48 protein-coding genes and 1 pseudogene (1 of these 49 running past the window's edge) are annotated in these 57182 nt (G+C 65.0%); 29 read left to right on the top strand and 20 right to left on the bottom strand.

The annotated features are described in order from the left end of the window. The coding region (locus NJG22_RS16395) for a retention module-containing protein (RefSeq protein WP_253095976.1) at positions 1–3401 on the bottom strand (3401 nt) is incomplete at its 3' end. Between the two features lie 348 nt (positions 3402–3749). Between NJG22_RS16395 and NJG22_RS16400 the strand changes: the two genes are divergently transcribed. From NJG22_RS16400 to NJG22_RS16410, 3 genes are read left to right on the top strand one after another with little or no spacing between them, the layout of a single operon-like run. Next, a complete protein-coding gene (locus NJG22_RS16400; protein WP_217851821.1) occupies positions 3750–5087 on the top strand; it encodes a TolC family outer membrane protein in 1338 nt (445 codons plus the stop codon). A 43-nt stretch (positions 5088–5130) separates the two neighbouring features. Next, on the top strand, positions 5131–7287 hold the full coding sequence (locus NJG22_RS16405) for a type I secretion system permease/ATPase (RefSeq protein ID WP_253095977.1): 2157 nt from the start codon (positions 5131–5133) through the stop codon (positions 7285–7287). Positions 7288–7294: 7 nt separating this feature from the next. Beyond that, positions 7295–8653, top strand: coding sequence for an HlyD family type I secretion periplasmic adaptor subunit (locus tag NJG22_RS16410; RefSeq protein WP_253096114.1), 1359 nt, complete (start codon positions 7295–7297; stop codon positions 8651–8653). A 159-nt stretch (positions 8654–8812) separates the two neighbouring features. On the opposite strand, the gene NJG22_RS16415 is transcribed toward NJG22_RS16410, so the two are convergent. Further along, entirely contained in the window at positions 8813–9370 is a 558-nt protein-coding gene (locus NJG22_RS16415; protein WP_217851825.1) for a WYL domain-containing protein, read from the bottom strand. Between the two features lie 207 nt (positions 9371–9577). On the opposite strand from NJG22_RS16415, the gene NJG22_RS16420 reads away from it, so the two are divergent. From NJG22_RS16420 to NJG22_RS16445, 6 genes are all read left to right on the top strand, one after another. Next, entirely contained in the window at positions 9578–10390 is an 813-nt protein-coding gene (locus NJG22_RS16420; RefSeq protein ID WP_253095979.1) for a tetratricopeptide repeat protein, read from the top strand. 291 nt (positions 10391–10681) lie between these two features. Next, positions 10682–11119, top strand: coding sequence for a MarR family transcriptional regulator (locus NJG22_RS16425; protein WP_253095980.1), 438 nt, complete (start codon positions 10682–10684; stop codon positions 11117–11119). Then, complete coding sequence (locus NJG22_RS16430; protein ID WP_253095981.1) at positions 11116–13203, top strand: FUSC family protein; 2088 nt, start codon at positions 11116–11118, stop codon at positions 13201–13203. Before NJG22_RS16425 ends, NJG22_RS16430 begins: the two co-directional genes overlap by 4 nt. Next, positions 13200–13412, top strand: a complete 213-nt coding sequence (locus tag NJG22_RS16435) for a DUF1656 domain-containing protein (protein ID WP_016392395.1) — start codon at positions 13200–13202, stop codon at positions 13410–13412. The genes NJG22_RS16430 and NJG22_RS16435 overlap by 4 nt, the downstream gene beginning before the upstream one ends. Further along, positions 13409–14284 carry an HlyD family secretion protein gene (locus tag NJG22_RS16440; RefSeq protein WP_253095982.1) on the top strand — a complete coding sequence of 292 codons (876 nt, stop codon included), beginning with the start codon at positions 13409–13411 and terminating at the stop codon, positions 14282–14284. Before NJG22_RS16435 ends, NJG22_RS16440 begins: the two co-directional genes overlap by 4 nt. Then, a complete protein-coding gene (locus tag NJG22_RS16445; protein WP_253095983.1) occupies positions 14281–15699 on the top strand; it encodes a TolC family protein in 1419 nt (472 codons plus the stop codon). The genes NJG22_RS16440 and NJG22_RS16445 overlap by 4 nt, the downstream gene beginning before the upstream one ends. Before the next feature lie 150 nt (positions 15700–15849). Here the strand turns inward: NJG22_RS16445 and NJG22_RS16450 are convergent, their stop codons facing one another. From NJG22_RS16450 to NJG22_RS16465, 4 genes are read right to left on the bottom strand one after another with little or no spacing between them, the layout of a single operon-like run. After that, the gene (locus NJG22_RS16450) at positions 15850–16593 is read right to left on the bottom strand and encodes a penicillin-binding protein activator LpoB (RefSeq protein ID WP_253095984.1); all 744 of its coding nucleotides are present in this window, start codon (positions 16591–16593) and stop codon (positions 15850–15852) included. Positions 16594–16596: 3 nt separating this feature from the next. Next, positions 16597–17184 (bottom strand): penicillin-binding protein activator LpoB, encoded by a 588-nt coding sequence (lpoB, locus tag NJG22_RS16455; RefSeq protein WP_186660568.1) that lies wholly within the window; start codon positions 17182–17184, stop codon positions 16597–16599. Positions 17185–17205: 21 nt separating this feature from the next. After that, entirely contained in the window at positions 17206–17574 is a 369-nt protein-coding gene (locus tag NJG22_RS16460) for a YcfL family protein (RefSeq protein WP_217851839.1), read from the bottom strand. 15 nt (positions 17575–17589) lie between these two features. Continuing rightward, on the bottom strand, positions 17590–18981 hold the full coding sequence (locus NJG22_RS16465; protein WP_253095985.1) for a hypothetical protein: 1392 nt from the start codon (positions 18979–18981) through the stop codon (positions 17590–17592). 289 nt (positions 18982–19270) lie between these two features. Between NJG22_RS16465 and NJG22_RS16470 the strand changes: the two genes are divergently transcribed. Together NJG22_RS16470 and NJG22_RS16475 are read left to right on the top strand one after the other, a co-directional pair. After that, positions 19271–21214, top strand: coding sequence for an FTR1 family protein (locus tag NJG22_RS16470; RefSeq protein WP_253095986.1), 1944 nt, complete (start codon positions 19271–19273; stop codon positions 21212–21214). A gap of 172 nt (positions 21215–21386) precedes the next feature. Beyond that, on the top strand, positions 21387–21839 hold the full coding sequence (locus NJG22_RS16475) for a YaiI/YqxD family protein (protein ID WP_217851844.1): 453 nt from the start codon (positions 21387–21389) through the stop codon (positions 21837–21839). A 202-nt stretch (positions 21840–22041) separates the two neighbouring features. Here the strand turns inward: NJG22_RS16475 and elbB are convergent, their stop codons facing one another. Next, entirely contained in the window at positions 22042–22707 is a 666-nt protein-coding gene (gene elbB / locus NJG22_RS16480) for an isoprenoid biosynthesis glyoxalase ElbB (RefSeq protein ID WP_217851846.1), read from the bottom strand. A gap of 113 nt (positions 22708–22820) precedes the next feature. On the opposite strand from elbB, the pseudogene NJG22_RS16485 reads away from it, so the two are divergent. Next, positions 22821–23447, top strand: a pseudogene (locus tag NJG22_RS16485) (sterol desaturase family protein); the annotation flags it as partial. A 501-nt stretch (positions 23448–23948) separates the two neighbouring features. On the opposite strand, the gene NJG22_RS16490 reads toward NJG22_RS16485, so the two are convergent. Further along, positions 23949–24593 (bottom strand): DedA family protein, encoded by a 645-nt coding sequence (locus NJG22_RS16490; RefSeq protein WP_253095988.1) that lies wholly within the window; start codon positions 24591–24593, stop codon positions 23949–23951. A gap of 208 nt (positions 24594–24801) precedes the next feature. Between NJG22_RS16490 and hemB the strand changes: the two genes are divergently transcribed. Both hemB and ppk1 read left to right on the top strand, forming a co-directional pair. Further along, complete coding sequence (gene hemB / locus NJG22_RS16495; protein ID WP_217851851.1) at positions 24802–25812, top strand: porphobilinogen synthase; 1011 nt, start codon at positions 24802–24804, stop codon at positions 25810–25812. 20 nt (positions 25813–25832) lie between these two features. After that, positions 25833–28070, top strand: coding sequence for a polyphosphate kinase 1 (gene ppk1 / locus NJG22_RS16500; RefSeq protein WP_253095990.1), 2238 nt, complete (start codon positions 25833–25835; stop codon positions 28068–28070). A 123-nt stretch (positions 28071–28193) separates the two neighbouring features. Here the strand turns inward: ppk1 and ppx are convergent, their stop codons facing one another. Continuing rightward, positions 28194–29696: an exopolyphosphatase gene (ppx, locus tag NJG22_RS16505; RefSeq protein WP_253096116.1), complete on the bottom strand. Its 1503-nt coding sequence runs from the start codon at positions 29694–29696 to the stop codon at positions 28194–28196. Between the two features lie 242 nt (positions 29697–29938). Here ppx and trxA point away from each other — a divergent pair, with 242 nt between their 5' ends. From trxA to NJG22_RS16530, 5 genes are all read left to right on the top strand, one after another. Further along, on the top strand, positions 29939–30268 hold the full coding sequence (gene trxA / locus NJG22_RS16510; protein ID WP_253095992.1) for a thioredoxin TrxA: 330 nt from the start codon (positions 29939–29941) through the stop codon (positions 30266–30268). 310 nt (positions 30269–30578) lie between these two features. Further along, positions 30579–31838, top strand: coding sequence for a transcription termination factor Rho (gene rho / locus NJG22_RS16515; RefSeq protein WP_011536308.1), 1260 nt, complete (start codon positions 30579–30581; stop codon positions 31836–31838). A gap of 193 nt (positions 31839–32031) precedes the next feature. After that, positions 32032–33498: a 4-hydroxy-3-polyprenylbenzoate decarboxylase gene (gene ubiD / locus NJG22_RS16520; RefSeq protein WP_253095994.1), complete on the top strand. Its 1467-nt coding sequence runs from the start codon at positions 32032–32034 to the stop codon at positions 33496–33498. Beyond that, positions 33498–34466, top strand: a complete 969-nt coding sequence (locus NJG22_RS16525) for a CDP-6-deoxy-delta-3,4-glucoseen reductase (RefSeq protein ID WP_253095996.1) — start codon at positions 33498–33500, stop codon at positions 34464–34466. Before ubiD ends, NJG22_RS16525 begins: the two co-directional genes overlap by 1 nt. Positions 34467–34801: 335 nt before the next feature. After that, positions 34802–35452, top strand: coding sequence for a gamma-glutamylcyclotransferase (locus NJG22_RS16530; RefSeq protein ID WP_253095999.1), 651 nt, complete (start codon positions 34802–34804; stop codon positions 35450–35452). Between the two features lie 12 nt (positions 35453–35464). Here the strand turns inward: NJG22_RS16530 and tcyN are convergent, their stop codons facing one another. The 3 genes from tcyN to tcyJ are packed head-to-tail and all read right to left on the bottom strand — an operon-like array spanning position 35465 to position 37700. Beyond that, positions 35465–36226, bottom strand: coding sequence for an L-cystine ABC transporter ATP-binding protein TcyN (gene tcyN / locus NJG22_RS16535; RefSeq protein ID WP_253096001.1), 762 nt, complete (start codon positions 36224–36226; stop codon positions 35465–35467). A 2-nt stretch (positions 36227–36228) separates the two neighbouring features. Continuing rightward, on the bottom strand, positions 36229–36897 hold the full coding sequence (tcyL, locus tag NJG22_RS16540; RefSeq protein WP_253096003.1) for a cystine ABC transporter permease: 669 nt from the start codon (positions 36895–36897) through the stop codon (positions 36229–36231). Then, entirely contained in the window at positions 36894–37700 is an 807-nt protein-coding gene (gene tcyJ / locus NJG22_RS16545; RefSeq protein ID WP_253096005.1) for a cystine ABC transporter substrate-binding protein, read from the bottom strand. The genes tcyL and tcyJ overlap by 4 nt, the downstream gene beginning before the upstream one ends. 393 nt (positions 37701–38093) lie before the next feature. Here tcyJ and epsC point away from each other — a divergent pair, with 393 nt between their 5' ends. Further along, positions 38094–39026, top strand: coding sequence for a serine O-acetyltransferase EpsC (gene epsC, locus NJG22_RS16550; RefSeq protein ID WP_253096007.1), 933 nt, complete (start codon positions 38094–38096; stop codon positions 39024–39026). A gap of 320 nt (positions 39027–39346) precedes the next feature. Then, a complete protein-coding gene (gene betT, locus NJG22_RS16555) occupies positions 39347–41308 on the top strand; it encodes a choline transporter BetT (protein ID WP_217853927.1) in 1962 nt (653 codons plus the stop codon). A gap of 120 nt (positions 41309–41428) precedes the next feature. Here betT and tauD read toward each other — a convergent pair whose 3' ends face one another. From tauD to tauA, 4 genes are read right to left on the bottom strand one after another with little or no spacing between them, the layout of a single operon-like run. Further along, entirely contained in the window at positions 41429–42262 is an 834-nt protein-coding gene (gene tauD, locus NJG22_RS16560; protein WP_253096009.1) for a taurine dioxygenase, read from the bottom strand. Between the two features lie 49 nt (positions 42263–42311). Then, positions 42312–43148, bottom strand: coding sequence for a taurine ABC transporter permease TauC (gene tauC / locus NJG22_RS16565; RefSeq protein WP_253096012.1), 837 nt, complete (start codon positions 43146–43148; stop codon positions 42312–42314). Further along, complete coding sequence (gene tauB / locus NJG22_RS16570; RefSeq protein WP_253096014.1) at positions 43145–43939, bottom strand: taurine ABC transporter ATP-binding subunit; 795 nt, start codon at positions 43937–43939, stop codon at positions 43145–43147. The genes tauC and tauB overlap by 4 nt, the downstream gene beginning before the upstream one ends. An 18-nt stretch (positions 43940–43957) precedes the next feature. Next, positions 43958–44929, bottom strand: coding sequence for a taurine ABC transporter substrate-binding protein (tauA, locus tag NJG22_RS16575; protein ID WP_253096016.1), 972 nt, complete (start codon positions 44927–44929; stop codon positions 43958–43960). Positions 44930–45560: 631 nt separating this feature from the next. On the opposite strand from tauA, the gene NJG22_RS16580 reads away from it, so the two are divergent. From NJG22_RS16580 to NJG22_RS16615, 8 genes are all read left to right on the top strand, one after another. Further along, a complete protein-coding gene (locus tag NJG22_RS16580) occupies positions 45561–46934 on the top strand; it encodes an OprD family porin (RefSeq protein ID WP_253096017.1) in 1374 nt (457 codons plus the stop codon). Positions 46935–47099: 165 nt separating this feature from the next. After that, positions 47100–47738 (top strand): peroxiredoxin, encoded by a 639-nt coding sequence (locus NJG22_RS16585; RefSeq protein ID WP_217851878.1) that lies wholly within the window; start codon positions 47100–47102, stop codon positions 47736–47738. 343 nt (positions 47739–48081) lie between these two features. Continuing rightward, the gene (ssuE, locus tag NJG22_RS16590) at positions 48082–48675 is read left to right on the top strand and encodes an NADPH-dependent FMN reductase (protein ID WP_253096018.1); all 594 of its coding nucleotides are present in this window, start codon (positions 48082–48084) and stop codon (positions 48673–48675) included. A gap of 92 nt (positions 48676–48767) precedes the next feature. Further along, positions 48768–49733: a sulfonate ABC transporter substrate-binding protein gene (locus NJG22_RS16595; protein ID WP_253096019.1), complete on the top strand. Its 966-nt coding sequence runs from the start codon at positions 48768–48770 to the stop codon at positions 49731–49733. Between the two features lie 59 nt (positions 49734–49792). Next, entirely contained in the window at positions 49793–50941 is a 1149-nt protein-coding gene (gene ssuD / locus NJG22_RS16600; RefSeq protein WP_253096020.1) for an FMNH2-dependent alkanesulfonate monooxygenase, read from the top strand. Between the two features lie 10 nt (positions 50942–50951). Beyond that, on the top strand, positions 50952–51749 hold the full coding sequence (ssuC, locus tag NJG22_RS16605) for an aliphatic sulfonate ABC transporter permease SsuC (protein ID WP_217851885.1): 798 nt from the start codon (positions 50952–50954) through the stop codon (positions 51747–51749). Beyond that, a complete protein-coding gene (ssuB, locus tag NJG22_RS16610; protein ID WP_253096021.1) occupies positions 51749–52561 on the top strand; it encodes an aliphatic sulfonates ABC transporter ATP-binding protein in 813 nt (270 codons plus the stop codon). Before ssuC ends, ssuB begins: the two co-directional genes overlap by 1 nt. A gap of 30 nt (positions 52562–52591) precedes the next feature. Continuing rightward, a complete protein-coding gene (locus NJG22_RS16615; RefSeq protein WP_008095172.1) occupies positions 52592–52807 on the top strand; it encodes a molybdopterin-binding protein in 216 nt (71 codons plus the stop codon). 152 nt (positions 52808–52959) lie between these two features. On the opposite strand, the gene NJG22_RS16620 is transcribed toward NJG22_RS16615, so the two are convergent. The 4 genes from NJG22_RS16620 to NJG22_RS16635 all read right to left on the bottom strand — a co-directional run. Continuing rightward, positions 52960–53586, bottom strand: coding sequence for a TetR/AcrR family transcriptional regulator (locus NJG22_RS16620; RefSeq protein ID WP_253096023.1), 627 nt, complete (start codon positions 53584–53586; stop codon positions 52960–52962). Beyond that, positions 53586–55178, bottom strand: coding sequence for a glutamate--cysteine ligase (gene gshA, locus NJG22_RS16625; protein ID WP_253096024.1), 1593 nt, complete (start codon positions 55176–55178; stop codon positions 53586–53588). The genes NJG22_RS16620 and gshA overlap by 1 nt, the downstream gene beginning before the upstream one ends. A 182-nt stretch (positions 55179–55360) precedes the next feature. Continuing rightward, positions 55361–55744, bottom strand: coding sequence for a PaaI family thioesterase (locus NJG22_RS16630; protein ID WP_253096025.1), 384 nt, complete (start codon positions 55742–55744; stop codon positions 55361–55363). After that, positions 55744–57182 carry the 3' portion of a Tex family protein gene (locus tag NJG22_RS16635; RefSeq protein WP_253096026.1) on the bottom strand. The gene runs 886 nt beyond the window's last position, so only the last 1439 of its 2325 coding nucleotides appear in the window; the start codon falls outside the window, past its right edge; its stop codon occupies positions 55744–55746. The genes NJG22_RS16630 and NJG22_RS16635 overlap by 1 nt, the downstream gene beginning before the upstream one ends.

Here is a 57182-nt window from a genome sequence, read left to right on the forward strand (position 1 = left end):
CCCTGGTTGTCGGTGCCAGGGGTACCGGTGCCGGGCTCGTCGGTGACTTCGGTTTTGACTTCGTCCTTGCCGAGGGTCATTTTCTCGAAGTTGTCTGCACCGGTCACGCCTTCCAGTTTGTTGACGATGGTCGGCTGGCCGCCGACGAACACGTCATCCGGGGCGTTGATGGTGATGGTGCCCGTGGCGCTGCCCGCTGGGATGGTGACCTTGGTGCCATCGGTGAGGGTGAAGACCAGGCCGTTGTGGCCGGTCACCGACAGGCCCTGGCCGTTGGTCAGGGTCACGGTGTAGGTGATCTGGCCGCCTTCAGACACTGTGGTCTTGTCTGCGGACAGTGTGGCCACAACTTCGCTGATGGTGTCAGTGATCTGCACGCTGGCATCGCCGCCGAGCTCCAGGTTCTCGAAGGTCTTGCCATCGACGGCGGCACCGGTGATGCCGACAGTCAGGGTATCGCCATCTTTGAAGACGTCATCGCCCTGGGCCTTGGCCTTGTACTCGGCTTCGGTTTGACCAGCAGGGATCACCACCTTGTCACCGTTGGACAAGGTGACGGTCAGGTCATGGTCCAGCTTCTGGCTGACTTTGACGGTGAAGGCAGGCTGTTGGTCTTCGGTGACATCACCTTTGCTGACGATGGTGACGGTGACCTTGTCGCCCTCGTTGCCGGTGCCCGGAGTACCGGTACCTGGCTCGTCGGTGACGTCGGTCTTCACTTCGTCCTTGCCGAGGGTCAGCTTCTCGAAGTTGTCCGCACCGGTCACGCCTTCCAGTTTGTTGACGATGGTCGGCTGGCCGCCCATGAACACGTCATCCGGGGCGTTGATGGTAATGGTGCCGGTGGCGCTACCTGCCGGAATGGTCACTTTGGTGCCATCGGTCAGGGTGAAAGTCAGGCCGTTATGGCCGGTCACCGACAGGCCTTGGCCGTTGCTCAAGGTGACGGTGTAAGTAATCTGGCCGCCTTCGCTGACGGTGGTTTTGTCTGCAGACAGCGTGGCCACGACTTCGCTGATGGTGTCGGTGATCTGCACGCTGGCGTCGCCGCCGAGTTCCAGGTTTTCGAAGGTTTTGCCGTCCACGGCAGCATCGGTGATGCCGACAGTCAGGGTATCGCCGTCTTTAAAGACGTCGTCGCCCTGGGCTTTGGTTTTGTACTCAGCTTCGGTCTGGCCAGCAGGGATCACCACCTTGTCACCATTGGACAGGGTGACAGTCAGGTCATGGTCCAGTTTCTGGCTGACTTTGACGGTGAAGGCGGGTTGCTGGTCTTCGGTCACGTCGCCCTTGCTGACGATGGTCACGGTGACCTTGTCGCCCTCGTTACCGGTAGCTGGAGTGCCGGTGCCGGGTTCGTCAGTGACTTCGGTTTTGACTTCGTCCTTGCCGAGGGACAGTTTCTCGAAGTTGTCTGCACCAGTGACACCCTCGAGTTTGTTCACGATCGAAGGCTGGCCGCCGACGAACACGTCGTCTGGCGCGTTGATGGTGATGGTGCCGGTGGCGCTACCTGCCGGAATGGTCACTTTGGTGCCATCGGTCAGGGTGAAGGTCAGGCCGTTATGGCCGGTCACCGACAGGCCCTGGCCGTTGGTCAGGGTTACGGTGTAGGTGATCTGGCCGCCTTCAGACACTGTGGTTTTGTCCGCCGACAGGGTCGCGACCACTTCACTGATAGTGTCGGTGATCTGCACAGTGGCCTTGCCACCGAGCTCGAGGTTCTCGAAGGTCTTGCCCGCAACGCTGGCGTCGGTCACGCCGAGCGACACCGAGCTTGCGTCCTTGAACACGTCGTCGCCCTGGGCCGGCAGGCTGTAGGTCGCCTCGGTCTGGCCGGCAGCGATGACCACCTTGTCGCCGTTGCTCAGGGTCACGGTCAGGTCGTGATCCAGTTTCTGGCTGACCGAAACGGTAAAGGTCGGCTGCTGGGCTTCGGTGACATCGCCGTTGCTGGCGATGGTGACGCTCACGGTGTCGATACTGTCGGTGATCTGGGTCTGCACCGGCGTCTGGTTCGGCACCAGGCTTTCGAAATTGCCGCCAGTGGCCCCTGTGATGCTGGTGCTGACGGTGCTGCCATTGACGAACACGTCGTTGGCCGGGGTCTGGAACTCGACACTGCCGGTGTTTTCGCCGGCCTTGACGGTGACGGTCTGGCCGTTGGACAGGGTGACGCTCACCTCGGTCTGGGCAGGGTTGCTCAGGGTCACGGTGTAGGTGATCACGCCGCCTTCTGTGACGCTCGGGGTGGCGGTCAGGGTGGCGCTGGTGGGGTCTACCGAGTCGCTGATGACGGTTTGCGCTGGCGTCGGGTTCGCCACCAGATTCTCGAAGTTACCGCCTGTTGCCCCCGTAATCGTGGTGCTGACGGTGCTGCCATTGTTGTAGACATCGTTGGGCGGGGTCTGGAAATCGACACTGCCCGACGACTTGCCGGCTTCGATGGTGACGGTCTGGCCATTGGACAGGGTGACGGTCACCGGGGTCTGCGCCGGGTTGGTCAGGGTCACGGTGTAGGTGATCACGCCGCCTTCGGTGACGCTCGGGGTCGCGGTCAGGGTGGCGGTGGTGGTGTCGATGGTGTCGGTGACCTGGGTCACGGCCGGGGTGGTGTTCGGTGTGATGACCAGGCCGTTGCCGCCCGTGGTGCCGGTGATGCTGGCGGAAATCTGGCCGCCGTCGATATAGGGCGTGTCGTTCGGCGCAATGGTGACGTTCACGCTACCAGTGGTCTGGCCCGCCGGAATGACGATCACCGCGCCGTTGGACAAGGTGACGGTCAGGTTGCTCAGCGGCGGCTGGCCGACCGTGGCGGTATAGACGATCACGCCACCCGCCTCGGTGATCGTGGGGGTGGCGTTCAGGGTCAGGCTGGTGACGCTGGGGGCGTTGCTGGTGGTATTGGCGCCGTTGGCATCCAGCGCGCCCACCTCTTCGCTGCCCTGGCCGTTGCCGAAGCCGATCGGGCCGGTCGGGAAGCCAATGCTCGGGTCGACCGCGCCGGCGGTCTCCTGCAGCATCACGAAGCTGTGGCCGCCACCCGCCGCACCGCCGCCTGCTGCGGATGGGCCCGCGGCGGTGGCTTCCAGCTCGGTGGTGGGGTCGACGCCAGCGGCGATGGCCTGCTGCAGCTCTTCGACCGAAGGCGCCGCCTGGGCGCTGGCCTGGCTCAGGTCGGTGCTGCTGTCGGGGCTGTCGGCACTCCACTGGGTGTCGCGGCCCAGGTCGAGCACGCGGCCGTCGGCCAGCTCCAGGGACACCGCGCCACCGGCGCCGGTGTCTACCTGCTCGCCGGCGAACAGGCGGTCGCCTTCGATGAGAACGCGCCGGATGCCTTCTGGGGAAACTGCGATGACTTGGCCAACAATGCTTTTGACGATGGCAACAACAGTGCTCATTGGACTCTCCGGACGACCCGTTCAGTTGGCTTCCATGCCTGCTCGCGCGTGAGGCGGCGACTGATGGAATGTTTCAATAATGTTTTTGACGCTGATTTGCGTCAATTTTACGTCTATAATTTCTGGCTATTAAGTTTATGCCAAACTATTGACCTTCTGGCTGCCATCCTAAACAATCGTCGAGGTAATGTCACATTGATATTTGGCCAGCCGCAGCTCTCTCTTTCGTATTAATCGCACTGCCTATTCGGAAGTTTCCTACCCACAGGATCAGGGCTTGCCATTTTCCAAGGCAGGGACAGCTTCGGCTGTGATTTAGGACAATAGCTCTCTCGGGAACCAGCAAACATGCGTGCGTCACTGTTCACCGCTCTTCCTTTCGCTCTCGCCGCCACATTCGTTCAAGCACAATCCTTGCCCGAAGCCATGCAAAAAGCCCTCGAGGTGCACCCGGAAATCCAGGCCGGGGTGAACGCCCGCACGGCTGCGGATTACCAGTTGCGCGCTGCCCAGGGCGGCTATTTGCCGCGGGTCGATGTGACAGCCGGTTACGGTCGGGAAGGCACCGACAGCCCCAGCACCCGCAATCGCTGGGAGACGCTCAACCGTGGCGAGTCAGCCATTCGTCTGCGGCAAATGGTTTTTGACGGTTTTGCCACCTCCAGCGAGGTCGGGCGTCAACAAGCCACCGTCAATGCCCGGGCCTATTCGCTGCTGGGCACCTCCGAGCGCACCGCGCTGACCGTCGCCCAGGTTTACCTGGATGTGCTGGCCCGTCGCGAGATGGTGCGCCTGGCCGAAGACAACCTGCGCAACCACGACCGCATCCTCGACCAGATCAAGTTGCGCACCAGCCGCGGGGTCGGGCGCATGGCCGACCTCGACCAGGCCGAGGCCCGCCAGGCCCAGGCACGCAACAACCTGATCACCGAGCAGACCAACCTGGCCGACGCCAACACCAACTACCTCAGCGTCGTCGGGCAAATGCCGGACGAGTTAAGCACGCCTGCGCCGTTTGTCGACCTGCTGCCGGCAACCCTCGACGAAGCGCGTCACCAACTGATCGAGTTCAGCCCGATACTGCGTTCGGCCGAATCGGACATCGCCGCCGCCGAGAAGCAGTACGACGCGGCCAAGTCCACCTTCTACCCGCGCTTCGACGCCGAGCTCGGCCGTACCGCCGACAACAACCTCGACGGCGCCGTCGGCCACAACAACGAGTGGCAGGCCATGCTGCGCATGAACTTCAACCTGTACGCCGGTGGCAGCAACAAGGCCGACCTCGAGTCGAAGTCGTACCTGGCCAACCAGGCCCTGGATATTCGCAACAACGCCTTGCGCCAGCTCAATGAGGAGTTAGGCTTGGCATGGAATGCTCTGGACAACGCCAACGCCCAGGTGCCGATCGCCCAGCAGTACGTCGATCACAGCAACCGCGTGCGCAGTGCCTACCAGCAGCAGTTCAGCCTGGGCGAGCGAACCCTGCTCGACCTGCTCGACAGCGAGAATGAAACCTTCACCGCCCAGCGTCGTCTGGTGGAGGTGAAGAACACGCAAATGTTTACTCAGTACCGAATCAAGGCGACCATTGGCCAACTGCTCAAGAGCCAGGGTGTCGTAGCCCCGATGGCCGCCGTTGTGCAGAACGACCTGAAACCCAAGGTGAACCTGCCAGGCATGAACTGAAAGGCGCCTTGAACCAACCCCGCAAGGATGAAGAGAGCGCCGCGTGGAATCCGAAGTCAGTCGAGTCCAACTCAGCCACGATCCACGCAGTCAGCATGACGACCCGCTGCTGGACAGTCTGCTGACCCTGTGTGTCCTGCATCAGAAACCCGCCAGCCGGGCCATGCTGACCACCGGGCTACCCTTGCCCTCCCAACGCCTGACCGCCGAGCTGCTGCCCCGTGCCGCCGCTCGCGCCGGGCTGCAGGGGCGGCTGCTGCAGCGCAAGCTGGAGCAGATCCCGAGCATCGCCATGCCGGCCATGCTGCTGCTCAAGGAAGGCCGCTGCGCCGTCCTGCTGGGCTGGGAGAACGACGACACCGCGCGTCTGCTGCTCAGCGAAAGCGACGGCGGTGAGGTGCTGGTGACCCGCGAAGCCTTGCAGGGCGACTACAGCGGCAAGGTGTTCTTCGCCCAGCCGCAGCACAAGTTCGACGTCAACCACGGCAACCTGATTCCACGGGCACGCTCGTGGTTCCGTGACACCCTGCTGCGCAGCAAGTGGCTGTACATCGATGCCATCGCCGCCAGCCTGGTGATCAACCTGATCGCCCTGGCCGCGCCGCTGTTCGTGATGAACGTGTACGACCGCGTGGTGCCCAACCAGGCCACCTCGACCCTGTGGGTGCTGGCGGTCGGCATCGCCGGCGCCTACGTCTTCGACCTGATCCTCAAGGGGCTGCGCAGCCTCTGCCTGGACCTGGCCGGCAAGAAGACCGACCTGATCATCTCGGCGACGCTGTTCGAGCGCATCGTCGGCATGGCCATGAAGTACCGCCCGGCGCGGGTCGGCAGCTTCGCCCAGAACATCCATGAGTTCCAGGGCCTGCGCGACTTCCTCGCCTCGCTGACCCTGACCAGCCTGATCGACTTGCCATTCACCCTCCTGATCCTCATGGTCATCGCCATCATCGGCGGGCACCTGGTGTGGATCCCGATCCTGGCCTTCCCATTGGCCCTGGGGATCGGCTATGCCTTGCAGAAGCCGCTGATGGCGACCATGGAGCGCACCATGGCGCTGGCCTCCGAGCGCCAGTCGAGCCTGATCGAAACCCTCGCCGGGCTGGACGCGGTCAAGGTCAACAACGCCGAGAGCGAGCGCCAGTACATGTGGGAGCAGACCCTCGGCACCCTCAGCCGCCTGGAGCTTAGGGTCAAGGTGCTGTCGGGCCTGGCCATGAACATCACCGCGTTGATCCAGCAACTGGCCGGCGTGGCGATGATCTGCGTGGGCGTGTACCTGATCATCGACGGCAACCTCAGCATGGGCGGCCTGGTGGCCTGCTACATGCTCAGCGGCCGCGCCCTCGGCCCGCTGGGCTCGCTGAACGGCCTGCTGGCCCGCTACCAGCAAGCCAAGGTGACCATGGTCGCCACCGACCAGATGATGGAACTGCCCCAGGAGCGCAACTTCGAGGAACGCCCGCTGAGCCGCCAGGTGCTGCAGGGCGCCATCGAGTTCCGCGGCGTCGAGTTCACCTACCCGAACCAGCAGAACCAGGCGCTCAAGGGCATCAACCTGAGCATTCGCCCGGGCGAGAAGGTCGGCATCATCGGCCGCAGCGGCTCGGGCAAGAGTTCGCTGGCCAAGCTGATCGTCGGTTTGTACGAGCCGGACAACGGCTCGCTGCTGGTCGATGGCGTGGACATTCGCCAGATCGACGTCAGCGAACTGCGCCACAATATCGGCTACGTGCCCCAGGACATCCAGCTGCTGGCCGGCACCCTGCGGGACAACCTGGTCAGCGGTGCCCGCTACATCGAGGATGAGTTGATCCTGCAGGCCGCGGAGCTGGCCGGCGTGCACGAATTCGCCCGCCTGCACCCCGACGGCTACGAACTGCAGGTCGGCGAACGGGGCCAGAACCTTTCCGGCGGCCAGCGGCAGAACGTCGCCCTGGGCCGGGCGCTGTTGCTCAACCCGCAGATCCTGCTGCTCGACGAACCCACCAGCGCCATGGACAACACTGGCGAGGAGCGTCTCAAGCAGCGCCTGGCGGCGGTTGTCGAAGGCAAGACCGTGTTGCTGGTCACCCACCGCGCCTCGTTGTTGTCGCTGGTGGACCGGCTGATCGTCATCGATCGTGGACAGATTGTCGCGGATGGCCCGAAAGCCGCCGTCATGGATGCGCTGAAGAAGGGGCAGATCAGTGTTGCATAAGCTGGATATGGGGCGTTTCAAGGACAACCTGCGCCGTTATTTCAAAGGCTCCGAATCGCTGGCCGGGCAGCCCCTGCCCGAGGTCAACAAGGCGCTGATCGAGGACGCGCCACGGGTGGTGCGCCTGACCATCTGGGGCGTGATCGCGTTCTTCCTGTTTCTGATCGTCTGGGCCAGCGTGGCGCCCATCGACGAGGTGACGCGCGGCGAGGGCAAGGCGATCCCGTCGTCCAAGGTGCAGAAAATCCAGAACCTCGAGGGCGGTATCGTCGCCGAGATCTTCGCCAAGGAAGGGGAGGTCGTCGAAGTCGGCCAGCCGTTGCTGCGCCTGGATGAAACCCGCTTCGCCTCCAACGTCGACGAGACCGAGGCCTCGCGCCTGGCCATGGCCCTGCGCGTACAGCGCCTGAACGCCGAGGTCGAGGACAAGCCGCTGCAGATCGACGAGGAGCTGCGCAAGGCCGCGCCGAGCCAGGCGGCCAACGAACAGTCGCTGTACCTGAGCCGACGCCAGCAGTTGCAGGACGAGATCGGTGGCCTGCAACAGCAGTTGGTGCAGAAGCAGCAGGAACTGCGCGAGTTCAACTCCAAGCGTGCCCAGTACGCCAACAGCCTGCAGTTGCTGCGCCAGGAAATCGCCATGTCCGAACCGCTGGTGGCCCAGGGCGCGATTTCCCAGGTCGAAGTGCTGCGCCTGCGCCGCGCCGAGGTCGAGAACCGTGGCCAGATGGACTCCACCGCCCTGGCCATTCCCCGTGCCGAGGCGGCGATCAAGGAAGTCCAGAGCAAGATCGAAGAAACTCGCGGCAAGTTCCGTAGCGAGGCGCTGACCCAACTCAACGAGGCCCGGACCGAGTTGAACAAGGCCACCGCCACCAGCAAGGCCCTGGACGATCGGGTGCACCGCACCATGGTTACCTCGCCGGTGCGCGGCATCGTCAAGCAGTTGCTGGTCAACACCATCGGCGGGGTGATCCAGCCGGGCAGCGACATCATCGAGATCGTGCCGTTGGACGACACCCTGGTGGTGGAGGCGAAGATCCTGCCCAAGGACATCGCCTTCCTGCACCCAGGCCAGGAAGCCACGGTCAAGTTCACCGCCTACGACTACACCATCTATGGCGGGCTCAAGGCCAAGCTTGAGCAGATCGGTGCCGACACCATCACCGACGAAGACAAGAAGACCACCTACTACGTGATCAAGCTGCGCACCGAGAAGAGCCACCTGGGCACGGAGGAGAAGCCGCTGCTGATCATCCCGGGGATGGTTGCCACGGTGGACATCATGACCGGCAAGAAGACCATCATGAGTTACCTGCTCAAGCCGATCATCAAGGCCCGTAGCGAGGCGCTGCGCGAGCGCTGATTGGCGATCAGGTTGCTCTGTCGCCTGCTTCGCCAGCAAGCTGGCGCCTACGGCTTTGGGGGCTGCCAGGCCCTGCCCCGTAGGCGCCAGCCTTGCTGGCGAACACCGGCACAGCCGGTGCCCTCCACCGCGCCGCTTGCTTCGCCAGCAAGGCCGCGATCATTTCAGGTACTGCGCGGCCGCCGAGGCCAGGGTCCGCGCGATCTCCTCGCGCAGCGCCTGCGGCGCCTCCACCACCAGCCCATCCCCCTGGCTCAGCAGCCACCAGCGCAACGACCAGCCGTCGGCTACGGTCGCGCGCAGCCTGTGCCCCTGCTCCAGGGCCGTCAGCTGCATGTCGCCGGTCAGCGGCGCCTCGCGCAGGCGCCGCGCCAGCAGGTCGCTGATCCACGCCTGCAACTCGATACCGTCCTCCTGCCCAGGCTGCAAGGTGTCGCCGCGCAGGTAGCCATGCAGGTCGAAATTGCCGCGCAACTCGCTGCCGGCAGTGGCCGACCAGTGCCAGCCGAACGGAATGCTCTTGTCGTTGCGCTCCAGCGGGAAGATCAACGACAGCTCGTTGAGGTCGCGCTCGACCGTGCGCTTGCTGACACTGAAGCCCACGTCGCGCAGGCGCCACACCAGTTCGGCACTGGTGATCCCGGGGGAGCGACTGGGCAACTGGCGCAGCAACGCCCATTGTCGGCTGAGGGTGGCGCGGGTGGTGGCGAACGGCAAAAGGAAACGTCCTTGTCTAGGCTTGCCGGCATAGGATGGCGGCACGGGCGGGGCATGGCAATTGGCCACAGCCCTGCTCAGATCAAGGAAGCGGCAATTGGTTGCCTGGCTTTGAATCGTTCGCGACAGGTTTTGTCGTGCCATCGCGCAGAATCACGCCTCAACACAGTGGAGGTTGGAGCTGTGGGTCGTTCAATGAGGATGAACATGTCTGCCGCCAGCAATATCCATTCGCTGCTTGCCCGGCTGCTTCCCGAGCGGATCGTGCCGGCGCCGGCGCGCCCGGGCCAGCGTCACCGGCTGTTCGCCGGGGTCGGCATGCCCAGCCAGCAGGCACTGCCCGGCGAGCGTTTCGGCCTGATTGATCGCCTGGACGAAGCGGTCGACTTGCAGGCGGTGTATCACGACCTGTGTCGCCAGGCCCTGCTGGGCAACGTGGCGGCGCTCAATGACCTGGGTTGGATCTGGCTCAACGGCAAGTACTGGCGCGGCGACACTTCGCTGGCCGGCCACCTGCTGCGCATGGCGGCGTTGCAGGGCAATGCGGCGGCCTGGTTCAACCTGGGGCAGCAGCACTACTTCGGCAAGGGCGTGGAGGTGAGCTACGCCAATGCGGCGGAGTACTACCGGCATGCCTTCGAGCGCGGCATGGTGCATGCCGCCGCGGCCTTGGGCGATTTGTACGAGGAGGAGGTCTGCGAGGGCGACCAGGTGTGGCAGGTCGATCCGCTCGAGGCCTACCAGTGGTTCCTGCGCGGTGCCCAGCGCGGCGAAAAGCGTTGCCGTTTCGAGGTTGGCTACCGCTTGCTGCATGGCGTGTACGTGGAGGCCGACACCCGGGCTGGGTTGTATTGGCTGGAACTGGCGGCGGCGACCGGGGTGATGCATGCCGCCGAGGAGTTGGCCGTGTACTTCAGCAGCCGCGACGCCACGCGCTACCTGGGCTGGCGTGACCAGGCCATCCAGCTGGGCAGCACCCTGGCCCTGGCCATGAAACTGGAAGACCAGATCCAGCCTTGAGCCAAGGCATGGCCGTAACTTATTGATTTAGCTTGACCCTGTGGGAGCGGCCTTGCGTCGCGAAAGGGCTGCGCAGCAGCCCCGGCAATTTCGAGGGTGGCTCAGAACCTGGGGCCGCTTTGCGCCCCTTTCGCGACACAAGGCCGCTCCTACAGGGATCGCGTTATCCGGCCGGATGGCGGGTAGATGAACAACCTTTCATCGTCTCCCTCCGTCCCCCCCGGTTGACGACAGGGGGAGGGCAGGGCGTATATTGATAGTTAGCAAACTATGAATATCCTCGGTTCTCACATGTCCCTCGACGCACTGCACCTGAAGATCAGCAGCGGCATGGTCGTGGCCGCCCGGCATTGGCGTCGCCTGTGCCAGGGGGCCCTGACCGGCTATGGCATTTCCGAAGCCTGCGCCGTGCCGCTGCTGATGATCGTGCGCCTGGGCGATGGCGTGCACCAGGTGGCCGTGGCCCAGGCCGCGGGCCTGGAAAGCCCGTCGCTGGTGCGCCTGCTCGACCAGCTGTGCAAGGCCGGCCTGGTGTGCCGCAGCGAAGACCCCCTGGACCGTCGGGCCAAGGCCCTGAGCCTGACCCCGGCAGGGCGCGAGCTTGCCGAGTCGATCGAAGGCGAGTTGGTGCGCCTGCGCCGCGACGTGCTCGCCGGCCTCGACCAGGCCGACCTGGAAGCCACCCTGCGGGTGATCCGCGCCTTCGAAGAGGCAGGCCTGCCAGCATGAACGGCTTCTTCAGCTCGGTTCCCCCGGCCCGCGACTGGTTCTACGGCGTGCGCACCTTCGCCGCCTCGATGATCGCCCTGTACATCGCCCTGCTGATGCAGCTGCCGCGCCCGTACTGGGCCATGGCCACGGTGTACATCGTCTCCAGCCCGTTCCTCGGCCCGACCACCTCCAAGGCCCTGTACCGCGCCCTGGGCACCTTGCTGGGGGCCGGCGGGGCGATCCTGCTGGTGCCGCCGCTGGTGCAGTCGCCCTTGCTGCTGAGCATCGCCATCGCCCTGTGGACCGGCACCTTGCTGTTCCTCTCGCTGAACCTGCGCACCGCCAACAACTACGTGCTGATGCTGGCCGGCTACACCTTGCCGATGATCGCCCTGGCCGTGGTCGACAACCCGCTGGCGGTATTCGACGTGGCGTCCTCCCGGGCCCAGGAGATCTGCCTGGGGATCGTCTGCGCGGCGGTGGTCGGCGCGGTGTTCTGGCCACGCCGGCTGGCGCCGGTGGTGCTGGGCTCGGCCGGCAGCTGGTTCGCCGAGGCGATCCGCTACAGCGACACCTACCTTGCCCGCGAAGCCAGCGCCGACAAGGTCGGCGGCATGCGCGGCGCGATGGTCGCCACCTTCAACACGCTGGAGCCGATGATTGGCCAGCTCGGCCACGAAGGCGCCGGCCCGCACACCCTGAAGAACGCCCGCGAGCTGCGTGGACGAATGATCCACCTGCTGCCAGTGATCGACGCCCTGGACGATGCCCTGGTGGCCCTGCAAAACCGCGCGCCGACACAGTTCGCGCAGCTTCAGCCGGTGCTCGAGCACGCCCGCGAATGGCTCAGGGGCACCGCCGACAGCGCCGCAGTGGCGCGCTGGACCGCCCTGCACGAGCAGATCGACCACCTGCAGCCTGGCGCCGCGGCGCTCGACCAGCGTGACCAGTTGCTGCTGTCCAACGCCCTGTACCGGCTGACCGAATGGGTCGACCTGTGGCAGGACTGCTGCACCTTGCAGCATGCCTTGCGCAAGGACGACGCCACACCCTGGCGCGCGGTGTACCGCCACTGGCGCCTGGGCCGGCTGACGCCGTTCTTCGACCGTGGGCTGATGCTCTACTCGGTGTTTTCCACCGTCACCGCCATCGTCGTCGCCTGCGGCCTGTGGATCGGCCTGGGCTGGAACGACGGCGCCAGCGCGGTGATTCTCGCCGCGGTGTCGTGCAGCTTCTTCGCCGCCATGGACGACCCGGCCCCGCAGATCTACCGGTTCTTCTTCTGGACCTTGATGTCGGTGATCTTCTCCAGCCTGTACCTGTTCCTGGTGCTGCCCAACCTGCACGACTTCCCGATGCTGGTGCTGGCCTTCGCCGTGCCGTTCATCTGCATCGGTACCCTGACCGTACAGCCGCGCTTTTACCTGGGGACCTTGCTGACCATCGTCAACACCTCGACCTTCATCAGTATCCAGGGCGCCTACGACGCCGACTTCTTCACCTTCATCAACGCCAACCTGGCGGGCCCGGTGGGGCTGCTGTTCGCCTTCATCTGGACCTTGGTGGTGCGCCCGTTCGGCGTCGAGCTGGCCGCCAAGCGCATGACCCGCTTCGTCTGGCGCGACATCGTCGAGATGACCGAGCCGGCGAGCCTGGCCGAGCACCGCCAGGTGGGCGTGCAGTTGCTCGATCGCCTGATGCAGCACCTGCCGCGGCTGTCGCAGACCGGCCAGGACAGCGGCGTGGCGCTACGCGACCTGCGCGTGGGCTTGAACCTGCTCGACCTGCTGGCCTACATGCCGCGTGCCGGCCAGCAGGCCCGCCAGCGCCTGCAGACGGTGATCGAGGAAGTCGGCGGCCACTACGCCGCCTGCCTGCGCCAAGGCGAACGCCTGCACGCCCCGGCGGCGCTGCTGCGCAACATGGAGCGCGCGCGCCTGGCGCTGAACCTCGATGAGCTGCACGAGCGCGGCGATGCCCGCACCCACCTGCTGCATGCCCTGAGCGGCCTGCGCCTGGCGTTGCTACCGGGCGTGGAAGTGATGCTCGAGCCTGCCGAACAAACGCAACTGTCCCCCGGCCTCGACGGAGCGCCCCTGTGATCGGTGAACTGGATATCAGCGGGGTGTTCCTGCCCACGCTGCTGGTGATGATGTTTGGCACCTACCTGTTGTTCCTTGGGGTGCACGCGGTGCTGGTGCGCCTGCACTTCTACCGCCTGGTCTGGCACCGGGCGTTGTTCAACGTTGCCCTGTATGCCGTGCTGCTTGGCGCGGTGGACCACTTTTGCCGAAGCCTGATGCTGCCATGAAAAAACCTTTGCTGACCCTGGGCCGCGTGGTCCTGACCCTGCTGGTAGTGACCTTCGCCGCCGTGCTCGTGTGGCAGATGGTGGTGTACTACATGTTCGCCCCCTGGACCCGCGACGGCCACATCCGCGCCGACGTGATCCAGATCGCCCCCGACGTGTCTGGGCTGATCCAGCGGGTCGAGGTGCGCGACAACCAGACCATCAAGCGTGGCGAGGTGTTGTTCACCATCGACCAGGACCGCTTCACCCTGGCCCTGCGCCAGGCCAAGGCGACCCTGGCCGAGCGCCAGGAAACCCTGGCCCAGGCCTCCCGCGAGGCGCAGCGCAACCGCAAGCTGGGCAACCTGGTGGCGGCCGAGCAGCTGGAAGAGAGCCAGTCCCGCGAAGCCCGCGCGCGCTCGGCGGTCAACGAGGCCCAGGTGCAGGTCGACGTCGCCCAGCTCAACCTTGACCGTTCGGTGGTGCGCAGTCCGGTCGACGGCTACCTCAACGACCGTGCCCCGCGCGCCCACGAGTTCGTCAGCGCCGGCCGGCCAGTGCTGTCGGTGGTCGACAGCGCCTCCTACCATGTCGATGGCTACTTCGAGGAGACCAAGCTGGGCGGCATCCATATCGGCGACGCCGTGGACATCCGCGTGATGGGCGATACCACCCGCCTGCGTGGCCATGTGCAGAGCCTGGCCGCCGGCATCGAGGACCGCGACCGCAGCAGCGGCGCCAACCTGCTGCCCAACGTCAACCCGGCGTTCAGCTGGGTGCGCCTGGCCCAGCGCATTCCAGTGCGCATCGCCTTCGACGAGGTGCCGGAAGACTTTCGCATGATCGCCGGACGCACTGCCACGGTCTCGATCATCGAGGGGCCACAGCCATGAAACAGCTGATCCTGGCAGGGCTGTGCCTGTCGCTTGGCGCCTGCATGATGGTCGGCCCCGACTACCAGCTACCCAAGGACGCCGCCGTGCAGCGCGAAGACCTGAACGGCCCGCTGCGCCAGGACGCCGACAGCGTGGTGTCGGCGCCGGTGCCCGAGGATTGGTGGCAGCTGTACCAGGACCCACGGCTGAACCAACTGGTGCGCCAGGCGCTGAGCGCCAACACCGAACTGCGCGTGGCCGCCGCCAACCTCGCCAAGGCCCGTGCCCAGGTGGCAGTGGCCGAGTCGCAAGGCGGCTTCAACGGTGGGGTCAAGCTGGGTGCCCAGCGCCTGCAGGAGTCCGGCGAGGCCTTCTTGCTGCCGGAGAAAGTGCCGGTGGCCAATATCGGCGAGGCGCTCATCAGCGCCAGCTACCAGTTCGACCTGTGGGGCACCTTCAAGCGCGGCACCGAGGCGGCCAAGGCCAATGCCGACGCCGTGCAGGCCGCTGCCGACACCGCGCGCATCACCCTGGTGGCCGACGTGGTCAAGGCCTATACCCAGGTGTGCTCGGCCAACGAGGAATACCATATCGCCCAGGAATCCCTGGACCTGCAGCAGCAGAGCGTGCAACTGACCCAGCGCCTGCGTGACGCCGGGCGTGGCGACGAGACCCAGGTGACCCGGTCGCAGACCCAGTTCAAGTCGCTGCGTGCCGAGTTGCCACGTTTCAAGGCCGAGCGCGAGGCCGGGCTGTACACCCTGGCCGCGCTGCTGGGCAAGCCGCTGGAGCAGTTGCCGGCGGGCACCGCCGATTGCGCCGAGCTGCCGCAGTTGGCGCAGTTGATCCCGGTTGGCGATGGTGCCGCGCTGCTCAAGCGTCGCCCCGACGTGCGCCAGGCCGAGCGCCAGCTGGCCGCGGCCACCGCGACCATCGGCGTGGCCACTGGGGCGTTGTACCCGGACATCAGCATCGGCGCGCAGATCGGCACCATCGGCCTGGCCAAGAACCTCGGCGAGCCCTCGGCCAACCGTTGGGGCTTTGGCCCACAGGTCAGTTGGAACATTCCCACCAACGGCACCCGCGCGCGCATTCGCATGGCCGAGGCCTCGACCCAGGCGGCGCTGGCGCATTTCGACGGGGTGGTGCTCAACGCCATCCGCGAGACCCAGACCCGCCTGGCGCAGTACAGCGCGCTGCTGGACCGGCGCGATGCGCTGGCCGACGCCGAGCGTTCGGCGAAGGAATCGGCGGACCAGACGCACCTGCGTTACCAGGTGGGGCGTGAGTCGTTCCTGGCGGACTTGCAGGCGACCCGCACCTACACCGATGTGCGTGCGCAGTTGGCGGCGGCCAACAGCCAGGTGGCGATGGGGCAGATCGGGGTGTTCCTGGCCTTGGGCGGCGGCTGGAAGGACAGCGCCAGGCCTTGAAGAGAGGCGAAGGCGTTCCCTTGTAGGAGCGGCCTTGTGTCGCGAAAGGGCCGCAAGGCGGCCCCAGGGATTTTTGCATCACGGCTGAATCCCTGGGGCCGCTATGCGGCCCTTTCGCGACACGAGGCCGCTCCTACAGGGAATGCGTACTTAGTTCAGCACCCGCGCCGGCTCATCCGGCGGCAGGTTGTCGCGGCCACGCGGCGCTTTGGGTTGCCCGGGCAGCGAACCGCCCAGTTGCTCCGCCAGCTGTTGCGCCACATCCTCGCCCAGCGCCTTCGACACATCCCGCACCACCCGCGGGCGGTTCAGCGTCACCCGCCGGTCCTGGCCCTTCACCAGCTTGGTGTCCTGCCCTTCACCCATGGCGGTGAACGCCGAGGTGATTTCGTAGGTGCGGGTGTTGATCAGGCTGAAGTCGGCGACCACCGTCAGGCCCAGCACCGCCGAGTAGCTGTCGGTGTGGTCCAGCGAGTTGATGTCCTGCTGGAAGTCGATGTCCGACAAGGTGCCGAACAGCACATAGTCGGCGCCCTTGAACGCGCCGTTCTTGATGCGCCGGATCACGTCGTACACGTCTTCCTTCGCGTCGGCGGTGTAGGGGCGGCCCTGGACCAGCTGGAACATGCCGGTCTTGAGGATCTCACCCTTGATGTCGCCACCGAACTTGCGCAGTTCGGTCTGCTCGATGTAGCTGTTGAGGCTCTCGAACTCGCTGTAGCTCGACTGGCCGCTGGCGTGGTACATGCCGGCCTGGCCGCTGCTCTGGGCGTTGACGGTGTGGATGTACTCCTCCACCTGCGCCTGGTAGGCCAGGTCGGTCACCGCCACCTTGGGGGCCGCCTGCGCGGCGCAGGCGCAGGCCAGGCCAATGATTGCCATCCATGCACGCATCGCTCAGCGCTCCGTGGTCTTGCGGATTTCTTTTTCGTCCATCCACTCGGCCAGGCCGCTTTCCACGTCGACCAGTTGCAGGCTGAACTTGTAGAACACGTCCTTGTAGTCGCTGCTGCGCTTGACGATGGAGCTGATCGAACCTTCCAGGCGGTACTTGGCGGCAATCATGTTGCCGGTCTTGGCCACGGTCTTCTTCTTGTACAGGCCGCTCTGGTTCTGCAGCTTGAGCTGGTCGACCTGGCTTTGCATGTCGGTGTTGTCGCTGGCGAAGCGCGCCACGCCGGACTTCATCAGCTGGGTCTTGATCGAGGTGGTGATCTCGCGGGTATCGATGTACTCGCTGGTCTTGTTCTTCACGTCGTACACCTGCACCACCGGACGGCCGTGCAGCACGCCGGACTGGGCCAGGGAGCGGGTCATGCTCTCGGCGATCATCTGCAGGTCGGTGGAGCCGAACTCGTTGGTGACCAGCTCGACAGCCTTGCTGTCGCCGTAGCTGATGTTCTTGCCGCCAAGAACCGGCGAAGGGGTGCTGCAGCCGCTGACCAGGGCGATGGCGATGGCGGCGAGGGAAAGGCGTGCAAACATGGAACGTGCTCCTGAAAAGGGTTACCGGGTGTGGACTTCGAGGCGGAAGTCGCGGGCAGCAGGGGTGGGGGCGATGGCCGGCAGGAACTTGGCCTGCTTGCCGTACAGCGGCAGGGCCTTCCAGCTTTCTTCGTCGGCCACCGGGAAGCCGTCGTCGCCCAGCCAGGCGAAGCGGTAGTAGAGGGTCTGGTTGCTGCGGCTGGTGTTGTTCAGCGCCACGTTGACGGTGAGGAAGCCGTTTTCCCGGGCGACGCGCATCTGGCCGACCTCGATGTCATCCAGCTGGCCCATGGTCACCACCTTGCTGGCGGCGCTGCCGGGGGCGGGAGGCGGGGTGGCGCAGCCGGCCAGCAGGGCGACGGCGGCCAGGGCGAGGCATGTTTTGCGCATGTGCGATCCTTGTGCTTACTTGAGGCTGGCGACGGCTTGCGCCGGGGCCTGCGGGGTGACTTCGACGGCCGGGCCGCCAGCGAATACACGGTTGCCGACCACGCGCAGGCTCACCACCTGGTAGGGCCGGTCGATCTTCACCTTGACCTGGGTGCCACCGAGGTTCGACGGCAGGTTCAGCTGGTGCTCGCCAGGCTTGAGACGGACCCGCGCCACCTGGGTCTGGTCGGGCAGGGTGCGCCAGGTGCGGGTGTCGGCGCCTTCGAGCACGCTGGAGGCGATGCCCACCACCAGGCCGGCCATGGGGTTGGCCTTGTTCAGGTTCTTCTGCGCCACGCCGCGGCTGATGGCGCGCACGCTGGTACGCAGGATGATGCCCGGCATGTCGTCGCGCAGGGCCCGGCGCGACATGGCGCTGGTGCTGTTGAGCGCGGTCAGGGCCAGGGCGCGGTCGTCCAGGCGGATCTCGCCCAGGTGCGCGGTGGAGGTGTCGTCGCGAATGATCGGGAACGACAGCGGGGTGATCACCAGGTTGTCCTCGATCGGCAACGGCAGCGGGATGCGGATCGAGTCCCGGGCCGGGGCCAGGCCGCTCTGCACCACGATCAGCACGTCGCTTTCAGTGGCCTTGGCGCTGTTTTTATCCAGCTCGAGCAGGGCCTGGTCCAGCAGCGGGGTGTTCGGGCGCAGTTCGGCGGCCTTGCGGTAGCCGGGGGCGGCCAGGCCCTTTTCGCCCAGGGCTTCGTAGACGAAACCGGACAGGTAGTGGCTGAAGGCGCTCTGGTAGCTGTTCTTCAGGCTGACCACCTCCGGTGCATCGAGGCTGGCGACCGGGTAGCCTTGCAGGTCCTTGTATTCGGTCTTGATGCCTTCCTGCTCGGCCGCTTCCTCGCGCTTGAGGTACTCCTTGTCGCGCAGTTCGGCGATCACCGCTTCGCGCTCGTGGGTCTTCTTGATCTCGGTGCGGGCACCGTCGAAGTCGTTCTGCGCCAGCAGGTTCAGGGCCATCTGCGTGGTCAGCATGACCTTTTCGTAGTCATAGCCTTCGTAGCGGCGGACCTTGTCGTTGACCAGGTAGCTGCCGAACTGGCTGAGGTACTTGTCGGTGTCGAGCTTGACCGACTCTTCCCACTGGAACACCACGCTGTCGGCGGCGCGCCAGGCGTCCTGGCTGCCCTTGAGGTCGCCCTTGGAGCGCAGCAGCTCGCCTTTTTCGAAGTAGTAGAGCAGGTCTTTCTGCTCGCCCTTGTTGTGGTTTTCCAACAGGGCGAGGGCGGCATCGACGTTGCCGGCGGCCAACTGCTTGTTGGTCTCCTGCAATTCACTGTCGTAGCTGCGAAAGACCGAGCAGCCGGTGAGCTGCAAAGCGGCGAGCAAGGTCGCCAGGGTCAAGGCGCGGGATACCATCGGACTTCTTCTTTCCCTGAAACAAGTGAGCCGCGGGGGCGGGGGCGGCAGATCCCTCTGTTTATCGCCAGAACCTCTTGATGGAGGCTCCTTGATTGCTAATAGCTATTACGGCGGCGCGGGATTATACCCAAAGTAGTAGCCTGGTGATGGCGAATTGCTTCGCACCTTCGGCAGGTTTGCCATCAGTCGGAAAAGCCGGTGGGACGGCGTCGCTCGATGAATTTGTCACGGGATTTTTCATGAAATCTGCCCTTGAGCCTTGAGTGACACAGAGTGGAAGTGAACAATGTTCTCTTTCGTATTTACGTCGAGATTGGCCATGAATTCCCGTTCCCGTCTGTTCGCCTGGCTGCCCGCCTTGTTGCTCGGCCCGCTGCTGGCGCTGTGCAGCGCCCCGACGCTGGCCGAAGCCCCGGCCGATGCGACCAAGGCCCTGCACCTGCTGGACTACATCGGTGCCGACTACCCGCCGACGGTGCGTGACGGCCAGGTGGTGGACGACGGTGAATATCGCGAGCAACAGGAATTTAGCGCTGTGCTGGCCGAGCTGATCGAGGGCCTGCCGGACAACCCCGAGCGAAGCGCGTTGGCGCAGGGCGTGCAGGGCCTGCGCGAGGCCATCGAGCAGCGTCAGGATGGCGCCGGGGTGGCGCGCCAGGCTCGCCAGCTAGGCGCCCGCCTGGCCGTGGCCTACGAGGTCAGCCAGGCCCCGGTGATCACTCCGGATCCGGCCCGTGGCGCCGCGTTGTACGCGCAGAACTGCTCGATCTGCCACGGCGACAGCGGCCTGGGCGACGGCCCGGCCGGCACCGGGCTCGAGCCGCCGCCGGCCAACCTGCGCAGTGTCGAGCGGCTTGACCACCTGAGCCTGTTCGACCTGTACAACACCCTTGGCCTGGGCATCGAAGGCACCGAGATGCCGTCGTTCGCCGACCAGCTCGACGAGCGCCAACGCTGGGACGTGGCGGCCTACATCGCCAGCTTCACCGCCGATCCGCAGGCAGCCAAGAGCGACAAGGCCTGGAACCTTGCCGACCTGGCCCGGCAGACCCCGGCCGAGGTCGCCGCCAGCGAAGGCGCCGGTGCCGTGGCCGCGTTCCGTGCCCAGCGCGCGCAGCCGCCGCAGGCCAAGCGTGGCCCGGCACAACTGCTCGAGTACACCGCCAGCACCCTGGACAAGAGCCTGGCAGCCTACCGCGCCGGCGACCACGACCAGGCCTATGACTTGTCGGTGGCGGCCTACCTGGAAGGCTTCGAGCTGGTGGAAAGCTCGCTCGACAACATCGACACCCAGGCCCGCAAGGACACTGAGAAGAGCTTGATGGCCTACCGCCAGTCGCTGCAGGACGGCCTGCCGGTGGCCCAGGCCGAACAGCGCCTGGCCGAGGCCAAGGCGAAACTGGACGAGGCCGCCAAGCTGCTGGGCAGCGATGGCCTGAGCTGGTCGCTGAGCTACATTTCCGGTCTGCTGATCCTGCTGCGCGAGGGCCTGGAAGCGATCCTGGTACTGGCGGCGATCCTCGCCTTCCTGCGCAATACCGGCCAGCAGTCGGCGGTGCGCAGCGTCAACATCGGCTGGGGCCTGGCGCTGGTCGCCGGCTTCGCCACCTGGGCCTTGGCCGCCTACGTGATCGACGTGGGTGGCGCCCAGCGCGAACTGCTCGAAGGCTGCACCGCGCTGTTCGCCGCGGTGATGGTGCTGTGGCTGGGGGTGTGGATGCACGACCGCCGCCACGCCGCGGCCTGGCAGGACTACATCAAGAGCAGCCTGGTCAGCGGTGGCGGGCGCTTCGGCTTTGCCGTGCTGGCGTTCTTCTCGGTGTACCGCGAGTTGTTCGAGGTGATCCTGTTCTACGAGACCCTGTGGCTGCAGGCCGGGCCCGCCGGGCACCAGGCGGTGCTGGCCGGTGGCGCCACGGCACTGGTGCTGCTGGTGGGCCTGGCCTGGGTGATCCTGCGCGGCTCGGCCAAGCTGCCGCTGTCGCTGTTTTTCAGCATCAACGCGGCGCTGCTGTGCGCGCTGTCGGTGGTGTTCGCCGGGCATGGCGTGAAGGCGCTGCAAGAGGCCGGCGTGCTGGGTACGCGGCCGGTGGCGTTCTTCGAGTTCGATTGGCTGGGCATCCATGCCGATGCCTACTCGTTGAGCGCGCAGGCGCTGGCGCTGCTGGCCATTGTGGTGCTGTACGGACGTAGCCGCCTGGCCGAGAAGCGCCGAGCGGCGGCCACCTGATCATAGAGTAGGGCCGCAAGGCCGCTCCCACAGTGGCCGTGTCCACCTGAGGCCTGGTGTTGCCCCAGTGCAAGACAGTCGCAGCCACAGGCATACTGGTCACTTTGTGGGAGCGGCCTGGTGTCGCGAAAGGAGGGCGCAGCCCTCCCAGCTTTGCGAGGATACGAAAGCAATGCGTGTATGGATCGATGCCGACGCCTGCCCCAAGGCGGCCAAGGACCAGATCGTCAAGTTCGCCCTCAAGCGCAAGCTGGAGGTGGTGATGGTCGCCGGCCAGCCGCAGATCAAGCCGGCCTTCGCCTGCGTGCGGCTGATCGTGGTGCCCAGCGGCATGGACGCGGCTGACGACTACCTGGTAGAGAACGCCGAGCCTGGCGAGTTGGTGATCTGCAGCGACGTGCCGCTGGCCGATCGCTTGATCAAGAAGGGCGTGGCGGCGCTGGACCCGCGCGGCCGCGAGTTCGACGAACGCAACATGGGCGAGCGCCTGGCAGTGCGCAACCTGTTCACCGAGCTGCGCGAGCAGGGCCAGGTCGGGGGCGGGCAGGCCCCTTATGGCGAGCGTGAGAAGCAGGCGTTCGCCAATGCACTGGACCGGATCCTGACCCGCCTGTCCAAAGCCTGACGCTATCGCGCAAGCATTCGCCAAGCCTGTGAGAGCGGCCTGGTGTCGCGATGGGGCGCCTAGCGGCCCGATCTCGGCATTCTGCAAAATCGCCGGGGCCGCTACGCAGCCCATCGCGACACCAGGCCGCTCCCACAGGGACCGCAGCAGCCATGAGGCTGCGCTTTACCTGTAGGCGATGAGGCCGGTACACCCGCATTTATCAGTCGTTCTCGTGGGTCAGCTCCAGCACCCGGTCCACCAGCTTGTAGATGCCGCTGGCGGCTTCGCTGATCGACTTCGCCTCCATGTACGCCGGGGTGGTCACCAGCTTGCGCTGCACATCCTCGACGATGTCATGCACATCGCATTCTTCATGGGTGCCGCCCATCTTCACCACCGCCGCGCTGGTGCCGGCGTCCTTGCCAATGGTGCAGACCACGCCCGGCCCGTAGATCTTCGCCGCCAGCGCCGGCGAAATGCAGATCAGCCCGACCGGCTTGCAGGCATCGGCGAAGGCTTCGGCCAGGGCCAGCACATCCGGCTGCACGCTGCAGTTGGCGCCCTCGACGGCAAAGTTCGAAAGGTTCTTCGCCGCGCCGAAACCGCCGGGCACGATCAGCGCGTCGAAGTCCTCGACCTTGGCTTCGCGAATATCCTTCACCGCGCCACGGGCGATGCGCGCCGACTCCACCAGCACATTGCGCGACTCGGGCATCTGCTCCCCGGTCAGGTGGTCGATCACATGCATCTGCGCGATGTTCGGCGCGAAGCACTGCACCTGGGCGCCACGCTGATCCAGGCGCAGCAGGGTGATCACGCTTTCGTGGATTTCGGCGCCGTCGTACACGCCGCAACCGGACAGAATCACCGCAACTTTTTTCGTCATGCTCAATACTCCAGTGTCGAGGCACTAAATGTCCTCTAGTTTGGCAGATGTATCCATGGGATTTGCCCTGCAGGCGACCTAATCTTCGTGGATAACCTTGGAGGTGGCCGTTCATGGACCTGATTCTGCTGGCCGTGCCGTTCTTCTTCGTGCTGATCGCGGTCGAGCTGATCGCCGACCGCGTGCGCGGGCGGCACAACTACCAGCTCGCCGACTCGATCAACAGCCTCAGTACCGGCGCGCTGTCCACCAGCACCGGGCTGCTGACCAAAGGCGTGGGCTTGGTTACTTACGCCGTGGCCTGGGAGCACCTGGCCCTGTTGCGCTTGCCCGTCGATGCCTGGTGGACCTGGGTGTTCGCCTTCGTGCTCTACGACCTGTGCTACTACTGGCTGCACCGCCTCGGGCACGAGCGCAACGTGCTGTGGGCGGCGCACTCGGTGCACCACCAGAGCGAGGAGTACAACCTCACCACCGCCCTGCGCCAGACCAGCAGCGGCTTCATCTTCTCGTGGATCTTCTACCTGCCGCTGGCGTTGCTGGGCGTGCCGCCGCTGGTGTTCATCACCGTGGCCTCGCTGAACCTGCTGTACCAGTTCTGGGTGCACACCCGGCACGTGCCCAAGCTGGGCTGGCTCGAGTGGATGTTCATCACGCCGTCCAACCATCGCGTCCACCATGCGCAGAATCCTGTGTACTTGGATCGCAACTACGGTGGCGTGTTCATAATCTGGGATCGGCTGTTCGGCACCTTCCAGGAAGAGGACGAACGTGAGCCGGTGATCTTCGGCGTGACCACGCCGCTGGCCAGCTGGAACCCTTTGTGGGCCAACCTGCAGTTCTATGCCCAGCTGTGGCACGACGCCCGGCGTGCCGGCAGTTGGTGGGACAAGCTGCGCATCTGGTTCATGCCCACCGGCTGGCGCCCGGCGGACGTGGCGGCGGCTTATCCACAGGCCAAGCAGGACCTGGCAGGCTTTCGCAAGTTCGCCATCCCGCTGGGTGGCGCGCAGCAGCTGTACGTGACGGCGCAGTTCGCGGTCTATGTGGCGTTGGGCAGTTACTTGATGGATTCGGCCGAGCGGCTATCGCCTGCGGCCCTGGTACTGGGCTGGGCGCTGATGGCGTTCGGCTTGTTCGTGCTGGGCGCGGCGCTGGAGGACCGGCCCTGGGCGCGGCGCCTGGAGTGGCTGCGGCTGCTGTCGAATGCGCCGGCCCTGTACCTGGCCGGCGTGCTGGGCTTAGCGCTGGTCACGCCCCTGTCCTGGCTGTTGCTCCTGGGCTACAGCTTGCTCAGCCTCGGCGGCCTGGTTCTGTGCCGCCGCGCGACGCTCGGCGCGGCTGTTGCGAAAACGCCGGCGCAGCCACAGCAGCAGGCCCAGCACCAGCAGGCCGCCGAGCACCCATAGCTCGTATTTCTTGATGCTGCCCAGCATGCCTTCGAGGATCGCGCCGAAGTGGTAGGCGGCCAGGCCCAGCGCCAACGCCCACACCGCGGCGCCGATACCGTTGAGCAGCAGGTAGCGGCGTGGCGGGTAGCCGGACAGGCCGATGGCCACCGGCATCACCGTGCGCAGGCCGTAGACGAAGCGAAAGCTCAGCACCCAGATGTCCGGGTGGCGGCGGATGTGTTCCAGCGCGCGGTCGCCCATGGCCTGCCAGCGTGGCTTGCGGGCGAGGATCTTGCGCCCGTGACGGCGGCCCATGAAGTACCACAGCTGGTCGCCGGCGTAGCTGCCACAGAAGGCCACCAGCACCACCAGCTTGATATCCATGTACTCGCGGAACGCAAGAAACCCCGCGAGCACCAGGATGGTCTCGCCTTCGAAGAACGTGCCGAGAAAAAGGGCAAAGTAGCCGAAATCGTTCAGGAATTGTTGAAGCATTTTCTGGCGTGCTGGCGAAATGAACGCGCAGCCTACCCCTTCGGGCGCGTTGGGGAAAGTGTCCAAATGTGTCTCGACGTGAACATTTCCTACAAGGACAATGACTGCGGCCACAAGTCGCAGGGTTGCCTCAGGGCGTAACACAGGCGTCATAATGGCCGCTTATAACTGTCGCGCTAGCCCGCCTGCGCGGGCTCAGGAGTCTGCCGTGAGCTTTACCCCCGCCAATCGTCTGTTTCCTGCTACCCGTCTGCGTCGCAACCGCCGCGACGAATTTTCCCGTCGCCTGGTTCGCGAAAACACCCTGACCGTCGATGACCTGATCCTCCCGGTATTCGTCCTCGACGGCGACAACCGCCGTGAGGAAGTGCCGTCCATGCCGGGCGTCGAGCGCCTGTCGATCGACCTGCTGCTGGAGGCCGCGCAGGGCTGGGTGGAGCTGGGTATCCCGGCGTTGGCGCTGTTCCCGGTGACCCCGACCGAGAAGAAATCCCTCGACGGCGCCGAAGCCTGGAACCCGGACGGCATCGCCCAGCGCGCCACCCGTGCCCTGCGCGCGCGCTTCCCGGAACTGGGGGTGATCACCGACGTCGCCCTCGACCCGTTCACCACCCACGGCCAGGACGGCATCCTCGATGAAGAGGGCTACGTGCAGAACGACATCACCGTCGACGCCCTGGTGCGCCAGGCCCTGTCCCATGCCGACGCCGGCGCCCAGGTGGTGGCCCCCTCGGACATGATGGACGGCCGCCTCGGTGCGATCCGCGAAGCGCTGGAACTGGCCGGCCACGTCAACGTGCGCATCATGGCCTATTCGGCCAAGTACGCCAGCGCCTACTATGGCCCGTTCCGCGACGCGGTCGGCTCGGCGCTGAACCTGGGCAAGGCCAACAAGGCCTCCTACCAGATGGACCCGGCCAACAGCGACGAGGCCCTGCACGAAGTGGCCACCGACCTGGCCGAAGGCGCCGACATGGTCATGGTCAAGCCGGGCATGCCGTACCTGGACATCGTTCACCGGGTCAAGACCGAGTTCAAGGTGCCGACCTTCGTCTACCAGGTCAGCGGCGAGTACGCCATGCACATGGCGGCGATCCAGAACGGCTGGCTCAGCGAGGCCGTGATCCTCGAATCCCTCACCGCTTTCAAACGGGCAGGCGCCGATGGCATCCTGACCTATTTCGCCGTGCGTGCCGCTCAATTGATGAGAGGGCAATAACGCCTTCCCAGGAACGTCAGATGAATAACGAAGTGCTCACCCCTGTCGCGATCAAGGATGCCCAGGCCGTGCCCGAAGAAATGGTGCAGACCCCGCCGGACCTGCCGGTCGCCGCTCAGCCGGAGGCCGTGGCCGAAGCCGCGCCCCCCGCGCCGGCGCCAGCCCCGGCGATCGCCGTGCCGAGCCTGGACGACAGCAGCCTGTACATTCATCGCGAGCTCTCGCAGCTGCAGTTCAACATCCGCGTGCTGGAACAGGCGCTGGACGAGTCCTACCCGCTGCTCGAGCGCTTGAAGTTCCTGCTGATCTTCTCCAGCAACCTCGACGAGTTCTTCGAGATCCGCGTAGCGGGCCTGAAGAAACAGATCAACTTCGCCCGCGAACAGGCCGGCGCCGACGGCTTGCAGCCGCATCAGGCGCTGGCGCGGATCAGCGAGCTGGTGCACCTGGAAGTGGATCGCCAGTATGCGATCCTCAACGACGTGCTGCTGCCGGAGCTGGAGAAGCATGCCATTCGCTTCATTCGTCGCCGCTACTGGACGCCCAAGCTCAAGACCTGGGTGCGGCGCTTCTTCCGTGACGAGATCGCGCCGATCATCACCCCGATCGGCCTCGACCCGACCCACCCGTTCCCCCTGCTGGTGAACAAGAGCCTCAACTTCATCGTCGAGCTCGAGGGGGTCGACGCCTTCGGCCGCGACTCGGGCCTGGCGATCATCCCGGCGCCGCGCCTGCTGCCGCGGGTAATTCGCGTACCGGAAGAGGTCGGTGGCCCCGGCGACAACTATGTGTTCCTGTCGTCGATGATCCACGCCCACGCCGACGACCTGTTCCAGGGCATGAAGGTCAAGGGTTGCTACCAGTTCCGCCTGACCCGCAACGCCGACCTGGCGCTGGATTCCGAGGAGGTCGACGACCTCGCCCGGGCCCTGCGTGGCGAGCTGTTCTCCCGGCGCTACGGCGATGCGGTGCGCCTGGAGGTGGCCGATACCTGCCCGAAACACCTGTCGGACTACCTGCTCAAGCAGTTCAGCCTGAGCGAGAGCGAGCTGTACCAGGTCAATGGTCCGGTCAACCTGACTCGCCTGTTCAGCATCACCGGGCTCGACAGCCATCCGGAGCTGCAGTACACGCCGTTCACCCCGGCGATCCCCAAGCTGCTGCAGAACGCCGACAACATCTTCAGCGTCATCGGCAAGCAGGACATCCTGCTGATGCACCCGTTCGAGTCCTTCACCCCGGTGATCGACCTGCTGCGCCAGGCTGCCAAGGACCCGCACGTGCTTGCCGTGCGCCAGACCCTGTACCGCTCCGGGGCCAACTCGGAGATCGTCGACGCCCTGGTGGACGCGGCGCGTAACGGCAAGGAGGTCACCGCGGTGATCGAACTGCGCGCGCGCTTCGACGAAGAGTCCAACCTGCAGATGGCCAGCCGCCTGCAAGCGGCCGGCGCGGTGGTGATCTACGGCGTGGTCGGCTTCAAGACCCACGCCAAGATGATGCTGATCCTGCGCCGCGAGCAGGGCGAGATCGTCCGTTACGCGCACCTGGGTACCGGCAACTACCACGCCGGCAACGCCCGCCTATATACCGACTACAGCCTGCTGACCTCCGACGACGCCCTCACCGAGGACGTCGGCAAGCTGTTCAGCCAGCTGATCGGCATGGGCAAGACCCTGCGCATGAAAAAGCTCCTGCACGCCCCCTTCACCCTGAAGAAAGGCATGCTCGACATGATCGCCCGGGAGACCCAGTTCGCCCTGGAAGGCAAGCCGGCGCACATCATCGCCAAGTTCAACTCGCTGACCGACGCCAAGATCATCAAGGCGCTGTACAAGGCCAGCCAGTCGGGCGTGCGCATCGACCTGGTGGTGCGTGGCATGTGCTGCCTGCGTCCGGGCATCCCGGGGGTGTCGCACAACATCCATGTGCGCTCGATCATCGGTCGCTTCCTCGAGCACACCCGGGTGTTCTACTTCCTCAATGGCGGCGAGGAGCAGATCTACCTGTCCAGCGCCGACTGGATGGAGCGCAACCTCGACAAGCGCGTGGAGACCTGCTTCCCGGTGGAGGGCAAGAAGTTGCTGCTACGGGTGAAGAAGGAGCTGGAAGGGTACCTCACCGACAACACCCAGGCCTGGAGCCTGCAGCCGGACGGGCGCTACGTGCGCAGCACGCCGACCGGCAACCAGAACCCGCGCAGCGCCCAGGCGACGCTGCTGGAGCGGCTGAGCAACCCGGTGTTGAACGTACGCTAGATGGATTGCGGGGGCCGCTTTGCGGCCCTTTCGCGACACAAGGCCGCTCCTACAGGGAATCGCGATCGGCTGTAGGAGCGGCCTTGTGTCGCGAAAGGGGCGCGTAGCGGCCCCATGGGCCCTTCAGCGCACGCTAAGCACGAAGTTGACCCGCGTCAGCCATTCCGCCTCGTTGGCGAAGTCGGCCTGGGTCAACTGGTTCTGTTCCAGCCAGCCCTCGGGGAAAACCACTTCCAGGCTGTTGTCGCCGGCCTGCAACACCACCTTGGGCATCTGCTGGGTGCCGCGGATATGGTGGAACAGGATGGCGAAGCGCAGCAGCACGCATAGGCGGATCAGCTTGGTGCCTTCGTCGCCGAACTCGGCGAACTTGTCCTTGGGGATGTTGCGGCGGTGGCCGCGCACCAGCAAGGCCATCATCTGCTGGTCCTCGCGGGAGAAGCCGGACAGGTCGGAGTGCTCGATCAGGTAGGCGCCGTGCTTGTGGTAGTGGTAATGGGCGATATCCAGCCCGATTTCGTGAATTTTCGCCGCCCAACCCAGCAGATCGCGCCAGTTTCCCTCCTCCAGGTCCCAGGCCTTGGCCACCTGGTCGAAGGCATGCAGCGCCTTGCGCTCGACCCGAGCCGCCTGGCCCTGGTCGACGTGGTAACGCTCCATCAGCGAATTCAGGGTACGTTCACGCACGTCTTCATGGTGATGACGGCCCAGCAGGTCGAACAGCACGCCTTCGCGCAGGGCGCCGTCGCAGTGGTCCATGCGCGTCAGTTCCAGGGCATCGAAGATCGCCTCGAGGATCGCCAGGCCCGCCGGGAAGATGGTGCGCCGGTCAGGCTTGACCCCTTCGAAGTCGATCTTGTCGGTCTCGCCGAGCTTGAACAGCTTGCGCTTGAGCGCCGCCAGGCCCTCGGCGTTGACCTCGCCGCTGCCCTGGCCCATGGCCTTGATCGCCGCGGCGATGGCACGGATGGACCCGGACGAGCCGATGGCCTCGTCCCAGGTCAGGCGGTGCAGGGCGTTCTCGATGCTCATCAGCTCCAGGCGTGCGGCGGTGTAGGCCTGGGCATAGCGCGCCGGGGTGATCTTGCCGTCGCGGAAGTAACGCTGGGTGAAGCTCACGCAGCCCATCTGCAGGCTTTCGCGCAGCAGCGGCTCGAAGCGCTGGCCGATGATGAACTCGGTGCTGCCGCCGCCGATATCGGCGACCAGGCGCTTGCCAGGGGTGTCGGCCAGGGTGTGCGAGACCCCCAGGTAGATCAAGCGCGCCTCTTCACGGCCGGAGATGACCTCCACCGGGTGGCCGAGGATGGCCTCGGCGCGCTGGATGAATTCGTTGCGGTTGCGCGCTTCGCGCAGGGCGTTGGTGCCGACGATGCGCACCGAGCCGGCCGGCATGCCGTTGATCAGCTGGGCGAAGCGCTTGAGGCATTCGAGCCCGCGCTGCATGGCCTCTTCGCTGAGCCGGCGCTCATCGTCGATACCGGCGGCCAGCTGCACTTTTTCCCCGAGCCTCTCGAGAATGCGGATTTCCGTGTGATGGGCCTTGGCCACGACCATGTGGAAACTGTTGGAGCCAAGGTCGATGGCGGCGATCAGGGACAGGTTCTTCGCGGTGGTTTGCGGCATGATCTGCAAGTTCTCGGTCGTTAACCCGGCAATCGTGCCACGATCATCGGCATACGCCAACGCGCGGCACTGCAAGGCTTGATGCATGGCAATGTCATAGCAATGTTATGACCGTGACATGACGGTTTCGATTCGTGGCATCTTGCACAACTATAGATACACTCAATCGTCTGTGGCTTCCTGTAGGACGAGGGTGCGGCTATGATGGGCAACGTTTTTTTGCTTACGACCTGGAGATATCCATGAGCAGCGATCTTATCAAACATGTCACCGACGCCAGCTTCGAAGCCGACGTACTCAAGGCTGAGGGCGCGGTGCTGGTCGACTACTGGGCTGAATGGTGCGGCCCATGCAAGATGATCGCGCCGGTACTGGACGACATCGCCACCGAGTATGCAGGCAAGGTGACCATCGCCAAGCTGAACATCGACGAAAACGACCAGACCCCGGCCAAGCACGGCGTGCGCGGTATCCCGACGCTGATGCTGTTCAAGAACGGCAACGTCGAGGCGACCAAGGTCGGCGCGCTGTCCAAATCGCAGCTCAAGGCGTTCCTCGACGCCAGCCTGTGATGTGAACAAGCCCCGCAAATGCGGGGCTTTTCTTTACCTGTCGTAGGCAAATTCCTTGTTGTGCACCGCGCCGCGGGCTCAGGCCCATCCAGGCGGATAGCCCCGGAAATCAGTGGGCAAAACCACTAGACGTCGAAAAAAGCAAGTGTTACATTCGGCCTCGCACTGCTTCTCCAGTGCCCTCTGCACGCCGTCGCCGAAGCATCCCTAATTCGAATCAGTACGCGATCCTGTCGCCATCTAGCGGCGCGGCCTCATTAAGCCACATGCTTAATTTTTCCCTTCCTTACATGATTACGTCACTCCCCTTATGAACCTGACAGAACTCAAGCAAAAGCCGATTACCGATCTTTTGGAAATGGCCGAACAGATGGGCATCGAAAACATGGCCCGTTCGCGCAAACAGGACGTGATTTTCGCCCTGCTGAAAAAGCACGCGAAAAGCGGCGAAGAGATCTCGGGTGACGGCGTGCTGGAGATTCTCCAGGATGGTTTCGGTTTCCTGCGTTCGGCGGATGCCTCGTACCTGGCCGGCCCTGACGACATCTACGTTTCGCCCAGCCAGATCCGCCGTTTCAACCTGCGCACCGGCGACACCATCGTCGGCAAGATCCGCCCACCGAAAGAAGGCGAGCGTTACTTCGCGCTGCTGAAGGTCGACACCATCAACTTCGACCGTCCGGAAAACGCCAAGAACAAGATCCTGTTCGAAAACCTGACGCCGCTGTTCCCCAACAAGCGCCTGAAGATGGAAGCGGGCAACGGTTCCACCGAGGACCTCACCGGTCGTGTCATCGACCTCTGCGCCCCCATCGGCAAGGGCCAGCGTGGCCTGATCGTCGCACCGCCCAAGGCCGGTAAGACCATCATGCTGCAGAACATCGCGGCCAACATCACCCGTAACAACCCCGAGTGCCACCTGATCGTCCTGCTGATCGACGAGCGCCCGGAAGAAGTGACCGAGATGCAGCGCACCGTGCGCGGCGAAGTGGTCGCCTCGACCTTCGACGAGCCGCCGACCCGCCACGTGCAGGTTGCCGAAATGGTCATCGAGAAGGCCAAGCGCCTGGTCGAGCACAAGAAGGACGTGGTCATCCTGCTCGACTCCATCACCCGTCTGGCGCGTGCCTACAACACCGTGATCCCGAGCTCCGGCAAGGTGCTGACCGGTGGTGTCGACGCCCACGCCCTGGAAAAGCCCAAGCGCTTCTTCGGTGCCGCGCGTAACATCGAGGAAGGCGGCTCGCTGACCATCATCGCCACCGCGCTGGTCGAAACCGGCTCGAAGATGGACGAAGTGATCTACGAAGAGTTCAAGGGTACCGGCAACATGGAGCTGCCGCTGGACCGCCGCATCGCCGAGAAGCGCGTGTTCCCGGCCATCAACATCAACAAGTCCGGTACCCGCCGCGAAGAGCTGCTGACCGCCGATGACGAACTGCAGCGCATGTGGATCCTGCGCAAGCTGCTGCACCCGATGGACGAGATCGCCGCCATCGAGTTCCTGGTCGACAAGCTCAAGCAGACCAAGACCAACGACGAGTTCTTCCTGTCGATGAAGCGTAAGTAAGCTTCCCGCCCAGGCATTGAATGGGGCTGCTTTGCAGCCCATCGCCGGCAAGCCGGCTCCTACACGAACCCTGTAGGAGCCGGTTTGCCGGCGATGGGGCGCGAAGCGGCCCCATTTCATTTTTGCCCCAACGCACGGCCGAACGGCGCTACACTCTGCACCCCGACCGATACGCCCAACACGAGGCCCTTGCATGCAGTATCGCGACTTGCGCGACTTCATCCGTGGCCTGGAACAGCGCGGTGAACTCAAGCGCATCCAGGTTCCCATCTCCCCTGTACTGGAAATGACCGAAGTCTGCGACCGCACCCTGCGCGCCAAGGGCCCGGCCTTGCTGTTCGAAAAGCCCACCGGCTTCGACATCCCGGTACTGGGCAACCTGTTCGGCACCCCCGAGCGCGTGGCCATGGGCATGGGCGCCGAGTCCACCGCCGAGCTGCGCGAAATCGGCAAGCTGCTGGCGTTCCTCAAGGAACCCGAGCCGCCGAAGGGCCTCAAGGATGCCTGGTCGAAGCTGCCGATCTTCAAGAAGGTCGTGTCGATGGCGCCCAAGGTGGTCAAGGATGCCGTGTGCCAGGAAGTGGTGGTCGAGGGCGACGACGTCGACCTTGGCCAGTTGCCGATCCAACACTGCTGGCCGGGCGACGTGGCGCCGCTGATCACCTGGGGCCTGACCGTGACCCGCGGGCCGAACAAGGAGCGCCAGAACCTCGGCATCTACCGCCAGCAGGTGATCGGCCGCAACAAGGTGATCATGCGCTGGCTGAGCCACCGGGGCGGCGCGCTGGACTACCGCGAGTGGTGCCAGAAGCACCCCGGGCAACCCTTCCCGGTGGCCGTGGCCCTGGGCGCCGACCCTGCGACCATCCTCGGCGCCGTGACCCCGGTGCCGGACACCCTGTCCGAATACGCCTTTGCCGGCCTGCTGCGGGGCAACCGCACGGAGTTGGTCAAGTGCCGCGGCAGCGACCTGCAGGTGCCGGCCACCGCCGAGATCATCCTCGAGGGGGTCATCCACCCCGGCGAAATGGCCCCGGAAGGGCCATACGGCGACCATACCGGCTACTACAACGAAGTGGACAGCTTCCCGGTGTTCACCGTCGAGCGCATCACCCACCGGCACAAGCCGATCTACCACAGCACCTACACCGGCCGGCCGCCGGATGAGCCGGCGATCCTCGGCGTGGCGCTGAACGAAGTGTTCGTGCCGATCCTGCAAAAGCAGTTCCCCGAGATCACCGACTTCTACCTGCCGCCGGAAGGCTGCTCGTACCGCATGGCGGTGGTGACCATGAAGAAGCAGTACCCGGGCCACGCCAAGCGCGTGATGTTGGGTGTGTGGTCGTTCCTGCGACAGTTCATGTACACCAAGTTCGTTATCGTAACCGACGACGATATCAACGCCCGCGACTGGAACGATGTGATCTGGGCCATCACCACGCGCATGGACCCCAAGCGTGATACGGTGATGATCGACAACACCCCGATCGACTACCTCGACTTCGCGTCGCCGGTATCGGGGCTGGGGTCGAAGATGGGCCTGGATGCCACCCACAAGTGGCCGGGCGAGACTACACGCGAATGGGGTCGGGTCATCGTCAAGGACGAGGCCGTCACCCGCCGTATCGATGAGTTGTGGGACCAGTTGGGAATAGATTGATGCAGGTAACCTTGCAGCCTTCCGGGGCGGTACTGGCGGTCGAACCGGGTGAAAGGATTCTGGATGCCGCGCGGCGCCTGGGCTACGACTGCCCGAACAGCTGCCGCAACGGTAACTGCCACGTGTGTGCCGCGCTGCTGGTCGAAGGCCGTGTGCGCCAGGAAGGCCAGGTCCGCGACCACGGCGAGCTGTTCACCTGCATCGCCGAGCCGCTGGAGGACTGCGTGTTGCTGTGGGATGGTGTGCTGGCCCTGGGCGAGCTGCCGGTGCGCAAGCTGGCCTGTACCCTGAGCGAGTGCCGCGAGGTCGGTGGCGACGTCTGGCGCGTGCGCCTGCGCGCGCCGGCCGGCAAGGTGCCGCGCTATCACGCCGGGCAGTACCTGATGATCGAGCGCGAGGGCATGGACCAGGCAGCGTTCTCCCTGGCCTCGGCGCCCCATGGCGGGCGCGACCTCGAGCTGCATGTGCTGGCCCGCGAAAGCAGCGCGGTGCAGTTGATCGAGCAGTTGCAGCGCACTGGCATCGCCCGGGTCGAGCTGCCGTTTGGCGACGCCCACCTGGCCGAACTGCCCGATGGCCCGTTGGTGCTGATTGCCGCGGGCACCGGCATGGGCCAGATGCACAGCCTGGTCGAGCACTGCCGGGCCAAGGGCTTCAAGCACCCGGTGCACCTGTACTGGGGCGTGCGCCGGCCCGAGGACTTCTACCAGATCGAGCACTGGGACGAGTGGGAGCGCCAGCCGAACCTGTTCCTGCACAAGGTGGTCAGCGACCTGTGCGCTTGGGAAGGGCGTTGCGGCCTGTTGCACGAAGCGGTGTGCGAGGACATCGCCGACCTCAACCAGGTGCATGTCTACGCCAGCGGCTCGCCGAACATGGTCTATGCCACCCTCGATGCCCTGGTCGAGGCGGGTATGGATGCCCATCGCATGCGTGCCGACGTGTTTGCCTACGCACCACGCGGGTGAAACAACCCGGCACGCTGCAAGGGCGTGCCGGTTTTAATAACCAAGTGTTTTGCGCTTGATTATAGGGCGGGGATTGTTACCGGTGCCGGTAATAAGTTTCGCTATACTCGGACTATTAGTTTCCGTTCAGCGGATGCTTTAATGAAATCCTGTTTTCGGGGTTGAGTGCAAAGTGCGTTCTGCCTTAGGTTAGGCGCAACGCCCAGCGCGGGGCACGCCTGCTCCCACGCGGTTCTGCTGGGCCTTCGTGGGGGCGGGCTTGGCCCGCGAAAGCCGCCGAACAGATACGGCAATACTGCACTTTAGTAGTTCACAGGAAATAATGGCGGCAGCTCATGTCGACACTTGAAAGTTCATCCTGGCAAGTCTCCTATCCGCCGTCGCTGGACTTCGGCCAACAACTCACCGCCGAACAACTGCAACGCTCGATGCAGGACACCATGTCCCAGCACGAAGGCGGCCCGGTCTGGCTGTTCGCCTATGGTTCATTGATCTGGCGCCCTGAATGCCAGTCGGTGGAGCGCCAGCGGGCGCGGGTGCATGGCTATCACCGTGGCCTGTACCTGTGGTCCCACGAGCACCGCGGCACGCCGGAGTGCCCGGGGCTGGTGTTCGGCCTGGATCGCGGTGGCTCGTGCAGCGGCTTCGCCTTCCGCCTGGATGAGCACAACCTGCACGACTCGCTCATGGCCCTGTGGCAGCGCGAGATGCCTTACCCGGCCTATCGTCCGCACTGGCTCAGCTGCCGCCTGGGCGATGGCAGCAAGGTGCAGGCGTTGGGCTTCGTGCTGGAGCGGCACCTGCCGTGCTACGCCGGCAACCTGCCGGATACCCTGCTCAGCCAGATACTCGCCAGCGCCAAGGGGCGCTACGGCAGCACCCGGGATTATGTCGAGCAGACCCTCAACGCCCTGCGCAGCCACCAGATGCCCGATCGCAACCTGGAAGCGCGCTTTCGCCGCTGCCACAACCTGCGCGAGGCCTAGTGCGGCTGCCGGTCAGTCCTGGGCGGCGGCGGTGCCGAGGAACTTGCGCAGGAACTGCCGAGTGCGCTCCTCCTGTGGGTTGGCGAACAACGCCTTGGCCTCGCCTTGCTCGACGATCACCCCCTTGTCGAAGAAGATCACCCGGTTGGCCACGTCGCGGGCGAAGCTCATCTCGTGGGTGACGATGATCATGGTGCGCTTTTCCTCGGCCAGGCCGCGGATGGTCGCCAGCACCTCGCCCACCAGCTCGGGGTCGAGCGCCGAGGTGGGCTCGTCGAACAGGATCACCTCCGGCTCCATGGCCAGGGCGCGGGCGATGGCCACCCGTTGCTGCTGACCACCGGACAGGCGCCGTGGATAGGCGTCTTCCTTGCCCGCCAGGCCGACCTTGGCCAGCAAGCGCTTGCCCAGCTCGATGGCTGTGTCCCGTGGGGTCTTCTTGACGATAACCGGCCCTTCGATGACGTTCTCCAGGGCGGTGCGGTGGGGGAACAGGTTGAAGTTCTGGAACACGAACCCGGCCTGCTGGCGCAGGCGTCGAATCGCCCCTTGCTGGCTGCCCAGCGGGCGGTTGGCGTCGATGCTGATATCACCGATCTGGATCCGTCCGGCATCGGGCGTCTCCAGCAGGTTCAGGCAGCGCAGGAAGGTGGTCTTGCCCGAGCCGCTGGGGCCGATGATGGCCACCACTTCGCCGGGCTGCACAGTCAGGTCGATGCCCTTGAGCACGGTCTGGCCCTTGAACTGCTTGGTCAGGCCTTCTACTACGATCATCTTCAGTGCTCCTGGTCGTGCTGGTTGACCCGTGCTTCCATGCGGTTCTGCAAGTGCGCCAGGATACTGCACAGGATCCAGTAGACGACGGCCACGGCCAGGTACATGGTGAAGACTTCGAAGGTCCGGGCGGTGATCAACTGCGCCTGGCGGAACAGCTCGGGCACCTGGATGGTCGCCGCCAGGGCGGTGTCCTTGACCAGCGAGATGAAGCTGTTGCCCAGCGGCGGCAGGGCGGTGCGCAGCGCCTGTGGCAGGATTGCCCGGCGCATGGCCTGGGTGCGGGTCATGCCGATGCTGGCCGCGGCCTCCCACTGGCCGCGGTCGATCGAGGAGATCGCCGCGCGCAGGATTTCGCAGATGTACGCCGCCATGTTGAGCGACAAGCCGATCAGCGAGGCCGGGATCGGGTCGAGCTCGATGCCGATCTGCGGCAGGCCGAAGTAGATCACGAACAGCTGCACCAGCAGCGGCGTGCCGCGGAAGAACGACACGTAGATGCGGGCCAGCCAGTCCAGCGGCAGGATCTTCGACAGGCGCATCAGCGCCAGGGCAAAGCCCAGCACCAGGCCGAAGAACATCCCGCCGACGCTGAGCACCACGGTATAGCCCGCGCCCTTGAGCAGGAAGGGCGCGGAATCGACAACGAGTTGCAGGGCTTCAGCGATCATTTGGTGACGTCGGCACCGAAGTATTTCTCGGACAGCTTGGCCAGCGTGCCGTCGGCCTTGAGCTTGTCGATGGCCTTGTTCAGGGCCGCGAGCAGCTCAGGCTCGCCCTTGCGCAGGGCAACACCCGACTCCAGCTTGGAGAATTTCTCGCCGGCCAGCGCGGTCGGTTTCTTGTCCTTGGCGGTTTTCTGCACGTACTCGAGTGCGGCCAGGCGGTCGATCAGGATGGCGTCGATACGGCCATTGCGCAGGTCAGCGAACTTGGTGGGGTCATCTTCGTAGGTGCGGACATCGGCCGTCGGCACATCCTGTTTCACCCATTGCTCATAATTGGTGCCCAGGCCGACACCGACCTTCTTGCCACCGAGATCGGCGGCAGTCTTGATGTTTTTCTCATTGTCGCTGCCCTTGAGTACCAGGGCCTGAATGCCGGAAACGGTGTATGGCTGGGAGAAGTCGTACTTCTTCTTGCGTTCCTCGGAGATGGTCACCTGGTTGATCACCACATCCAGGCGCTTGGACTCCAGGGCGGCGAGGATGCCGTCCCACTTGGTCGGCTGTACCTTGGCCTTGACGCCCAGCTCCTTGGCCAGCAGTTCGGACAGCTCGACTTCGAAGCCGGCCAGCTTGCCATTCTCATCCTGGAAGCTGAACGGTGGGTAGGTGCCTTCCAGGCCGACGTTGATCACGCCCTTTTCCTGGATGGTCTTCAGTTGCTCGCCGGCGAACGCCTGGCCAAGCAGGCCGGTGCCGAGCAGCAGCGCCAGGCTGGCATTGAGAAGGGGTTTGGTGAGTCTGGTCATTGGCTGGCCCCGCGCTTGTTGTGGAAGTAGTGGGTGGCGACTATAGAGGTGGGTTGCATAGGCTGGGAAATAATAAAAAAACAGTTTGTTATTCCCATATTGCCTTTTGGCATGCATTGGCAGCATTGAGGGTAGCCATGAATGGAAAGCCCGTCAGCATTGCTTATGCCCGACTTAGCGCAGGATGGAATAAAGCGTTGTTTTTTCCAAGAGGTGGATATGCCGTATCGTGTTCACACCCGTCCCTGTAGGAGCGGCCTTGTGTCGCGAAAGGGCTGCGCAGCGGCCCCAGGCTTTGCGCGCAGAAGCAGACGTCACGGCGCTCTGGTGACACAAGGCCGCTCCTACAAAGCACGCATGCATATCGAGAAAGCCGCCTGGCAGGAGAACACCGTGAGCGAACAACCATCAATCGGGCATTGGCAATTGCAGGGCATCGTCAGTGGCCTGCGCAGCGCCCGTGAGCAGTGGCGCAGCAGCAATGGCCGCAGCAGCGGCGAGCAGGGCGGGCGCGAGCTGCCGTCGCGCGAGGCGCTGCGCCAGATCCTCGAGCAGTTGTGCGGCGCGCTGTTCCCGATGCGCCTGGGCCCGGTGGACCTGCGTGAGGAAAGCGAGGACTTCTACGTCGGCCACACCCTCGATGCCGCGCTTACCGCGTTGCTGGCCCAGGCGCGCCTGGAGCTGCGCTACGCCGCGCGCCACGGCAAGACCGAGGTCACCGATGTCGACGCCCATGCCTTGCGCCTGATCCAGGACTTCGCCGCAGCCCTGCCGGCGCTGCGCGTGCTGCTCGACACCGATGTGCTGGCCGCCTACCACGGTGACCCGGCGGCGCGCAGCGTCGACGAGGTGCTGCTGTGCTACCCGGGCATCCTCGCCATCATCCACCATCGCCTGGCTCACCACCTGTACCGCGCCGGCCTGCCGCTGCTGGCGCGGATCAGCTCGGAGCTGGCGCATTCGGCCACCGGCATCGACATCCATCCCGGCGCGCAGATCGGCCCGAGCTTCTTCATCGACCACGGCACCGGCGTGGTCATCGGCGAGACCGCGATCATCGGCGAACGGGTGCGCATCTACCAGGCCGTGACCCTGGGCGCCAAGCGCTTCCCCAGCGACGAGTCAGGGACCCTGCACAAAGGCCTGGCGCGTCACCCGATCGTCGAGGACGACGTGGTGATCTATGCCGGCGCGACCATTCTGGGGCGAATCACCATCGGCAAGGGTTCGACCATCGGCGGCAACGTATGGCTGACCCGCAGCGTGCCGGCCGAAAGCAATATCACCCAGGCCAACGTGCAGCTCGATTGCCAGGACAAGAACTGATCACCCATTGCTGTTGGCTTTTCTGATTTGTTCGCCAGCAAGCCGGCTCCTACTCTGTAGCGCAAAACCGTCTAGAGCGTAGGATCCAGCTTGCCGGCGATGGCCTGCGACACCGCCCCGCCCAGCGGCATCGGGTCGCATTGCAAGCCGATCCATGGTTAACTTGAACGCTTGTTCAACGAAAAACGCTGGTCCATTGCCGGTGTTCATCAGGAGGGATTGCCTTTGCTGAACCCGTTCAATCCGAACCTCACGCCCCGTGACGAGGTGCCCGTTTCATGAGTGCACCGACCCCCGACCTTGCCAACGGCAAGATCCGCATGAACCCCCCCGTGTTCTACTTCGCGGCAAGTTTCATCCTCATCTTCGGCCTGGTGGTCATCGCCTACCCGCAAGCGGCGGGCGAGTGGTTGCTGGCGGCGCAGAACTGGGCGGCCAACACGGTCGGCTGGTACTACATGCTGGCCATGACCCTGTACCTGGTCTTCGTGGTGGTCACCGCGCTGTCCGGCTACGGTAAGATCAAGCTCGGTGCCGACCACGACGAACCCGAGTTCAGCTACCTGTCCTGGGCCGGCATGCTGTTCGCCGCCGGCATCAGCATCACGCTGTTCTTCTTCTGCGTCTCCGAGCCCCTGACCCACATGCTGCAGCCGCCCCAGGGCGAGGCGGGCACGGCCGAGGCCGGGCGCCAGGCGATGCAGATCCTGTTCCTGCACTGGGGCCTGCATGGCTGGGGCGTGTTCGCCTTCGTCGGCATGGCGCTGGCCTACTTCGCCTATCGCCACAACCTGCCGCTGGCCCTGCGCTCGGCGCTGTACCCGCTGATCGGCAAGCGCATCAACGGCCCGATCGGCTACGCGGTGGACGGCTTTGGCATCATCGCCACGGTGTTCGGCCTGGGCGCCGACATGGGCTTCGGTGTGCTGCACCTGAACGCCGGCCTCGACTACCTGTTCGGCATCAGCCACAGCCAGTGGATCCAGGTGATCCTCATTACCCTGATGATGGGCGCGGCGGTGGCCGTGGCGGTCGCCGGGGTGGAGAAGGGCGTGCGGGTGATGAGCGACATCAACCTGTTCCTGGCCTGCGCGCTGCTGTTGTTCGTGCTGTTCGCCGGGCCCACCCAGCACCTGTTCAACACGCTCATCCAGAACCTTGGCGATTACCTCGGCGCCTTGCCGCGCAAGAGTTTCGACGTCTATGCCTACGGCGAGAACCGCGACTGGCTGGGCGGCTGGACGGTGTTCTACTGGGCCTGGTGGATTGCCTGGGCGCCCTTCGTCGGGCTGTTCATCGCGCGCATCTCGCGCGGGCGCACCATCCGCGAGTTCGTCTTTGGCGTGCTGCTGATCCCGCTGGGCTTTACCCTGGCGTGGATGTCTATCTTCGGCAACAGCGCCCTGGACCAGGTAATCAACCACGGCATGACCGCCCTTGGCCAGTCGGCCCTCGACAACCCGTCGATGAGCCTGTACCTGCTGCTGGAGACCTACCCGTGGAGCAAGACGGTGATCGCCGTGACGGTGTTCATCAGCTTCGTGTTCTTCGTCACCTCGGCCGACTCCGGCACCGTGGTGCTGTCGACCTTGTCGGCCAAGGGCGGCGGTGCGGATGAAGACGGGCCGAACTGGCTGCGGATCTTCTGGGGCGCAATGACCGCGCTGGTCACCAGTGGGTTGTTGTTCGCCGGTAGCATCGACTCGCTGAAGTCGGCGGTGGTGCTGACCTCGCTGCCGTTCTCGCTGATCCTGCTGTGCATGATGTGGGGGCTGCACAAGGCCTTCTACCTCGAGTCGCAGCGGCAGATCGCGCAGATGCACTCGCTGGCGCCGTTCGCCCAGTCCCGGCGTGGTCGCGGCGGCTGGCGCCAGCGCCTGAGCCAGGCGGTGCACTTCCCGTCACGCGACGAGGTGTATCGCTTCATGGACGACGTGGTGCGCCCGGCGATCGCCGACGTGCGTGAGGTGTTCGAGCAGAAGGGCCTGGTGCTGATCACCCAGGACGACCCGAGCCACGACAACGTCAGCCTGAAGATCGGCCATGGCGAGGAGCAGCCGTTCATCTACCAGGTGCAGATGCGTGGGTATTTCACCCCATCGTTCGCCTTGGGCGGCCTGGGCACGCAGGAGTTGAAGAACCGCCGTTATTACCGGGCGGAGGTGCATTTGTCCGAGGGTAGCCAGAACTACGACCTGGTCGGCTACAGCAAGGAGCAGATCATCAACGACATCCTCGACCAGTACGAACGGCACATGCAGTTCCTGCATCTGGTCAGATAGACCGCTGTGGGCCGCTTCGCGGCCCTTTCGCGACACAAGGCCGCTCCTACATGAAAATGCGGTCCCCTGTAGGAGCGGCCTTGTGTCGCGAAAGGAGGCCAAAGGCCTCCCAGCTGCCTGTCAGAACGGCGCATCCCCAAGGATGGTCGCCCGGTGCATCACCCGCCGGTTGGGCCGGTAATCATCCACCGCGAAATGCTGGGTCACGCGGTTGTCCCAGAACGCCACGTCGTTTTCCTGCCAACGCCAGCGAATGCTGAACTCCGGCCGCGTCGCATGGGCGAACAGCAGCTTGAGCAGCGCCTCGCTTTCCAGCTCGCTCAGTTCGTTGATGCGCGTGGTGAACCCCTCGTTGACGAACAACGCCTTGCGCCCGCTCACAGGATGGGTGCGCACCACCGGGTGCGACAGCGGCGGGTTGTTGCGCCGGGTCGCTTCCCAGCGCGCCAGGTCCTCGGCGGTGGTGCCGAAGCGCTCCAGTGGGAACGACTTGGTGAAGTCGTGGGTGGCGCTCAAACCGTCCAGCATCTCGCGCAGCGGTGCCGACAGCGCCTCGAACGCGGCGATGCCGCTGGCCCACAGGGTGTCGCCGCCATAGGCCGGCAATTGCTTGGCGCTGAGCACCGCGCCCAGTGCCGGGGTCGGTAAAAAGGTCACGTCGGTGTGCCACACGGCGTTGTCGCGCACATCGGTGACCGCCGTGTCGAGCACCAGCACCTGTGGCGTTTCCGGCACGTTGGGATAGATCGGATGGATGTGCAGATCGCCGAAGCGGGCGGCGAAGCGGGCCTGCTGTTCGGGAGTGATCGGCTGGTCGCGGAAGAACAGCACTTGGTGCTCGAGCAGCGCCTGCTCGATGGCGTCGCGCTGTGCGGCGGTGATATCGCGGCTGATGTCCACGCCGCTGATCTGCGCGCCGAGGGCCGGGCTCAAGGGGGTAACGGTCAGGCTCATGTCTTTATCTCGTTGCAGGTGCCGGGTTGCCGGCGTGGTCATTCGTTGCTCAATGGCTCTGGCCGTGCCAGGGCACCAGCTTGCGCTGCAGGGCGCGCAGGCCCATCTCCAGGGCGAAGGCGATCAAGGCGATCAGCAGGATGCCCAGCACCACGACATCGGTGACCAGGAACTGCGCCGCCGACTGCACCATGAAGCCCAGGCCGCTGGTGGCGGCGATCAGCTCGGCGGCCACCAGGGTCGACCAGCCGACGCCAAGGCCGATGCGGATGCCGGTGAGGATGTCGGGCAAGGCGCTGGGCAGGATCACGTGGCGGATCAGCTGCGCCTTGTTCGCCCCCAGCGACTGCGCGGCGCGCAGCTTGGCCGGGTCGACGGTGCGCACGCCGGTGGCGGTGGCGATGGCGATCGGGGCGAAGATCGCCAGGTAGATCAACAGCACCTTGGACAGCTCGCCGATGCCGCACCAGATCACGATCAGCGGCAGGTAGGCCAAGGGCGGGATCGGCCGGTAGAACTCGATCAGCGGGTCGAGGATGCCCCGGGCCACGCGGTTGTAGCCGATGGCCAGGCCTACCGGGATGGCGGTCAGGATGGCGCCGAGCAGGGCCAGGCCGATGCGCCCCAGGCTGGCGCCCAGGTGCTGCCACAGGCTGGCGTCCATGTAGCCCTGGGTGAGCAGCGTCCAGCCCTTGGCCAGAATGTCGGCGGGCGAGGGCAGGAACAGGGGTTCGATCCAGCCGGCGACGGTTACCAGCCACCACGCTAGCAGCAGGGCGGCCAGGGTAAGGGCGCTGATCCAGCGCGTGGGCAACGGCCGGCGAGGCTTGGCCGCCGCGGGGTTGGCGGGGCGCTTGCTGGCGACTGGCAGGTCCAGGCTGCTCATGCGGATGCCTCCTGTCGCGCGGTTTGGCGTTGGGAGAACACCCGCGCCAGCACATGTTCGCGGGTCTCGATGAAGCGTGGATCGGACTTGATCGCCCGGGCCGACTCACCGGCGGCATAGCGCTGCCCGAAGTCCAGTTGCAAGCGCTCGACCACCCGTCCCGGATTGGGCGCCAGCAGCACCAGCTCGGTGGCGAGGAACACCGCTTCCTCGATGTCGTGGGTGATCAGGAATACTGGCTTGGCGGTGCGCTGCCAGACTTGCAGCAGCAGCTCCTGCATCTGTTCGCGGGTGAAGGCGTCGAGGGCGCCGAACGGCTCGTCCATCAACAGCACCCGTGGGTCGGCGGCCAGCGCACGGGCCAGGCCCACGCGTTGCTTCTGTCCGCCGGACAGTTGCCAGATGCGCCGCTCGCCGAAGCCGGCCAGGTCGACCAGCGCCAGCATCTCGCGGGCCTTGGCTTGACGCTGGGCACGGGGCACGCCGGCCAGCTCGAGGCCGAAGGCGACGTTGCCCAGCACATCCTGCCAGGGCAGCAGGGCATCGTCCTGGAACACCACGCCGCGTTCGGCCCCAGGGCCTTGCACCGGCACGCCGTCGAGGCTGATGCGCCCACCGCTGGGGGCGACGAAGCCGGCGATCAGGTTGAGCAGCGAGGTCTTGCCGCTGCCGGAGGGGCCGAGGGCCACCAGCAACTGGCGCGGCCCCAGGCTCAGGTTGATGTCGGCCAGCACCGGGGTGCTGGCGCCAGGGTACTGTGCGCTGATGCGCTCCAGTTCGAGCAAGGCCATGACGGGCTCCGGGCGGTATCAGTTGGGAAGGTACTGGGCGCTGACGTAGGGCGCGTAGTCCGGCAGTACCGCGTCGACCTTGCCTTGCTGCTTGAGGAAGGTCGCGGTGTCGCGCAGCGCCTGGGTGGTCGGCGCGCCGAGGGCGCTGACCTGGTCGGCGGCCAGCGGGTAGACGTTGCCCTGCAGCAGCACCGGGATATCGGCGGGCTTGGCCCCGGACAGCTTGGCCAGCTTGGCGACGTTGGCCTGGTCGGCCAGCCAGGCTTGCGGGTCTTTGCGGTAGTCGGCGTAGGCGTCGAGGGTGACCTTGGCGAAGGCCTTGACGATCTCTGGGTGCTTGGCGGCGAAGTCCTTGCGCACGATCCAGGCATCGAAGGTCGGCGCGCCCTTGGTGGCCAGCTCGCCCGAGGTGATCAGCACCTTGCCGTTTTCCTTGGCCACGCCCAGGGCCGGGTCCCAGACGTAGGTGGCGTCGATGTCGCCGCGCTTCCAGGCGGCGATGATCGCCGGTGGCGCCAGGTTGAGGATCTGCACCTTGGCAGGGTCGATGTTCCAGTTTTTCAGCGCGGCCAGCAGGCTGTAGTGGCCGGTGGAAACGAACGGCACGGCGATCTTCTTGCCGACCAGGTCCTGCGGGGTCTTGATGCTGTCGCGGGCCACCAGCGCCTCGCCGGCGCCGATCTGGGTGGCGATCAGGAAGGTCTGCACCGGCAGCTTGCGGGTGGTGGCGGCGGCCAGCGGGCTGGAACCGAGGTAGCCGATCTGCACGTCGCCGCTGGCCACGGCGGTGATCACATCGGCGCCGTTGTCGAACTTGCGCCAGTCGATGCTGGCCTGGCTGGCCTTTTCATAGGCGCCATCGACCTGGGCGACCTTGGCTGGGTCGACGGTGGTCTGGTAGGCCACGGTCAGGTCGGCGGCCTGGGCTACCCAGCTGGCGCTGGCGAGGGTCAGGGCGGCGAACAGGCGCAGCGGAGCGTGCGGGATCATGGTTTAACCTCTCGTCAGGCATTCGGGGGAATGGATGGCGAGAAGACTAAGTGATCTAAGAAAATTAAAATAAATAACTTTTTTGCATTAGCTTAGTCGGTGTCGGACTTGCCGGCGTACAGAGGTATAACCGGTTTGCGGGCGAACACCGCGGCGCCTGCTTCGCCAGCAAGGCTGGCTCCTACAGGTCCGCCGCTGGCCACACATACCGTAGGAGCCGGCCTTGCCGGTGCCAACCTCTGCTTCGCCAGCAGGGGAGGGGGCCGTGCTGGCGCGATCGCGGGGGGCTGCTAGGCTTTTTCGGTTGCGCTTGCCGGCCGTCGGTCTGTCCACCGGCAAACGTTTGCAAATAACCTAAAGGTATGATTGACGTCGTCGATACAACTTTTGGCTGTAAAGGTTCCAAAGTTATTCCGTAAAAATCTTACAGATTCATAAAACGGTCATTTTGGATTTATAGGATTGTCATTATCCTGTAGCGCAGGAGGCGGCCTTAGACGAAAGTCGCGAATCGACCTTTTTCGGTTGACTTGGCGGTCACGCTTTGGTGCTAAATCGCCGATCCGGGTGAGTGGGGCAGCAGATCCCACCACTTGAGACGCACAAAAATTAGAACGTAGAGGAGCAAAACATGTACAAGTCCAGCCTGGCCCTGGCCGTGGCACTGGGGGTTCTCGCCCAACAAGCAGGCGCTGCAGGGTTCATCGAGGACAGCAAGCTGTCCCTGAGCTCGCGCACCATGTACTTCGACAACAACAACCGCGAGGCCCATGCTACCCCCGCGACCGCAACGCGTCCGGCTGGAAAGCGTCCAGATCAGCGTGAAACCGGTCAAGGTTTCAAGCTCGACTACATCTCGGGCTTCACCGAAGGCACCGTCGGTTTTGGTGTCGATGCCCAGGCTCTATGGGGTATCCACCTGGACGGCGGTCGCGGCTATCACAAAAGCGGCTTCCTGCCAGACGACAGTGATGGTTCTTCGGTAAGCCAGTGGGCCCGTTTCGGTGCCAACGCCAAGGCTCGTTTCTCTAAGTCCGAAGCGCATTTCGGTAGCGCTCTCGCGCCGAACCTGCCGATCCTCGTCGCCAACGACGGTCGTTTGCTGCCGCAGACTTTCGAAGGTGCCACTGTCACTTCGAAAGAAATCGACAACCTGACCATCAACGCGGGTCAACTGACTCACGCCATGGGCCGTGCTTCGAGCAACCGTACGGGTCTGTCGGTTTCTGGTGCTCCTGCTGACAGCAACAAGTTCCGCTACGGCGGTCTGGACTACAAACTCACCCCAGACCTGACCCTGCAGTACTACTACTCGAACCTGGAAGACTTCTACAAGCAGCACTTCCTGGGCGCGACCCATGTCTTCAAGATTGCTGACGATCAGTCCTTCAAGACTGACCTGCGCTACTTTGATAGCAGCAGCGACGGCAAGAATGGCCATGATGTCAACTATGCCTTCGACAACAACAAGGGCTACGCAAAGAACAAAGGCGAGGTCGACAACAAGACTTGGTCGGCCATGTTCACTTACACCCTGGGCGGCCATGCATTCCTGCTCGGTCACCAGCGTGTGAGCGATGACGGCGCGTTCGTCTGGCTCAACCAAGGCGGTGTCGTTGACGGCAACGGTCGTTCGGAAGGTGCTGGGGGCGCCAGCTTCTATCTGTTCACCGATAGCATGATCAACCAGTTTGCCCGAGCGGGTGAGAACACTACCTTCGGTCAGTACTCCTATGACTTCGCACGCCTTGGTGTGCCAGGCTTGAAAGCCTCTGTTTCGTACTTGCGCGGTACCGATGTGCGTTATGCATCCGGTCATGGCACCTACAGCGAGTGGGAGCGAGATGCGCGTATCGACTACGTGATTCAGGAAGGTACGCTCAAGGGGCTGGGCTTCAGCCTGCGTCAAGGTGTCTACCGTGGAACCAATGGCAACTCCAGCGAGTTCACCAAGGATACGGACCAGACTCGCTTCATCGTCAACTACACTTACGCCTTCATGTAAGTCGTAGCGCTACGCAAGAAAGCCTCGCCTGATGCGAGGCTTTTTTGTACCTGCTAATGGATATTCATCTTGGTTATAAATAAATCAATATTTATTCTTTTTGTTTTTATCCAGAAGCGGGCACATTGAACCCACAAGGCCAGACACAGCACAGGAGCCGCTTCCATGAGCCTCAAACTCGGCGACATCGCCCCCGATTTCGAACAGGATTCCAGCGCCGGCAAGATCCGCTTCCACGAATGGCTGGGCAACAGCTGGGGCGTGCTGTTCTCCCATCCGGCCGACTTCACCCCGGTGTGTACCACCGAGCTGGGCTTGACCGCCAAGCTCAAGGACCAATTCGCCCAGCGCGGGGTCAAGGCCATCGCCCTGTCGGTGGACCCGGTGGATTCGCACCACAAGTGGATCGATGACATCAACGAGACCCAGAATACCGTGGTCAACTTCCCGATCATCGCCGACGCCGACCGCAAGGTCTCCGACCTGTACGACCTGATCCACCCCAACGCCAGCGACACCCTCACCGTGCGTTCGCTGTTCGTGATCGACCCGAACAAGAAGGTGCGCCTGACCATCACCTATCCGGCCAGTACCGGGCGCAACTTCAACGAGATCCTGCGGGTGATCGACTCGCTGCAACTGACCGACAACCACAAGGTCGCCACCCCTGCCAACTGGCAGGACGGCGACGAGGTGGTGATCGTGCCGTCGCTCAAGGACGAGGACGAGATCCGGCAGCGCTTCCCCAAAGGTTACCGCGCGGTCAAGCCCTACCTGCGCCTGACCCCGCAGCCCAACCGCTGATGAATTCTTCGTTGCATTGCTCTTAGCCAAGCAGGGATCTTCGGGCCGTTTCGACGGCCCTTTTTTATGCCTCCGTGTCCCCTGTAGGAGCGGCCTTGTGTCGCGAAAGGGCCGCAGGGCGGCCCCGGCATTCTCGGCATCACTGGGCAAATCCAGGGGCTGCTGCGCAGCCCGTTCGCGACACAAGGCCGCGCCTACAGGGAAGAATATCCAATAGTTATTTATGGAATAAACAAATGAAAAAATATGATTTATAGATATATGTGACGAGCTGTTAATGTCATTTCCATCCAGCGGGGCCAACCCCTCGCGGCCCTGAATTGATTCGAAGGAAGCGCTTTCAATGCTGGTTGTCTCTGTCGGTGGTAGCCCCAGTCTTCGTTCACGCTCCGGCGTACTGCTCGAACGCTCGCGCGATTGGCTGCAACAGCGCGGTGTCGAGGTCGTCACCTTCCAGGTGCGGGAATTCCCCGCCGAGGACCTGCTGCACGCCCGCTTCGACAGCCCGCAGGTGCGCCACTTCAACGCGCTGGTGGCCCAGGCCGACGGCCTGCTGGTCGCCACCCCGGTGTACAAGGCATCGTTCGCCGGCGCGCTGAAGACCTTGCTCGACCTGCTGCCCGAGCGTGCCCTGGAACACAAGGTGGTATTGCCCATCGCCAGCGGCGGCAGCATCGCCCACATGCTCGCGGTGGACTACGCCCTCAAGCCGGTGCTGTCGGCCCTCAAGGCGCAGGAGACCCTGCAAGGGATCTTCGCCGACGACAGCCAGATCAGCTATGCCGACGGCGAACGTCCCGCACGCCTGGACGAAGCGCTGGAGCAGCGCCTGCTGGGCGCCCTGGAGACCTTTCACGGCGCCCTGGCACGCCGGCCCCGGCCTGTGGCGCCGGGCCTGCTCAACGAACGCCTGCTCAGTGCCCGCTGGAGTATCTGAGCAACCCTGACGCTTCATCGTTGTTCCCACCTTACTCGCCCGCCAACGAGGCAAGCAGGTGCTACCCGAACCCACTCGCACAGGAGAGCGCCATGCGCACAGTCTTCTTGCGTCGCGGTCTGGTCGCCCTGTTCGCGGCGGCTGTATCGTTCGGCGCCATCACCCAGGCCCAGGCTCAAAGCCTGCGCATCGGTTACCAGAAATACGGCACCCTGGTGCTGCTCAAGGCCAAGGGTTCGCTGGAGAAGCGCCTGGCCGAGCAAGGTATCCAGGTGCAATGGACCGAGTTTCCCGGCGGTCCGCAGCTGCTCGAAGGGTTGAACGTAGGCTCGATCGACTTCGGCGTCACCGGCGAGACCCCGCCAGTGTTCGCCCAGGCCGCCGGCGCCGACTTGCTCTACGTCGCCTATGAGCCACCCGCGCCGCACAGCGAGGCGATCCTGGTGCCCAAGGGCTCGCCGATCCAGTCGGTCCAGGCACTCAAGGGCAAGAAGGTCGCGCTCAACAAGGGTTCCAACGTGCATTACCTGCTGGTCCGCGCCCTGGAAGACGCCGGCCTCAAGTACAGCGACATCCAGCCGGTCTACCTGCCGCCGGCCGACGCCCGCGCCGCTTTCGAGCGCGGCAGCGTGGACGCCTGGGTCATCTGGGACCCCTACCAGGCCGCCGCCGAGCAGCAGCTGCAGGCCCGTACCCTGCGCGACGGCAAGGACCTGGTCGACAACCACCAGTTCTACCTGGCTACCCGCAGCTACGCGACCCAGCACCCGGCGGTGATCGACACCCTGATCGAGCAAGTGCGCGCCGTCGGTCAATGGTCCCAGGCCAACCCGCAGCAGGTCACCGACCAGGTCGCGCCGCTGCTCGGCCTGCCAGCCGACATCACCCTCACCTCGGTGAAGCGCCAGGGCTATGGCGCCGCGCCGCTGACCCCGGAAGTGGTCGCCGCGCAGCAGAAGATCGCCGACACCTTCCAGGCCCTGAAGCTGATTCCCAAGCCCTTGAACATCAAGGACGTGATCTGGACACCCCCGGCCAAGGTCGCCAGCGCGCCTTGAACCCATCGCCCGTGCCGGGGCCTCGCTCCGGCCCTGCCACCCTTGAGGAGACAACTCCAATGAGCCTGAACATCTTCTGGTTCCTTCCGACCCACGGTGACGGCAAGTACCTGGGCACCACCGAAGGCGCTCGCGCCGTCGACCATGGCTACCTGGCGCAAATCGCCCAGGCCGCCGACCGCTTGGGCTTCGGCGGCGTGCTGATCCCCACCGGGCGCTCCTGCGAGGACTCCTGGCTGGTCGCCGCCTCGCTGATCCCGGTGACCGAGCGCCTGAAGTTCCTGGTGGCGCTGCGCCCGGGGATCATCTCGCCGACCGTCGCCGCGCGCCAGGCGGCCACCCTGGACCGCCTGTCCAACGGCCGCGCGCTGTTCAACCTGGTCACTGGTGGCGATCCGGACGAACTGGCCGGCGATGGCCTGCACCTGAACCACCAGGAGCGCTACGAAGCCTCGGTGGAGTTCACCCGCATCTGGCGCAAGGTGCTCGAAGGCGAAGTGGTCGACTACGACGGCAAGCACATCCAGGTGAAGGGCGCCAAGCTGCTCTACCCGCCAATCCAGCAGCCGCGCCCGCCGCTGTACTTCGGCGGCTCGTCCGACGCCGCCCAGGACCTGGCCGCCGAGCAGGTCGAGCTGTACCTGACCTGGGGCGAACCACCGGCCGCCGTGGCCGAGAAAATCGCCCAGGTGCGCGAAAAAGCCGCTGCCCAGGGCCGCGAAGTGCGTTTCGGCATCCGCCTGCATGTGATCGTGCGGGAAACCAACGAACAAGCCTGGGCCGCCGCCGACAAACTGATTTCGCTCCTGGACGACGACACCATCGCCCGGGCCCAGGCCTCGCTGGCGCGCTTCGACTCGGTTGGCCAGCAGCGCATGGCCGCGCTGCATGGCGGCAAGCGCGACAAGCTGGAGGTCGCGCCGAACCTGTGGGCCGGTGTCGGCCTGGTGCGTGGCGGGGCCGGCACTGCGCTGGTCGGCGATGGCCCGACAGTCGCGGCCCGGGTCAAGGAGTACGCGGCGCTGGGCATCGATACCTTCATCTTCTCCGGCTACCCGCACCTGGAAGAGTCGTACCGCGTCGCCGAGCTGCTGTTCCCGCACCTGGACGTACAGCGCCCGGAGCCGGTGACGAGCGGCGGCTACGTGAGCCCATTCGGGGAGATGGTGGCCAACGACATCCTGCCCAAGTCCGTGTCGCAGAGCTGAGGGCCTGGCCATGAGTCATGCACCTTCAAGCACCTGGAGCCAGCGCCTGGCCCCCTGGGCCTTGCCGTTGCTGTTGCTGGCTGTCTGGCAACTGGCGGTCAGCGCCGGCTGGCTGTCGACCCGCATCCTGCCGGCGCCAAGCGCGGTGGTCAGTGCCGGGGTCGAGCTGGTGCGTAGCGGCGAGCTCTGGAGCCACCTGGCCATCAGCGGCTGGCGCGCCGGCCTGGGCTTCGTCATCGGTGGCGTCATCGGCCTGGTGCTGGGCTTCATCACCGGCCTGTCGAACTGGGGCGAGCGCCTGCTCGACAGTTCGGTGCAGATGATTCGCAACGTGCCGCACCTGGCGCTGATCCCGCTGGTGATCCTGTGGTTCGGTATCGACGAGTCGGCAAAGATCTTCCTGGTGGCGCTGGGCACGCTGTTCCCCATCTACCTCAACACCTACCACGGTATTCGCAACGTCGACCCGGCCCTGGTGGAGATGGCGCGCAGCTATGGGCTGTCGGGCTTTGCCCTGTTTCGCCAGGTGATCCTGCCTGGTGCGTTGCCGTCGATCCTGGTCGGTGTGCGCTTCGCCCTGGGCTTCATGTGGCTGACCCTGATCGTCGCCGAGACCATTTCGGCCAACGCCGGCATCGGCTACCTGGCGATGAACGCCCGGGAGTTCCTGCAGACCGACGTGGTGGTGCTGGCGATCGTGCTGTACGCGCTGCTTGGCAAGCTCGCCGACCTGGCGGCCCGTGGCCTGGAGCGTGTGTGGCTGCGCTGGCACCCGGCGTACCAGGTCGCCAGGAAGGAGGGCGCATGATGAGCGTGCTCACGCAACGACCGCCGCGCCTGCTGCCCGGCATCCCGCTCGCCGCCAACGGCCTGCGCCGCACCTTCGGCCAGCGCGAGGTGCTGCGCGGTATCGACCTGCACATACCGGCCGGCCAGTTCGTCGCCATCGTCGGGCGTAGCGGGTGCGGCAAGAGCACCTTGCTGCGCCTGCTGGCCGGGCTCGACCAGCCAAGCGCCGGCGAGCTGCTGGCCGGCGCGGCGCCGTTGGCCGAGGCCCGCGACGATACCCGGCTGATGTTCCAGGACGCGCGCCTGCTGCCGTGGAAAAAAGTCATCGACAACGTCGGCCTGGGCCTGGCCGGCCACTGGCGCCGTCGTGCCCTGCAAGCCCTGGAGGCGGTCGGCCTGGCCGAGCGCGCCGACGACTGGCCAGCGGCGCTCTCCGGCGGCCAGAAGCAACGCGTGGCCTTGGCTCGGGCGCTGATCCACCAGCCGCGCCTGCTGCTGCTGGACGAGCCGCTGGGCGCGCTGGATGCGTTGACCCGCATCGAGATGCAGCAATTGATCGAGCGCCTGTGGCGCCAGCACGGCTTCACCGTGCTGCTGGTCACCCACGACGTCAGCGAGGCCGTCGCCGTGGCCGACCGGGTGATCCTGATCGAGGACGGCGCAGTCGGCCTGGACCTGACCATCGACCTGCCGCGCCCGCGCGCGCGGGGTTCGCAGCGCCTGGCGGCGCTGGAAAGCGAAGTGCTCAACCGTGTTCTGTCCGTGCCGGGCACCCCGCCCGAGCCGGAACCTGTAGCCCCTTTGCCCACGCAGTTGCGTTGGGCCCATTGAACCTACGAAGACCGCAAAAGGAATGACGCCATGACTATCAAAGCCATCAACGTTCGCAACCAGTTCAAAGGCACCGTGAAGGAAATTCTCGAAGGGCCGGTACTGTCGGAAATCGACGTGCAGACCGCCTCTGGCATCGTCACTTCGGTGATTACCACCCGTTCCGTGAAGGAGCTCGAGTTGCAGGTGGGCAGCGAGGTGATTGCCTTCGTCAAATCGACCGAGGTGTCCATCGCCAAGCTCTGAAGCCTTGCACGGTCCCTGTAGGAGCGGCCTCGTGTCGCGAAAGGGGCGCGGAGCGGCCCCAGGTTTTGAGCCACCATCAAAATTGCCGGGGCTGCTGCGCAGCCCTTTCGCGACGCAAGGCCGCTCCTACAGAATTTTTGCAGGGCTCGGGATCAGCGCTTGGCCAGATAAGGCGGCAGATACAACCCCAGATACGCCTCGAACACCCGCATCCCCTCTTCAGCCATGCGCGGCGTGATCGCTTCATGCAGTTGCATCGAGCGGGCATAGACCCGGTCGCTCAGCTCCATCGCCAAGGCGAACACATCCACGTCCTTCGGCATGGCCGGCAACTGGAAGTGGCGGTCGAACAAGCGATGCATCAGCTCACCCAGCTCCAGGTCATGCTGACGGTCAGCCTGGACCACTTCGCTCAGCCCATGCTGGGCGAGGATCAGCTGGCGCGCCGCGGCATCCTCGTTGTAGATATCGAGCATGCGCCGCTCCACCAGTCGCGACAGGCCGTGCCAGGTACTGAACGCGGCGCTGTCGATCGGCGCGCTCAGCGCCTCGCGAAACGCCCGGTGCACATCGGCGGTCAGCGCCTCGAGCAGGGCCGGCACGCTGGCGAAAAAGTGATACACCGACGACGGTGGAATCTGCGCCCGTTCGGCCACGCTGTAGATCGACAACCCCGCCACCCCTTGCCCGGCCAGCAGTTCGCGCGCCGCAGCCAGGATCGCCTCGATCCTGGCCTGGCTGCTGGCGCGTGGCTTGCGCGGGGCGACGACGCGGCTCATCAGTTGCTGATCGCCAGGATGCTGGCCTGGTAGGCGCCGACGAACAGGTCGAAGTCGCCGACTTCTTCCTGTTCCAGCTCGGACTGCTTGGCCAGCGACTCGCGCGCCAGGGTTTCGAAGGCCTGTTGCTGCTCGCGGCTCAGCGGTTGCGCGCGGAACGTCTCGGCGTGCAGTCGGCTTTGGCGCAGGGCGAACTCGACGAAGCTCTCGTCGTGTTCGGTCATGCGCGCCAACACCTGGGCCGATGGGGTCAGCTCGGGGTCATCGACCTTGGCCTGCTGTGCTTGCAGGGCCTTGGCGTGTTCCTCGCCACCCTGGGCGCGGTCGAGCAGGGCGGCCAGCTGGCCGATGCGGCCGATCAGCTCGCTGGCCCAGGCCTTGAGCGCGATCGGCTGGCCGTCGCGACGCAGCTCCAGGCCCGGGCGCCGGCCTTGCTTGACCACGCTGAGGAAGTTGTCGGTGCACTGGCCACACTCGCCGTTGTCCAGCTGTGGGCTGTCTTCCAGGGCGCAGAACAGCAGGAAGGCGTCGAGGAAACGGGCTTCGGTCAGGTCGATGCCCACTGGCAGGAACGGGTTGATGTCCAGGCAGCGCACTTCCACGTACTGCACGCCACGCGAGGTCAGGGCCTGGATTGGCCGCTCGCCGGTGTAGGTGACGCGCTTGGGGCGGATGTTCGAGTAGTACTCGTTTTCGATCTGCAGGATGTTGGTGTTCAGCTGTACCCACTCGCCATCCTTGTGCGTGCCGACCTCGACGTAGGGCGGGTAGGGCGTGCCCACCGCCTTGCGCAGGCTGTCGGTGTAGCTGGCGAGGTTGTTGTAGCAGGGGGTGAGGCCGGCCTGGGCGTTGCTCTGGTAGCCCAGGTCGCTCATGCGCAGGCTGGTGGCGTAGGGCAGGTACAGGGTTTGCGCGTCGAGTTCCTCGAGCTGGTGCGCACGGCCCCGCAGGAAGCCTTTGTCCAGGGTCGGCGAGGCGCCGAACAGGTACATCAGCAGCCAGCTGTAGCGGCGGAAGTTGCGGATCAGCGCGATATAGGCCGAGGACTGGTAGTCGCGGTCGCTCTGCTCGCCGCCTTCGGCCGCGCGCAGCAGCGGCCATAGCGTCTCGGGCAGGGAGAAATTGTAATGGATACCGGCGATGCACTGCATGGTGCGCCCGTAGCGCAGGGCCAGGCCCTTGCGGTACACGTGCTTGAGCTTGCCGATATTCGAGCTGCCGTATTCGGCGATCGGGATGTCTTCTTCGGCAGGCAGCGCGCAGGGCATCGACGGGCTCCACAGCAGCTCGTCACCCAGCTGGGTGTAGACGAAGCGGTGGACCTCTTCGAGGCTCTCGAGCACCTTGGCCGGGTCGGCCAGGGCTGGCGTGATGAACTCCAGCAGCGACTCGGAATAATCGGTGGTGATCTGCTCGTTGGTCAGCGCCGAACCCAGGGCCTCGGGGTGCGGGGTCTGGGCCAGGCGACCTTCGTCGGTCACGCGCAGGCATTCGCGCTCAATGCCGTGCAGGCACTGCTTGAGCAGGTCGAGATTGTCGCCGAGCAGGCTCAGGCGGCGGTTGAGGAGGTCGCTCAAGATGGATTCCTTCACGCGTCAGTCGCCCCAATATGGGGGTAGGGATGACGGTCTACAAGGGTAGTTGGGCAAGGAACTGGCGTTGTCGCCTGGTTTACGCGGTTCCGTCGCTGGCCTGTATGCGCCTGATCGCGGGGCAAGCCCGCGATCAGGGGTACAGCATTACGCCGAAAATACCGCAGATGGGGCTAGATCAGCTAGAGAACCGCGAAGGTTCCCTGGGCCTTGGCTACCAGCTTGTCGTGCTGAAGCACGTCGGCGTCGACCACCAGCGTGCGCCGGCCGGCGTGCAGCACGCGCGCGATGCAGCGCACCTCGCCCTCGCTGACCGCGCGCAGGTAGTTGATCTTGCACTCGATGGTCACGCTCTGCTGGTCGAAGCCGTGGCTGGCCGAGCAGGCCAGGCCCATGGTGATGTCGACCAGGCTGAAGATCGCCCCGCCGTGCAGCTTCTGGCCACGGTTGCGCAGGTGCGGCGCGAGCGCCAGGGCCACCTCTGCAACGCCCGGGTCCAGGCGTTGCAGGCGGCAACCCAGCAATTGGCTGAAGGCGCTTTCGACGTACTCTTTCGGTACGTCCATCACTTCTTCTTCAACTGCTTGGCGTTGGCGAACAGCGCGGCCATGGCGTTGTTGGCCGGTGCCGCGGCAGTGGTCTCGCGCTGGCGCGGCGCCTGCTGCTGGCGGTTGCCGCCCTGGCCACGGTTACCGCCGCGGTTGCCCTCGACCTTCTCGCCCGGGGTGTCGCCCATGCGCATGGACAGGCCGACGCGCTTGCGCGGGATGTCCACTTCCATGACCTTGACCTTGACCACGTCGCCGGCCTTGACCGCTTCGCGCGGGTCCTTGACGAACTTCTCCGACAGCGCCGAGATGTGCACCAGGCCATCCTGGTGCACGCCGATGTCGACGAAGGCCCCGAAGTTGGTGACGTTGGTCACCACGCCTTCGAGGATCATGCCCGGCTCCAGGTCCTTGAGGTCCTCGACGCCGTCCTGGAAGGTGGCGGTCTTGAACTCGGGGCGCGGGTCGCGGCCGGGCTTGTCCAGCTCCTGGAGGATGTCGGTGACGGTCGGCAGGCCGAAGGTTTCGTCGGTGAACTGCTTGGGGTCCAGGCGCTTGAGGAAGCCGCTGTCGCCGATCAACGAGCGGATGTCGCGCTCGGTGCCGGCGGCGATGCGCTGCACCAGCGGGTAGGCCTCAGGGTGCACCGCGGAGGCGTCCAGCGGGTTGTCGCCGTTCATTACCCGCAGGAAGCCGGCGGCCTGCTCGAAGGTCTTCTCGCCCAGGCGGCTGACTTTCTTCAGTGCCGCGCGGGTGGCGAACGGGCCGTTGGCGTCGCGGTGGGCGACGATGTTCTGCGCCAGGGTGGCGTTGAGGCCCGAGATGCGGGTCAGCAGTGCCACCGAGGCGGTGTTGACGTCCACGCCCACGGCGTTCACGCAGTCCTCGACCACGGCGTCCAGGCCACGGGCCAGCTTCACCTGCGACACGTCGTGCTGGTACTGGCCGACGCCGATGGATTTCGGGTCGATCTTCACCAGTTCGGCCAGCGGGTCCTGCAGGCGACGGGCGATGGACACGGCGCCACGGATCGACACGTCCAGGTCGGGGAACTCGCGGGCGGCCAGTTCAGAGGCCGAATACACCGAGGCGCCGGCCTCGGAGACCATGATCTTGGTGATCTTCAGGGCCGGGTACTTCTTGACCAGCTCGGCCACCAGCTTGTCGCTCTCGCGGCTGGCGGTGCCGTTGCCGATGGCGACCAGCTCCACCGAGTGCTTGGCGCACAGTGCGGCCATGATGGAAATGGTGCGGTCCCAGTCGTTCTTCGGCGCGTGCGGGTAGACCGTGGTGTAGTCCAGCAGCTTGCCGGTGGCATCGACCACGGCGATCTTGCAGCCGGTACGCAGGCCTGGGTCGAAGCCCAGGGTGGCGCGCGGGCCGGCCGGTGCGGCCAGCAGCAGGTCGTGCAGGTTGTGGGCGAAGACGTTGATCGCCTCGCCTTCGGCGTTGTCGC

Origin of the sequence: Pseudomonas sp. VA159-2 (assembly GCF_024126635.1) — a bacterium.
Taxonomy (GTDB): Bacteria; Pseudomonadota; Gammaproteobacteria; order Pseudomonadales; family Pseudomonadaceae; genus Aquipseudomonas; species Aquipseudomonas muyukensis.

What these genes read in the sequence shown, in the direction of transcription:
- NJG22_RS16400 (WP_217851821.1), top strand. Translation starts at nt 3,750, where the DNA reads ATGCGTGCGTCACTGTTCACCGCTCTTCCTTTCGCTCTCGCCGCCACA.
- NJG22_RS16410 (WP_253096114.1), top strand. Translation starts at nt 7,295, where the DNA reads ATGGGGCGTTTCAAGGACAACCTGCGCCGTTATTTCAAAGGCTCCGAA.
- NJG22_RS16420 (WP_253095979.1), top strand. Translation starts at nt 9,578, where the DNA reads ATGTCTGCCGCCAGCAATATCCATTCGCTGCTTGCCCGGCTGCTTCCC.
- NJG22_RS16425 (WP_253095980.1), top strand. Translation starts at nt 10,682, where the DNA reads ATGTCCCTCGACGCACTGCACCTGAAGATCAGCAGCGGCATGGTCGTG.
- NJG22_RS16430 (WP_253095981.1), top strand. Translation starts at nt 11,116, where the DNA reads ATGAACGGCTTCTTCAGCTCGGTTCCCCCGGCCCGCGACTGGTTCTAC.
- NJG22_RS16440 (WP_253095982.1), top strand. Translation starts at nt 13,409, where the DNA reads ATGAAAAAACCTTTGCTGACCCTGGGCCGCGTGGTCCTGACCCTGCTG.
- NJG22_RS16445 (WP_253095983.1), top strand. Translation starts at nt 14,281, where the DNA reads ATGAAACAGCTGATCCTGGCAGGGCTGTGCCTGTCGCTTGGCGCCTGC.
- NJG22_RS16450 (WP_253095984.1), bottom strand. Translation starts at nt 16,593, where the DNA reads ATGCGTGCATGGATGGCAATCATTGGCCTGGCCTGCGCCTGCGCCGCG.
- lpoB (WP_186660568.1), bottom strand. Translation starts at nt 17,184, where the DNA reads ATGTTTGCACGCCTTTCCCTCGCCGCCATCGCCATCGCCCTGGTCAGC.
- NJG22_RS16460 (WP_217851839.1), bottom strand. Translation starts at nt 17,574, where the DNA reads ATGCGCAAAACATGCCTCGCCCTGGCCGCCGTCGCCCTGCTGGCCGGC.
- NJG22_RS16465 (WP_253095985.1), bottom strand. Translation starts at nt 18,981, where the DNA reads ATGGTATCCCGCGCCTTGACCCTGGCGACCTTGCTCGCCGCTTTGCAG.
- NJG22_RS16470 (WP_253095986.1), top strand. Translation starts at nt 19,271, where the DNA reads ATGTTCTCTTTCGTATTTACGTCGAGATTGGCCATGAATTCCCGTTCC.
- NJG22_RS16475 (WP_217851844.1), top strand. Translation starts at nt 21,387, where the DNA reads ATGCGTGTATGGATCGATGCCGACGCCTGCCCCAAGGCGGCCAAGGAC.
- elbB (WP_217851846.1), bottom strand. Translation starts at nt 22,707, where the DNA reads ATGACGAAAAAAGTTGCGGTGATTCTGTCCGGTTGCGGCGTGTACGAC.
- NJG22_RS16490 (WP_253095988.1), bottom strand. Translation starts at nt 24,593, where the DNA reads ATGCTTCAACAATTCCTGAACGATTTCGGCTACTTTGCCCTTTTTCTC.
- ppk1 (WP_253095990.1), top strand. Translation starts at nt 25,833, where the DNA reads ATGAATAACGAAGTGCTCACCCCTGTCGCGATCAAGGATGCCCAGGCC.
- ppx (WP_253096116.1), bottom strand. Translation starts at nt 29,696, where the DNA reads ATGCCGCAAACCACCGCGAAGAACCTGTCCCTGATCGCCGCCATCGAC.
- trxA (WP_253095992.1), top strand. Translation starts at nt 29,939, where the DNA reads ATGAGCAGCGATCTTATCAAACATGTCACCGACGCCAGCTTCGAAGCC.
- rho (WP_011536308.1), top strand. Translation starts at nt 30,579, where the DNA reads ATGAACCTGACAGAACTCAAGCAAAAGCCGATTACCGATCTTTTGGAA.
- ubiD (WP_253095994.1), top strand. Translation starts at nt 32,032, where the DNA reads ATGCAGTATCGCGACTTGCGCGACTTCATCCGTGGCCTGGAACAGCGC.
- NJG22_RS16525 (WP_253095996.1), top strand. Translation starts at nt 33,498, where the DNA reads ATGCAGGTAACCTTGCAGCCTTCCGGGGCGGTACTGGCGGTCGAACCG.
- NJG22_RS16530 (WP_253095999.1), top strand. Translation starts at nt 34,802, where the DNA reads ATGTCGACACTTGAAAGTTCATCCTGGCAAGTCTCCTATCCGCCGTCG.
- tcyN (WP_253096001.1), bottom strand. Translation starts at nt 36,226, where the DNA reads ATGATCGTAGTAGAAGGCCTGACCAAGCAGTTCAAGGGCCAGACCGTG.
- tcyL (WP_253096003.1), bottom strand. Translation starts at nt 36,897, where the DNA reads ATGATCGCTGAAGCCCTGCAACTCGTTGTCGATTCCGCGCCCTTCCTG.
- tcyJ (WP_253096005.1), bottom strand. Translation starts at nt 37,700, where the DNA reads ATGACCAGACTCACCAAACCCCTTCTCAATGCCAGCCTGGCGCTGCTG.
- betT (WP_217853927.1), top strand. Translation starts at nt 39,347, where the DNA reads ATGAACCCCCCCGTGTTCTACTTCGCGGCAAGTTTCATCCTCATCTTC.
- tauD (WP_253096009.1), bottom strand. Translation starts at nt 42,262, where the DNA reads ATGAGCCTGACCGTTACCCCCTTGAGCCCGGCCCTCGGCGCGCAGATC.
- tauC (WP_253096012.1), bottom strand. Translation starts at nt 43,148, where the DNA reads ATGAGCAGCCTGGACCTGCCAGTCGCCAGCAAGCGCCCCGCCAACCCC.
- tauB (WP_253096014.1), bottom strand. Translation starts at nt 43,939, where the DNA reads ATGGCCTTGCTCGAACTGGAGCGCATCAGCGCACAGTACCCTGGCGCC.
- tauA (WP_253096016.1), bottom strand. Translation starts at nt 44,929, where the DNA reads ATGATCCCGCACGCTCCGCTGCGCCTGTTCGCCGCCCTGACCCTCGCC.
- NJG22_RS16580 (WP_253096017.1), top strand. Translation starts at nt 45,561, where the DNA reads ATGTACAAGTCCAGCCTGGCCCTGGCCGTGGCACTGGGGGTTCTCGCC.
- NJG22_RS16585 (WP_217851878.1), top strand. Translation starts at nt 47,100, where the DNA reads ATGAGCCTCAAACTCGGCGACATCGCCCCCGATTTCGAACAGGATTCC.
- ssuE (WP_253096018.1), top strand. Translation starts at nt 48,082, where the DNA reads ATGCTGGTTGTCTCTGTCGGTGGTAGCCCCAGTCTTCGTTCACGCTCC.
- NJG22_RS16595 (WP_253096019.1), top strand. Translation starts at nt 48,768, where the DNA reads ATGCGCACAGTCTTCTTGCGTCGCGGTCTGGTCGCCCTGTTCGCGGCG.
- ssuD (WP_253096020.1), top strand. Translation starts at nt 49,793, where the DNA reads ATGAGCCTGAACATCTTCTGGTTCCTTCCGACCCACGGTGACGGCAAG.
- ssuC (WP_217851885.1), top strand. Translation starts at nt 50,952, where the DNA reads ATGAGTCATGCACCTTCAAGCACCTGGAGCCAGCGCCTGGCCCCCTGG.
- ssuB (WP_253096021.1), top strand. Translation starts at nt 51,749, where the DNA reads ATGAGCGTGCTCACGCAACGACCGCCGCGCCTGCTGCCCGGCATCCCG.
- NJG22_RS16615 (WP_008095172.1), top strand. Translation starts at nt 52,592, where the DNA reads ATGACTATCAAAGCCATCAACGTTCGCAACCAGTTCAAAGGCACCGTG.
- NJG22_RS16620 (WP_253096023.1), bottom strand. Translation starts at nt 53,586, where the DNA reads ATGAGCCGCGTCGTCGCCCCGCGCAAGCCACGCGCCAGCAGCCAGGCC.
- NJG22_RS16630 (WP_253096025.1), bottom strand. Translation starts at nt 55,744, where the DNA reads ATGGACGTACCGAAAGAGTACGTCGAAAGCGCCTTCAGCCAATTGCTG.